Here is a 57,671-nt window from a genome sequence, read left to right on the forward strand (position 1 = left end):
CTTGCCGGTGCTGATCATCGGTGGGTTCACCTCCATCAGCGGGGCGATTGTCGGCGGCCTGATCATCGGGGCTTCGGAGAAGCTGGCGGAGGTTTACCTCGGGCCCTTCATCGGCAGTGGCATCGAGAACTGGTTTCCCTACGTGCTGGCGCTGTTGTTTCTGCTGGTACGTCCGGCGGGGTTGTTTGGCGAACGGGCCATCGAACGGGTTTAGGGAGAACACTCATGTTTTATCGAGAAACAGGTCAGTTCAACACCCGCTATGCCCAGGACCGCCGGGTCTTCGCCCTGCGCCAGGATCGTCACGGGCTGGCCGCCTTGCTGCTGTTCGCCTTCGTCGTGGTGCCCTGGCTGGGCAATGACTATTGGTTCAGCGCGATCCTGATTCCGTTCCTGGTGCTGTCCCTGGCCGGGTTGGGGCTCAATTTGCTCACCGGTTATGCCGGGCAACTCTCCCTCGGTTCGGCGGCGTTCATGGCGGTGGGAGCCTTTGCCACCTACAACCTTGAAATACGGGTCGCCGGCTTGCCGTTGTTGGTCAGTATCGCCCTGGGTGGGTTGACGGCAGCGCTGGTGGCGGTGCTGTTCGGCCTGCCGAGCCTGCGCATCAAAGGCTTCTACCTGCTGGTCTCGACCCTGGCGGCGCAATTCTTCGTGACCTGGGCGCTGACCCGGTTCAGTTGGTTTTCCAACAACAGCGCCTCGGGCGTGATCAGTGCGCCGCGCCTGGACGTATTCGGGGTGAACCTCGACGCGCCGGCCGGCCGCTATCTGTTGACCCTGAGCGTGGTGGTAGCGCTGTTCTGGCTGGGCAAGAACCTGGTGCGCAGCGAGTTGGGGCGCAACTGGATGGCGGTGCGCGACATGGACACTGCCGCTGCGGTCATCGGCATTGCGTTGGCGAAAACCAAGCTGCTGGCGTTCGCCATCAGTGGGTTTTTCCTCGGAGTGGCCGGTGCCCTGTGGGCCTTCGCTTACCTGGGCACCGTGGAGCCCCACGGCTTCGATCTGAACCGCTCGTTCCAGATCCTGTTCATCATCATTATCGGCGGCCTCGGCAGTCTGCTGGGCAACTTTCTCGGTGCGGCCTTCATCGTGCTGTTTCCGGTGTTGCTTTCGAACCTGGTGTCGCTGCTGCCCGGCGGGCTGGTGGACGCCGGCCAGGTGGAGAACCTGCAGAAGATGATATTCGGTGCCCTGATCATCCTGTTCCTGATCAAGGAGCCAGAGGGCCTTGCGCGCCTCTGGCAGAGATTTCGCCAGCGCGCACGGCTGTGGCCGTTGCGCTACTGAGCGAACCGCACAACGCGGGTTTGCAGTTCCATTTTGTTGGCTTATCCATGGCTTCATAACAAGGAAAATTCGATGTTCAAACGATCATTCGCCAGCAGCCTGGCACTGGCCCTGAGCCTCACCGCCGCGGCGTTCACCGTCCAGGCGGACAACGAGCAATACTTCCCGCTGCAAAGCTATCGCGTCGGCCCTTATGCAGCCGGCGGCACCGGTTTTTTCGGCGGTTTCATCGACTACCTCCAGTACGTCAACGCCAATGGCGGCGTGAACGGCGTCAAGCTGACCTGGAGTGAGTGCGAGACCGAATACGTGGTCGAGAAAGGCGTGGAGTGCTACGAACGCCTGAAGAAAGGCTTGAACGGCGCGCCGGCGGCTGCCACCAACCCGCTGTCGGTGGGCATCGCCTACGCCACGCTGGAGCGTTCGACGGCCGACAAACTGCCGCTGATCACCATCAACCATGGGCGTACGGATTCCACCGATGGTAGCGTGTTCCCCTACGTTTTCCCGTTGCAGTTGAACCCGTATTCCGAGGTCTCGGCGATCATCAATTACATCGGCCAGCGCGCCGGCGGGTTGGACAAGCTCAAGGGCTTGAAGATCGTCACCCTGTATCACGGTTCGCCCTATGGCAAGGAAACCAATGAGGTCCTGCAAACCCTGGCCGACAAGTACGGTTTTGCGCTGACCTTGCTGGAGGTGCCGCACCCAGGCAACGAGCAGCAGTCGCAGTGGCTGAATATCCGCCGGGAAAAACCCGATTGGGTGATCTTGCGCGGTTGGGGGGTGATGAACCCGGTGGCGCTGAAAACCGCGCAGAAAGTCGGTTTCCCGGCCGACCACATCATCGGCAACATCTGGAGCAACTCCGAAGATGACGCCGCGCCGGCCGGTGCCGCGGCCAAGGGCTTCATCGCCATCACCACGCACCCTTCAGGTACTGATTTCCCGGTGCTGCAGGGCATCAAGCAGCAAGTGGTCGACGCCGGCCATGGCGACCTGGCCGATCCCAAGCGGTTCGGCACCGTGTACTACAACCTCGGCGTGGTCAACGGCATCCTCAACGTAGAAGCGCTGCGCATTGCCCAGCAGAAATTCGGCAAGCAACCCCTGACGGGTGAGCAGGTGCGTTGGGGCTTCGAGAACCTCAAGCTCGACGACGCCCGGCTCAAGGAACTGGGGGCGTTGGGCCTGGTGCAGCCGTTGCAGTTGTCGTGCTCGGACCATGAAGGCGGCGGTGCGGTGCGTTTCCAGCAATGGGACGGTACCCAGTGGAAGCTGATCAGTGACTGGGTGCAGGCCGACCGCGCCCTGTTGCGGCCGATCATCGAAGCGTCTTCGCACCAGTACGCCCGGGAAAAAGGCATTACCCCGCGTGATTGCAGCAAGGAATCCTGAGGCATCGCGGCAACCGGGCGCACGCGTCCGGTCGCTGTCTGAAAAGGCGAAACAGCATGGCGACGAACGTGCCGATCCTGCAGATCGACGATATTGAAGTGCTCTACGAACAGACCATCCTGGCGGTGCGCAGTGTGTCGCTGGAGGTGGAAAAAGGCCAGGTCGTGGTGCTGCTGGGCGCCAACGGCGCGGGTAAAAGCACCACGCTGAAGGCGGCTTCCAATCTGGTGCGCGCCGAGCGGGGCGAGGTGGTACGGGGGCGGATCGTCTACCAGGGGCAAGACGTGACCCGCAGCGCCCCTCACACCTTGGCGGCGAGCGGCTTGGTGCAAGTGCTGGAAGGTCGGCATTGCTTTGCCCAGTTGACCGTGGAGGAAAACCTGCTGGCCGGCGCCCTGGCGCGCCAGGTGCCGCGACGCCAGTTGCTGGCTGACCTGGAATTGGTCTATGGCCATTTCCCTCGGCTGAAACTGCGGCGCAAAAGTCTGGCCGGCTACACCTCGGGCGGCGAGCAACAGATGATCGCGATAGGCCGCGCGCTGATGGCCAGGCCGCAACTGGTCTTGCTGGACGAACCGTCGATGGGCCTGGCGCCGCAGATCGTCGAGGAAATCTTCGAGATCGTCCGGCAACTCAATCAGCGTGATGGTGTGAGCTTCTTGATCGCCGAGCAGAACATCAATGTCGCCCTGCGTTACGCTCACCACGGCTACGTGTTGGAAAGCGGTCGGGTGGTCAGCGAAGGCAGTGCTGAAGAACTGGCGGCCCGCAGCGATCTCCAGGACTTCTACCTGGGCGCGCGGGCCGGGGCGAGGGCTGAGGAACCCTTGGGCGTCGGGGCACGATCAAGTTGAAAGATTGACCACCTGGCCGTCCCGCGTACTGAGCGTGGGACGGCGTTTGTTGACCACCAGTTCGCCAATCCTGATCAGCAACGTGCGGGTGACATTGCGACTCAGGCCCAGCAGGCTGGCGGTATGGACCTGATTGCAATTGGCGTATCGGTAGGCGGTGCGCAACAACTCGGCCTCGACCTTTTCATACACATCGCCATGCTCCTGCTCGAGCAGCTTCTCGAAGGCTTTCTGCAAGAGCTCCTCTGCACTTTGAGGGGCTGCTTGCGGTGGGTTGTCCTGGCGCTCGATACGAAAGTTCGACAGGTGCAGGTCCTGCACACCAATCACTTTGCTGCGGCAAATCAGCAGCGTGTGGTGAATGACGTTTTCCAGTTCGCGGATATTCCCCGGCCAGGAATAGTCGAGCAACTTGCGCTGCGCCTGAGCATCCAGCGTCACCTCGCCGTGACCGAGCCTGTGGCTGTACTGCGCGATGAAGTGGCGTATCAACGGCAGGATGTCGCCGGGACGTTCGCGCAGCGGCTTGAGCGCCAGGCTGACCACGTTCAGGCGGTAATAGAGGTCTTCGCGAAAGTGCCCGGCATTGATGGCTTTTTCCAGCTGTACGTTGGTGGCCGCCAATACACGCACATCGATCTTGATGCTCTTGCGCGAACCCAGTCGAACCACTTCGCGCTCCTGCAATACCCGGAGCAACTTGACCTGGATCGGCAGCGGCAAATCACCGATTTCATCGAGGAACAGGGTGCCGCCATCCGCTTCCTCGAACCAGCCGGCCTTGGCCGTCAACGCGCCGGTAAAGGCGCCTTTTTCATGGCCGAACAACTCGGCCTCCACCAGGGTCTCGGAAAACGCCCCGCAGTTGACCGCAACGAACGGCTTGTGGCGACGGGCGCTGAGGTTGTGCACGTGGCGCGCCACCAGTTCCTTGCCGGTGCCGGTCTGGCCGATGATCAACACGCTGGCATCACTGGGCGCCACTTGTTGCAGGTGTTCCAGCAAGGCGCGGGAGGTGGGGTCTTCGAAGACCTGGGCCGTGGCACGAATCGAGGTGGCCAGGCCGGGGGAGGGAGGTAGCGTTAGAAGCTGCATGACGGTGGCCCGTTAATGAGATTGCCGTGACGGAAGGTGGGTGAGTGCCAACGTTCCTTGATGGCATCACCGCGGGAAGCCTTTGGGCTTAAGACTTAATCTAAATGATCTAAAAAAATGATAATAAATAACTTTAAGTTATTTGCTTAGGACTGGGCCGACGGTGAGAGCGAGGCTTGCTCCCTCGGGCACGGTGGTCACGGGACCCAGATAGGTAAGCAATGACGGTAAAAAGTTTTATTGACTAAAAAATTACATCGGGTAATTATTCTCCTGCATCTGCTTTCACGCAGAGTCATTTCGCAGGGGCAACCCAATGAATCAGAACACCGTGCCTTCACTGGCCAGTCTCTACGTCGAGACTCACGAATCGCCTTCTGACGCACGCCTGGCGCCTTCGCTCATGCAAGGCTTTCCCGCCGAACCCCACCGCCGCGTCACCTGGCACAACTGGATGAGCCCGCCGTACAGCCAATGGGGCTTTCGCAACCTGGCGCGCTTGCGTCCTTCTATTGATGTGCGGGCCGGCACCGGGCCGGTCAGCGCGTTCAAGCAGGCGCTCCAGCCGCTGGATGAACTGCACTTCGACAGCGAGTGTGGCTTGAGCATCAGCGTGATCGACCACTTGATCGCCAGCCAGACCGATGGGTTCCTGGTCCTCAAGGGCGACACCGTGCTGTTCGAGCGCTACTTCAATGGCCAGTGCCCCCAGGACCGGCACATCATGTTTTCGGTGACCAAGTCGCTGATCGGTGCCCTGGGCGAGCAACTGGTCTGCGAAGGCCTGTTGGACCCGACGCTGACGGCCGCCCATTACGTACCGGAACTGACGGGCAGCGCGTTCGGCGATGCGACCGTGCGCCAGCTGTTCGACATGGCCGTGGCCGTCGATTACAGCGAGGTCTATGAGGACCCGGATTCAGAGAGCTCCCAATACGGCTACGCCTGCGGTTTCCAGCCGGCGCCGGCGCAGTACACGACGTTCGAATCCCTGTACCAGTACTTGCCATCATTGAGAAAACGCGGCAATCACGGCGGTTTTTTCCATTACGTGACGGCCACCACCGAGGCATTGGCCTGGGTCATGGAGCGGGCGTCTGGCAAGGCCTGTCATCAGTTGCTGCAGGAGGTCTGGAGCCAGTTGGGCTGTGAACGTGACGGCTACTTTCTGGCGGATCCCTGGGGCCGCAGCGTGGCCGGTGCCGGGTTCAGCGCGACCTTGCGTGACATGGCGCGCTTCGGCCGCCTGCTGGCCAACGATGGCCGCCAGCAGGGGCGACAATTGCTCTCGGCCGAGGCGCTCGCTGGTATCGCCGCTGGCGCCGACCCCGCCATCTATGCCGCCTGCGCCGACTTTTCGAGCTGGACCCCCGGCGCGTCCTACCGCAGCCAGTGGTATGTCTTCAACGACCACAGCCAGGCGCTCATGGCCGGTGGCATCCATGGCCAATACCTGTTCATCGACAAACCGTCCGGCGTGGTGATCGTCAAGCAGTCGTCCCTGGGCGACGCCGTCAGTCCCTTCGACGGCGACAGCGTGCGCATGCTGCGTGCCATCGCGGCGCAACTGACGCCCTGAGTTCATCCGATAAACACAAGAGTTTCGTTCCGCTCACCCGGCCCAGCCAGGTGTTGGCGCGGGTTTGCGCCGCCATTCACTGCCCTGTAACAACAATAATCAACAGGAGCTCCATATGGTTTCCATGATGCGTTTGTCCCGAACGTTCCTCGTGCTCGGGTTACCCTTGACCGCCCAGGTTGCCTGGGCGGGCTACACCTTCGAGGAGGGCAACCTCAAGGGCGAGGTCAACTTAACGGCCGGTGGCGCGGTCCTGTCCACCCGCAACGTCAACTTTGGCGGCGGCGTGGTGGACATGCGCAGCGGCAAGAATGGCGGCACGAAAATCGACTGGCAGGAGTTCTACGTCAAGCCGGGCGTCAAGTTGGAGTATGCCGTGCAGCCGGATTTCAGCCTGCTGGCCGGCGGCTCACTGGTGGGGGCGACCACCTTCGGGGATGGCGATGCCGGTGGCTTCACCCGCAGTTCCGACGGCAAGGTCTCGACCGAAGAGTTCTATGGCGGTTTCCGCGCCGGGGAGTGGACGGTCACGGGCGGTCGCCAGAACTACATGATCGGCAACGGTTTCATCGTGATGGATGGCAACCTCGACCAGTTGAACGACGGCGCCTATTGGCTCGCGCCACGCACCGCCTTCAAGGATTCGGCGGTGGTCGCCTGGGACCATGGCGCATTGAAGGTCCAGGGCTTCAGTCTGGGGACGGACAGCGACCTGGGGGACTTTCGCATGAGCGGCGTGAACCTGGACTACAACCTCGACGACCAGGTAACGCTGGGCGCCACCGCGTTGAAGGTCAAGGCCATGGGGCCCAAGGGCAGTACCTTGCCGCGTCGCCGCGATGGCATGCTGGTGTACAACGTCAGGGCCTTGAGCGCCAGGCTCCCGGGTATCCCGGACCTGACCCTCAACGCCGAATATGCCCTGGAGCGGGGCAGCGGCGAAGGCGTGGACTACGACGCCAAGGCCTGGTACGGCCAGGCGGATTACACCTTCAGCACGCTGCCGTTGACCCCGGTGATCGGCTACCGCTACGCGAGTTTTTCCGGCGACGACAACCTCACGGACAACCGACAGAAAGCCTGGGATCCGTTGAGCAAGGGCTTCGTCGACTGGAGCACCTGGCTGATCGGCGATGTCGTCGGCAACTACCTGATGTTCAACAGCAACGAAAACGTCCAGCAGTTCTCACTCAAGACCCACCTCAACGAAACCCTCACCCTCGGTGCGATCCACTACCAGTTCTGGCTCGACGAAAAAAACTACATGGGCACCGCCGTCAGCGACCGGCGTTTTGCCGACGAGAGTGTAGTCTTCCTGGATTGGGCGCCGTCGAAGTCGTTGTCCACCTCGCTGTCGTATAACTGGGTCAAACCCATGGCGGCGGCCAAACAGGTCTTCGGCGACGACCGGAAATTCAGCGCGCTGGAACTCTACTTCACCTACCGCTATTAAGTGCCGCGAGCCTTCGCGGCCGCGCTGGAGTGTTTGATCATGAACATGCTGTTGCGCAACACCTTGCTGGGCGCTGTCGTTTCGATACTGGTCAGTGGCGCGAGCCTGGCCGAAGAACGGACGGTGCGGATCTACAATTGGATCGAGTACCTGCCGCCTGAAATCCTCAAGAGTTTCGAAGAGGAAACCGGCATCCGTCCCATCTACGACGTCTTCGACAGTGTCGAGACATTGGAGTCCAAGCTCCTGACCGGCAACTCCGGATATGACGTGGTTTACCCGAGCAGCTCCAACGTCAGTCACCTGATCGCCGCCGGCGCCGTCCAGCCCCTGGACCGCAGCCAGTTGCCGAACTGGCAGCATCTGGACCCCGAGTTCATGAAGTCCCTGGAGGCGGTGGGCGATCCGGGCAACCGCTATGCGGCACCGTACCTGTGGGGCACGACCCTGATCGGCTACAACGTCGACAAGGTACGCCAGGTATTGGGTGCCGATGTGCAAATGAACACCTGGGACATCCTTTTCAAGGAAGAGAACATGGCCAAGCTGGCCAGTTGTGGCGTCGGTCTGCTGGACGCCGCCAACGAGATCGTGCCCATTGCCTTGCACTATGAAGGGCTGGACCCCAACAGCCAGAAACGTGAGGACTATGCAAAGGCGCAGGCGGCCATGCTCAAGGTCCGGCCTTACATCACCTACTTCAACTCATCGCGCTATGGCATGGACCTGGCCAACGGCGAGATCTGCGTAGGGGTGGGTTGGTCCGGTGGGGTGGCCCTGGCCAAGCGACTGGCCGAAGACGCAGGGAAGGGGGTCAAGGTAGAGATGGCGCTGCCCAAGGAAGGTGCGCCGATGTGGTCGGACGTCATGATGGTCCCCACCAACGCCCCTCATGCCAAGGAGGCCTACGCGTTCATCAATTACATCTTGCGTCCTGATGTCATCGCGCGGATCAGCAACAAGATCGGTTACCCCAACCCGAACAAGGAAGCCACGGCGTTGGTCAATGCCGACATTCGCAACAACCCCGCCATGTATGTGCCGGACGAGGCGCGCAAGACGCTGTTCGCCCTGGAGCCGGTGCCGGCCGCCGTGGAGCGGATTCGCACCCGCACCTGGATCGGCATCAAGACCCATCGCTGATCAGCGTGACCCGGCGTTGCGGCGCCGGGTCCGTATCGGTGGGTGACGCCCTCAGGCGCGCATGCCCAGGAAGAGCAGTTCGGTGATCCGCCGGACCTGGGTGGAGTGTGCCTCGATGTCTGGTTGTTCCTGGTTGACCAGCCTGAACAGCTGTAAGTGCGAATAGTCGTTCAACAGGAACGCGGCGAGGTCGACGTCCAGGTCGGCGCGTAATTTGCCGGCCTGTTGCAATTCCCTGATCAGACCACTGATCTCGGCCCTGAGCGCATCGTTCATGGCGCGGTACCCCTCGGGCAGCCCGTTATCGCCACCAAACAGGATCAGCGGCAGCAACTCGCGCCACAGGCTCGGGTGCATGACCTCCAGTGCGTAACCGGTCAACAGCCGCTCCAGATAACACAGCGCTTCAACCGGGTCCTCGATTTCAGGCATCTGGCTGCGGGTGTCCGTGAGCGCGCGCTGGTCGGCGTCGTGCAGGATTTCCAGGATGATTTCCTGCTTGTTGCCGAAGTACTTGAACACCGTGGGAGCCGATACGCCGGCCTGGCTGGCGATCTGTTCGATGGTGGTGTTCTGGAAACCCTGGCGCTCGAACAGTTCGACCGCCGCCTTGCTGATGGCTTGCCGGCGTTCGGCTTTTTGACGTTCACGCAGTCCGCTCACGGGAGGGTCCTTGTCGTAAGGAAGAGGTTAAAGGCCTTGGCGTACCAGCCCTGTGGGAGCGAGCTTGCTCGCGATAGCGGTGTTTCAGTCGACTTGAACGTGGCTGATCCACCGCCATCGCGAGCAAGCTCGCTCCCCCAGGGCTTGCGGTTAGCAACAGGCCGGGCATAGGCATGCAAAATACTTAACCCAGTAAAGTTTTTAAAGGGTTTATTTCGTTGCCGCCCCTCGACGCCGTAGCTGGATGCCGCGGTCCAGACGCCTGGCAAGAGGCAAAACGCCATGCCCCAGGTGGCGAAATCAGGCACAGAGATGGCGCGTTCAGGTAACTGACGCGAGAGGGAAGGCAGGTAACGTGGCGCGACTTTTCACCGCAAGTGCGCACGTTCGCCCAGGGTGGATCAACACAACCAAACGGTGCCGCCTCCAGGAGGGGCGGGAAAACCAGCAACACCGACTGTCCCTGCGCGCGTCTCAATGTTCGATCACAAGAGAATAAGAAAATGACCAGCCCCAGCTTCAAGGACTCGAACGGCCATCTGGCACAGGGCTTCAAGCCTCGTCACGTCACCATGCTGTCCATCGCCGGAATCATCGGTGCGGGTCTGTTCGTGGGATCGGGCCATGCCATCGCCGCCGCCGGTCCGGCCGTCATGCTGGCCTATCTGTTTTCCGGGCTGTTGGTGGTCCTGGTCATGCGCATGCTGGGCGAGATGGCCGTCGCCAATCCGGACACCGGCTCCTTCTCCACCTATGCCGACCAGGCCATCGGACGCTGGGCAGGCTTCACCATCGGTTGGCTCTACTGGTGGTTCTGGGTGCTGGTGATTCCCATCGAAGCGTTGGCCGCCGGTCATGTACTCAACCAGTGGTTTCCCGCCGTCGATGCCTGGCTGTTCGCCTCGGTGTCGATCGTGTTGCTGGCCGTGACGAATCTGTTCAGCGTGTCGAAGTACGGTGAGTTCGAGTTCTGGTTCGCCATGGCCAAGGTCGTGGCGATCATCGGCTTCATCTCCCTGGGTTTCGCGGTGCTGATGGGCTGGATTCCCGAGCGCGAGGCCAGCGGCCTGAGTCGGTTGATGGAGGAGCATGGCGGGTTCGCCCCCAATGGCCTGTCGGCGGTGGTGGGCGCGTTCATCACCATCATGTTCAGCTTCATCGGTACAGAGGCGGTAACGATCGCCGCCGCCGAATCCGATAACCCTGCGCAGAACATTGCCAAGGCCACTCGTTCGGTGATCTGGCGTATCGGTGTGTTCTACCTGCTGTCGATCTTCGTGGTCATTTCCGTGGTGCCCTGGAACGATCCGCTCCTGGCTTCAGTCGGTTCCTACCAGCGGGCCCTGGAGCTGATGAACATTCCCCACGCCAAATTCCTGGTGGATATGGTGGTGCTGATCGCCGTGGCCAGTTGCATGAACTCTTCGATCTATATCGCCTCGCGGATGTTGTACTCCTTGGGGCGCCGTGGCGATGCGCCAAAGGCCTTGAAGGTCACGTCCTCGGCCGGCGTGCCACGGTCCGCGGTGATTGCCAGTACCGTGTTGGGCGCGGGTGTCACGTTGTTCAGCTACTTCATGCCCGCCGGCCTGTTCCAGTTCCTGCTCGCCAGCTCCGGCGCCATCGCCTTGCTGGTGTACCTGGTGATCGCCATCTCGCAACTGCGCATGCGCCGAATGATGCAACGGCAGAACATCGAGCTGCCTTTTCGCATGTGGCTGTTCCCTTGGCTGACCTGGTTGGTCATCGTGTTCATCTCGGCGGCGCTGGCGGTCATGATGATCACCCCCGAGCACCGCAGCGAGGTCAGTACCACCCTGGGCCTGGCGCTGATCATTTCCTTTATCGGCCTGGCGACGTCGCGGCATGCGCCCCAGCCTGAGCGTGTCGCTTCCCTCGGTTAGCCCGGCATTTTTGCCCTGTTGACGCCACGTTACTGGCGTCAACAAAACCGCCTTTCAAGCCCATTCAAGGCACAAAAACCTCAGTCTTGAAGCGCGGCCCTTCCGCCTGTCACCCACTTGCAAACCCAGCCTTGCGAACCGGCACTAACCCGCAGCCGCGTTGTCAGTAATTGGCGCCTGTAGGGATGAGGAGCGTCCCTGGTATCGGCACATCAGCTGGATAGTTTTTTCTCGAGCTCCCTCGGTGAAAAGAGCCTCGCGATGGATTGCGTCCTGGACCGACAATTTCTTTTGCAGGCGATTTCCCATGGGGTTTCTACTCGATCCGCGTCATGACATCGATGCTGCCTTATTGAGCTACCGCCGGGTGTTCTGGGCCCTGGCGTTGTTCAGTGGCGTGATCAATCTGCTGGTGCTGGTACCGTCGCTGTACATGATGCAGGTCTACGACCGGGTCCTGACCAGCCGCAACGAAACCACCTTGTTCATGCTCACCTTGATGGCCCTGGGACTGTTCATGTTCAGTGCCCTGATCGAGTGGGTGCGCGGCGAGGTGATGATCCGTATGAGCGCGGGGCTGGACGATGCCTTGGGCGAGCGGGTCTTCGACGCGGCTTTCGCCCGCAGCCTGCGCGAACACAACGCCAACCCGGCGCAGGTGCTCAGCGACCTGGCGACGTTGCGCCAGTTGATCACTGGGCAGGGCTTGATCGCGTTGCTCGACGCACCCTGGCTGCCGATCTTCCTGCTGGTGGCGTTCATCTTTCATCCCTGGTTCGGCGTGCTGACGCTGGTGCTCGCCCTGGTGCTGATCGGCTTGGCGCTGTGGGGCGAACTGGCGACGCGCGCGCGCCTGGGCGAAGCCAATCGCTTGGGGGTGCAGTCGTCGATTTACGTCAACAGCACGCTGCACAACGCCGAAGTCATTCAGGCCCTGGGCATGCTCGGGCCGTTGCGTCAGCGCTGGAGCCTGCTGCAGCAACGCATCATTGCCGCCCAGGCCCATGCCAGCGACCGCGGCGCGCGCATCACTTCGGCGACGCGTTTCGTGCGGATCTCCGGGCAGTCGCTGGCCTTGGGGCTGGGGGCCTTGCTGGTGCTCGAAGGCCAACTGTCGGCGGGCATGATGATTGCGATGTCGCTGTTGCTGGGGCGAGCCCTGGCGCCCGTGGAAATCGCCATCGGCTCGTGGAAACAATTCAACGCCGGGCGCCAAAGCTATCAGCGCCTGAGCCAATTGCTGGCCCAGCACCCGCGTGAACGCCTGCGCATGCCGTTGCCACCGCCCAGCGGCGCGGTGCGCCTGGAACAGCTGTATGTCGGCCCGCCGGGGGCTTCGCAGCCGATCCTGCGCGGGATCAATTTCAGCCTCGCCAAGGGCGACGTGCTGGCCGTGGTCGGGCCCAGCGCCAGCGGCAAATCGACACTGGCCCGGGCCCTGGTCGGGGTCTGGCCGGCCATGGGCGGGTCGGTGCGCCTGGACGATGCCGAGATCAGCCAGTGGTCCCACGACGCCCTGGGGCCGTACCTTGGCTACCTGCCCCAGGACATCGAGTTGTTCGACGGCACGGTCGCCGACAACATCGCCCGTTTCGGTGAGCAGGACGCCGACAAAATCATCGCCGCCGGACGGCATGCCGGCATCCACGAAATGATCCTGAGGTTTCCCAAGGGCTACGACACGCCGCTGGGCCCCGGCGGACTTGGCTTGTCCGGTGGGCAAAAGCAACGCCTGGGCCTGGCTCGCGCACTCTACGGGCGGCCGTCGCTGATCGTGCTCGATGAGCCCAACTCCAATCTCGATGACGCCGGTGAGCTGGCGCTGGTCCAGGCGATCAGTGCGCTCAAGGCGGCCGGCAGCACCGTGGTGTTGATCACTCACCGGCCCAGTGTGCTGGCGGTGGTCGATCACATCCTGGTGCTCAAGGACGGTACTCAACAGGCGTTCGGCCCTCGGGACCGGGTGCTCAAGGCATTGATGCCGGGGCCGCGACCGGCCACGGTCAGGGAGGCTGGCAAAGATGCGTGATCTGATTCCGGAGGCACACGCTTACAGCGAGCAGGGGCTGAGCGTGCGCAACACCCTGGCGCTGCCCAGCGCCAGGACCGATGCCGGGCATGCAGCGCGTTATGGCGTGGGGTTCCTGGTCCTGACGCTGGGTGGTTTCCTGCTCTGGGCCTGCCTGGCGCCACTCGACCAGGGCGTGGTGGGCAGCGGCACCGTGGTGGTGGCGGGGGAGCGCAAGGCGGTGCAGTCGTTGGTCGGCGGGGTGGTGGAAAAGCTCCTGGTCAGCGATGGCGACCGCGTCACCCAGGGGCAATTGCTCGTGCAACTCAACACGGTGCAGGCGCAGTCGCAACTGGACGTGACCCTGGGCAAGCTGCTCAATGATCGCAGCGTCGAGGCGCGCTTGATTGCCGAGCGCCTGGGCAGCGCCGAGATCCAATGGCCCGCGGAACTGCTGGCCCACGCCGACGAGCCGCGGGTCAAGGCGGCCATGGCGTTGCAGAGCCAGTTGTTCATCACTCGCCGTGCGGAGCTGGGCAGCCGCTTGCAGATCATCGAGCACGAAGCCGCGGCATTGCAGCAACAACTGCTTGGCTACGAAGGCGTCAAGCGCAACTACGACGCGCAGATGCGCTTCCAGCAGCAAGAGCTTGAAGGCCTGCGTGACCTGGCCCGGGAAGGCTACGTTCCACGCAACAAACTGTTCGAGGCCGAGCGCAACGCGGCCCAGTTGGCGGGGCAGATCGCTTCTGGGGTGGGCGATGTCGGCAGGACCCGGCAGGCGATCAACGAAAGCCGGCTCAAGGCCTTGCAGGCGCAGCAGGAGTTCCGCCGCGATGCCGAAACCCAGCTCAGTGAAGTCTCGGCCGAGGCGGCCGGTTATGCCGATCAGATCCGGGCCTTGCAGTTTGAAGTCGACAACGGTGCGATCCGCGCGCCAGTGGCCGGGCAGGTCATGGACGTGAGCATTCATACGGTCGGCGGCGTTGCGCAGGCCGGCCAGACCCTGATGCAGGTGGTGCCGCTGGATGCGCCGATGGCGATCACCGCTCGCTTCGAGCCGCTGATGGCCAACAAACTGCGCCCGGGCCTGCCGGTGCATGTGCATTTCACCGCGCTGCAACGGGTGGACACACCCACGGTCACCGGCACGGTGACGACGGTGTCGGCGGATCAGTTGATCAATGAGCAGACGCACCAACCGTACTTCTCCGCCAAGGTCGAGATTCCCGCCGACACTGTGGTCGCGTTGCAGAGCGCCGGCCTGCAGGTGCGCCCCGGCATGCTCGCCGATGTCACGGTGGTGACGGGCGAACGCACCTTGATGAATTACCTGATGAAGCCTTTGCGTGAACGCTTGCTGGCAGCCTTCAAGGAGGAATGAGCATGGTCGACCGTTGCCGCTACCGTTGCCGTGTGTTGCTGGGCCTGTATACCGGTTGGGCGTTGATCGATCCGCTGTGGGCCGCCGAGGGTGGCCTGAGCCTCACTGCCGCCTACGACGCTTCGCGCCTCAACGATCCGACCGTGCAATCGGCGGCTCACGCTTTTGAAGCTTCGCGGCATGAAGAGGACATCGGCCGTGGAGGCCTCTACCCGCAAGTGTCGCTGACCTCGCGCTACGGCTACGGCGGACGTACCGACGGCGGTGACGACAGCACTTACGTCAACAGCAACGATTACCAGGCGAACAACGTCACCCTGGCGGCGCAGCAGCCGCTCTACGACAAGGCCCGCTGGGCGGCGTACCAGGAAGGCAAGGCGCGGGGGCAACTGGGTACCCAGGTGTTCGACGTGGCCGGTCAGACCTTGTATGACCGGGTGGCAAAGGGGTATTTCGACGTTGCCCGTGCCGAGAACGAGATCAAGCTGATCCAGCAGCAAAAGGCGGCCATCCAAGGCTTGGTCATCCAGAGCAAAAAACTGTACGAGGGCGGCCAGGGCGCGATCACCGATATCGATGAGGCCCAGGCGCGGCTCGACCTGGTGCAAGCCCAGGAGGCTGAAGCCCAGGCGCGCCGCGTGGCCGCCTTGCGGGCTTTGTCCGGGCGGGCCAGCGTGCCCATCGATGACATCCAGCCGATGCGCGAAGAACTGGCCGCCGGTAGCCCGATCCCGCCGGAGCAGGACTTGCCGTACTGGACGGCGATTGCCCGCCAGGCCAGTCCCGAGCTGGCCGCCCGGCTGGCGGCAGTGAAAGTCGCCGAAGCCCAGGCCGACAGTCAGCGCGCCGGGCATTATCCGACCCTGTCGTTGACCACTCAATTGACCCGCCGGGAAACCCGTCAATACCAGGAACTCGATCCGCGCCAGGACACCTATTACGTGGGCGTGCAGTTGGACATTCCGCTGTATCGCGGCGGGGCGGTACGGGCCTCGGTGGCCAAGGCCGAAGCACAACTGGCTGGTGCCCAGTCCGACTACGATGTGCAGCGCCAACAACTGGCCGAGGACATCGAGGCTGATTACCTGGGCGTCGTCGCCGGGTTCACCAAGAGCAAGGCCATGCAGCGGGCGGTAGAGTCCAACCAGCGAGCACTGACGTCGACGGAAAAAGGTTTCCAGGGTGGCGTGCGTTCCACGGTGGATATTCTTGATGCGCAGCAGCGGTTGTTCCAGGCCCGCCGGGACCTGCTCAATACCAAGCTCGACATGCTGCAAAGCTATGTGAGCCTGCACACCCACACTGGCCAGATGAACCGCGCGGTGCTCGAACAGGTGCAAAGCTTGTTCTAGACAATCCAGGGTTCAAGTTCGCCACAAAAACTGTCCAGGCGCTGTGCTTGCCTTCAATCTTTCAGGCACAGCACGCCCTCCTGTGGGAGCGAGCTTGCTCGCGATAGCGGTGGGGCAGTCAGCATCCATGCTGGATGTGCTGCCGTCATCGCGGGCAAGCTCGCTCCCACATCTGGGGACTTGCTTCAGGCGGTGAAGTCGCTGGCGTGCAGCTCCTTGACGCCCACCAGTTCGAATTCGAACTCGGGGGTGGCGTCGGCGTTGGTACTGCCGGAGAGGATGCCATCGACGAAGCGCAACTGGCCGGTGGCGTTGGTGGCGTCGAAGGCATTGCTGCCGATGAACGTGAAGGCATCGACGGTGGCGGTCAGCGGGTTGGCGTCCAGGCCGGTGAGGTCCAACTTGTCGAACTCCGCGCTCTTGAAACCGCTGATCACATCGCGCAAAGCCCCGACGCCCATGTCCGACAGCGCACCAAACGCGTAGGTGTCCGCGCCCGTGCCACCGGTGAGGTTGTCGGTGCCCGCGCCACCGATCAACCGGTCATCGCCCGAACCGCCCACCAGCGTATCGTTGCCTGCACCGCCATTCAGGATGTTCCCCGCGCTGTTACCGGACAGACTGTCGGCATAGGCGCTTCCCGTCAGGTTCTCGATGAATTTCAAGGTATCGAGCCCGGAACCCACCGTGCTTTGTTGCGCAGACGTCGAGAGGTTCACCGTAACACCGGACAGGGCTCGTTCGAACGACACCGTATCGTTGCCATCGCGCCCGTCCAGGATGTTGTTGCCGGCGCCGGCGAACAGCGTGTTGTCCAGCGCGTTGCCCGTGCCATTGGCGGCGCCGGTGCTGTCGATGTACAGGTTTTCGACATTGTTACCCAAGGTATAGGCGGCCAGGCTGCTGTGTACGCTGTCGATCCCGCCCGTCACCGCATTGCCGTTGGTCTCGATCACGCTGTCGTCGGCATTGTCGACAAAGTAACTGTCGTTGCCGTCACCACCGCTCATGCTGTCGGCCCCGGCGGCGCCATCGAGCACGTTATGGGCGGCGTTGCCGGTGATGAAGTTTCGCCGCTCGTTACCGGTGCCGTCGATCTCCGATATGCCGGTGAGTACCAGGTTTTCGAGGTTGGCGCCCAGGGTCCAACTGACCGAAGCCTGCACGGTGTCGATCTGCGAGGCCGAGGTGTTGGTTTCCACCACACTGTCGAACGCGTTGTCGACCACATAGATGTCGTTGCCATCGCCGCCGGTCATGGTGTCGGCGCCCAGGTCGCCATTGATCGTGTCGTTGCCCGAGCTGCCCACCAGGGTATCGTCCTGGTCGGTGCCGGAGATCATCCCGCCCTGGTTCTGGGCGTTGTCGAAAATGTCCTGCACGCTGTTGTTGTCGTTGGGGTTGCCCTGGAAGCCCAGGTCATCGGCAATGTAATCCGCCAGGCGCTGGCCGACGATTTCCGCCGACTCCTCGTGCAGGTGCCAGACGTCATCGGGATACACCAGCGGATCGACTTCGTAGCGCAAGGGCAGGTCGGTGTAGTCCACCGCCAGCTTGACGTCGGCACGTTCGGCGGCCATGGCCTCCTGGGCGGCACGGACATAACCGACGCCTTCGACGATGGAGGCAATCTTCTCTTCCGAGTAACCCCGGGCCCGCGCCGCATCCTGTTCGTAGTGCCCGGTCTCCATCAGGTACACACTGAAATTGCCGAACTGGGCGTGCAGGTAATCGAAGACTTTCAGGGTCGCGGCTTTATACGCCGCCGCAGCCGCGGCCTTGTCCGTGGCGCGGGCGATTTCCTGGGCGGCTTCCTCGCCCTGGCCCCAGATAATGCCCATGGTGACGTTGTCGATCGACTGCAGTTCGGTGCGCTGGTCACGCAGTAGCGTCACTGCCCGCAACAGTGCCGGCCCGGGTTGGTTGGTGTCTGTCAACCACCAGCACAGCTGGAGTTCCTCGGGGCTGAGTGTGGACAAGCCGTTGACCGTACTGCCGCCGACCGCGATGTCGATACCGTTGCCATCGGCATCGGTGAACTGGCTGCGCACGTCGTAGGTGGTGTAGCGGTTCAGGTCATTGACCAGCATCGAAGTGCCGGACTGGTCGTCGTCCTCGGTCATGCGCAGCAGGCGCGCATTGGATTGGCCGAGGGTGGGCAGGTAGAGAATGTCCTGCTGGGCACGCTCGCCGAAGACGAAGTCGTTGGCGGTGAGGGTGTTGAGGTAGTTGCCGTTGAGGGCGATCTCGAAGCGATTGCCATCGGCGTCGGCTTCGGCGGACTTGATGTAGGTCTTGTCACCGGCCGCGTTCAGGGTCATGTACAACGTGCCGTTGCTGCCATCGCCGAGGCCGAGAAAGCCCAGCCCCGAGACGTCGATTTTGTCGACGCCAACGGTGAAGTCATAAATCGTGTCGGTGGCGGTGACACCACCGGTGTCGTAGTCGCGGTAGCTGTCGGACAGGTTGCTGTAGCGAAACGTGTCGGCGCCATCGCCACCGTACAACGAGTCCCGTCCGGCACCGCCGTCGACGATATCCGCGCCGGTGCCGGCCTTGATCGTATCGTTGCCGCCGAGGCCGAGGATCAGGTCCGCGCCTGTCGTGCCGTTGAGGGTTTCGCCGTTGTTGGTGCCGGTAATGGTGTTGGCGGGCGCATCGGCCACCACCAGGGTGAAGTTGTCGCTGACCGAGGCGCCCGAGGGATCGGTGGCCTTGACCAGGACGTCGTAGTTGCCCGCAGCGGTGCTGGTCGGCGTGCCGCTGAAGGTCAGGCTGGTGGCATTGAAACTCAGCCAGGCGGGCAGGGCGTTGCCGTTGGCGAGGGTTGCGGTGTAGGTCAGCACATCCTGGTTGGCGTCGGTGAAGCTGTTGCTCGCCACGGTGTATTTGAAGGGCGTGCTTTCACTGGCGTTCTGGTCCAGGAGTGGGGTGGCCACGACCGGGGCCACATTGGTGGGGTTGGTCTGGTCGGCGAAGACGAAGTGATTGGCCGTCAGGCTGCTGACGAAGTTGCCCGCCATCGAGATCTCGAACCGGTTGCCGTTGGCGTCGACCGTGAGGTCCTTGAGGTAGGTGCGGTTGGTCGACGAACTGTAAGTGACCTGCAGAGTACCGTTGAGCCCGTTGCCCAGGCCGGTATAGCCGAGGGCCGACACGTCGATCTTGTCGGCGGCCACGTCGAAGTCGAGGATCTGGTCACTGGCGCTGGTGGAACTGGTGCGGTAGCTGTCGAGTTTCGAGGTGTAGCGGAACACATCGGCGCCGGTGCCACCGGTGAGTTTGTCGACCCCGGTGCCGCCGACCAGGATGTCGTTGCCGGCGCCGCCATTGAGGGTGTCGTTGCCCGCGCCACCGAACAATTGTTCATTGGCTGCGGTGCCGGTCAGTGTGTCGTTGTTCGGCGTGCCATTGATCACAATGGTGGCGGGGACGTCCTGCACGGCGAGGGTAAAACTGTCACTGACGGTGGCGTTGCTGCCATCGGTGGCCGTGACCTGGATCGAGTAGGTGCCCGACGCGGTATCGGGAGGCGTGCCGTTGAAGGTGCGATTGGCGGCATCGAAGGTCAGCCAACTGGGCAGGGCGCTGCCATTGGCGAGCTTGGCGGTGTAGCTCAGGCTGTCGTTATCCGGATCGGTGAAGCTGGTGGCCGGCACCACGTAGCTGAACGGGGTGTTTTCGGTGGCGTTCTGATCCACCAGCGGCGTCGCCAGCACGGGCGCCTGGTTGGTTGGCGACGTGGTGGCGAAGACGAAGTTGGCGCTGGTCAGGGTGTTGAGGTAATTACCGTCCAGTGCCACTTCGAAGCGGTTGCCATTGGCGTCGGCCTCCAGGGATTTGATGTAGGTCTTGGTGCCGGCGCTGTTGAGCACCAGGTACACGGTGTTGTTCTTGCCATCCCCCAGGCCGGTGAAACCCATGGCCGAGAGGTCGATCTTGTCGGCGCTGACGTTGAAGTCGGTGATCAGGTCGCCCAGGTTGGCGCCACCGGTGTTGTAGTTGCGGTAGCTGTCCAGGCGATTGGCGAACACAAAGGTATCCGCCCCAGTGCCGCCAGTGAGGGTGTCCATCCCGGCACCGCCGTCGAGCTTGTCGTCGCCGGCGCCGCCACTGAGGCTGTCATTGCCCGCCAGGCCGAGCAAGGTGTCGGCCGCATCGCTACCCAGCAGTGAGTCGCTGTCACTGGTGCCCGTGATCACGCGATTGAAAATGAAATTGCTCGCCGTCAGGGTGCTGGCCAGGTTCCCCGAGAGGATCAGCTCGAAGCGATTGCCACTGGCATCGGCGTCGAAGTCCTTGATGTAGGTGCGGTTGTTGCTGGCGCTGTAGCTGACCTGCAGGGTGCCGCCACGGCCATTTCCCAGCCCGGTGAAGCCGAGGCCGGCGAGGTCGATCTTGTCCTGGGTGACATCGAAGTCGGTGATGGTGTCATCGAAGCTGGTGGTTGCGTTGCGGTAACTGTCCGACTGAGCGACGAACCGGAATGTATCGGCGCCGGTGCCGCCGGTGAGTTTGTCGATGCCTGCGCCCCCGACGAGGATGTCGCCCCCGGCCGCGCCATTGATGGTGTCGTTGCCCGCGCCGCCATAGAAAATCTCGCTGGCGGCGCTGCCGAGCAGGGTGTCGTTGCCCGGAGTGCCTTGTACGGTGGTCATCGGTACCGTGGCGCTGACGTAGCTGCCGTCGCCATAGACCAGCGTGGCGCCCTTGCTGGTGTGGCTGATGGTGTTGGCGATGATGGCGTTGCGGTCGGTGCCGTCTTCATTGCGCTCTGCAACACCGTAGGTCGACAGGTCGCTGCCGCTGATGATGTTGCCCTGGATGAGGTTATCGCTGCCGTTGAAGTACTTGCCAGACACGCCCAGGGTGTCGTCGTAGGACTGGATGATGATTTCCGGTACGGCACTGCCCAGGGAGTTGTTGTTGAGGGTGTTGTCGATGACCTCGACGTGGTTGCTGCCGTAGATGCGGATCCCGGCACTGGTGTTGTCATGGATGTCGACGCCCGTGACGGTCACTTCGCTGGAGAGTTTGATCAGCACCCCTTCGGCGCCGTTGCCGTACACCTGGCCGCCGGTGATGGTGATGTTGCTGGGCGAGGGAATGTCCTCGCTGCCGCGCTGCACCACGATGCCATTGCCGCCGTTGTCGTAGGCGACGTTATTGGTCAGGGTGAAATCGTGGGTGCTGGTGACGACGTTGAAACCGTGGCGGTCGTTGTTGTAGGCGACGTTGTTTTCGAAGGTGCTGTCGCTGAGGAAGTCGGCGACGAAACCGTCCAGGCCGTTGCCGTGGGACACGCTGTTCTTGATGACCATGTTGACGGTTTGCTCGTGGGGGTCGAAACCGTACCCGGAGCAATCCTTGATCTCGACGCTGTCGAGGGTGACGTTGGAGTCGTAGCCTTCTTCGCCGGGAATGTAGCCGTTGAACCAGCCGTCGACCTTGCCGGTGGTGCTGTCGCGGTTGCCGTCGATGGTGAGGTTGCTCACGCCGAAATCGTGGGTTTCCTCGCCATAGGCCGAGCGAATGATGCCGGTGATCTTGGTGTCGGAGCCATCGGCCAGCTTGACCGTGGTGTCGCCCATGCCGTCGCCGTACAGATAGACGTTGCTCTTGAGCATCAGGCAGCCGTCGGAAGGTTCCTCACCCCCCGAAACGATGTAGGTGCCGGTGGGCATGTACACCTGCCCACCGCCGGCCGCGGCCGCCGCATCGATCGCACTCTGGATGGCTGCTGTGTCGTCTGTGATGCCATCTCCTTTGGCGCCAAAATTTTGTACGTTGAAAATCATGAGCTTATCTCCGTATCAGGCTTAAACCTAGGTAGACGTCAACATTCCATCGACGACCTTCGTGTTATGACCCAACGGAGCGCAAAAGTTGTGACCGCATATCGGGGAAAGTGTCAAAAAGCCGGACTAACTGATCAGCGGTTGTGTGGAATGTGCGCAAGAGCAACGTTCCGTTGACGCTTTCCCGCGCCTGACGACGCCGACTGTGGGAGCGAGCTTGCTCGCGATAGCGTCGGATCAGCTGCATCGATGTGGACTGACACACCGCTATCGCGAGCAAGCTCGCTCCCACAGGGTTCGTTGATATGGCTGGCATGCGGTTTCCTTGATTGGCATCAACCCCACTTCCAGTCCCGCGGGATAACCTCGAATAAACCAGCGCCCTGCTGAAAGGGGCGACCGAGGCCCCCATGAGTTATCCGCTGTTCCTGACCTTGCACCTGTTTGCCGCGCTGGTGTTCATCGGCACGGTGTTCTTCGAGGTCCTGTTCCTGGAAAGCATCCGCAAGCAACTGCCCGCCAAGGTCATGGTGTTGCTGGAGCAGGGCATCAGCCGGCGCGCCCGGCAGTTGATGCCATGGGTGCTGCTGGTGCTGTTCGGCGCGGGCGGCGGCATGGTCTGGCTGCGCTATTGGCCGGCATTGTCGTCGCCGTTGCAGTCGTCCTTCGGCGTGCTGCTGGGGCTGAAGATCCTGTTGGCGGGCAGTGTGCTGGGGCATTTCCTCTGGGCCATGTGGCTGTTCAAGCGCGCCCGCATGAACGCCCGCTACGTGCACATCATCCATGTCAGCGTGTTCCTGCACATGGTGGCGATCGTGCTGCTGGCCAAGGGCATGTTCTACATCACCTGGTAAGCGCTGGCGGCGGGGGCCAAGGCGCTTGATACAGGTCAAGGTGGCCCGGCGGGTTAGCGCGCAAACTGCCCCTGCACAGTCACTCGGAGATTGTCATGTTCGACCCGTTCCATACCCTCGTTGAGCGCCCCTCGGGACGTGCCCCACGGGTGGCTGATTTCGATTGCCCAGTCGGTACACGAAGATTCCACACCGGCATCGGGTCCCTCGACCTGCTTCGGGGGTTGCGCACCAGCCGCCAGAAACGACGGCCCCTATCCGTGGCGGTGCACCTGCCGTCGCGTTTGCGGCTGGCGTCGTGTTCGCCCCTTGCCAGTGACTGCCGATGCGGCGAGATCGAGGGCTATCTGCAGCGCCTGGCGTATGAAATGGGTTTGGTCGGTTGCCACCTGGGGGCAGGGCGGCGCGTCGAGCAGTTTTGCCTGACCGGTGGCACACCGGTGATCGCTCATTTGCAGAAACTGATGAGCGATCTGCGCAAGCGCTTCGACTTCAGCGAGTACGACGGTGCCGATCACAGCATCGAAGTGGACCTGCATCACACCGACTGGTCGACCATGGGCCTGATCCGTGACCAGGGTTTCACCCATGTCAGCATCGGCGTGCCCGACATTGGCGTCGACAGCGCGCTGTCGGTCGATTGCTACCAGAACCCGGCGCCGATCCATTCGCTGATCGATGCAGCGCGCACGTTTGGTTTTCGCTCCATCAACATTGACTTGGGCTACGGCCACGCCTGGCAGACGCCCAACAGTTTCGCCCTGAAACTGGCGACGCTGATCGAACTGGAACCGGACCGGCTGCACGTTTTCGACTATGCCCGCGCGCCTTATCGTTATCGCTCGAAGAACGCCGGAGTGGCTGGCGCCTTTTGCAGCACGGCCGACAAGGACGCCATGCGGCGCATCTGTTGCGAACAGTTGATCGGTGCCGGTTATCACTACATCGGCCTGGGCCAGTTCGTCAGGGCCGACGATGACCTGGCGGTAGCCCAGGAGCACGGACGCCTGCATCGCAATTGCCAGGGTTTTACCCGTCACGGTTGCTGTGACCACGTGGGTTTCGGTTTGTCGGCCATCACTCAGATCGAGCACCTGTACGTACAAAACACCGACGATCTGCTTCGCTATTGCCAGCAACTGGATGCCGGGCAATTGCCGGTGTGTCGTGGCTGGCGTTGCGAAGCGCAGGACCAGGTCAGCGCGAGCGTGACCGAGCAGCTTTCCTGTGACCTGGAGCTGGACATACCAGCCATCGAAGCACGTTTCGGCCTGGTGTTTCGCGAGCACTTCGCGTCTGTCTGGCCGTTGCTGGAAGCGTTGCATGACCAGGGATTGATCGAACTGACGAGCCGGTTTATCGGCATCTTGCCCGCCGGGCGCTTGAACGTGGATGCGATCTGCAACCTGTTCGACCCTGCACCGGATGAGGCAAGCCCACACGCTTTTGAAAAGTTGAACCCTTCATGACGACTGCCTCCGGTTTCAATCGTGCCCTGGTGGAGAAATACGACCGCCCGGGCCCGCGCTACACCTCCTATCCGACGGCCCCGCAGTTCCACCAGGCCTTTGCCATGGACGAGTACCGCCAGGCCGCCAAGCGCAGTCACGAGGCTGCGCAGCCCAAGTCGTTGTCGGTGTACATCCATATCCCGTTCTGCCAGAGCCTTTGCTATTACTGCGCGTGCCACAAGATCATCACCCGCAAGACCCATCGCGCCGCCGAATACCTGACCTACCTCAAGCGCGAAATAGCCCTGCAAGCGGCCTTGTTCGACCACTCGCGCAAACTGACCCAGCTGCATTTGGGCGGGGGCACGCCGACTTACCTGACCCATGGGCAACTGGCCGACCTGATGGATTGCCTGCACCAGTCGTTCGACATGGATGACAGCGACGCCCATGAGTTTTCCATCGAGGTCGATCCGCGGACCATCGATGCACAACAGATCCAAGGCCTGCGCCAACTGGGATTCAATCGCCTGAGCTTTGGCGTCCAGGATTTCGATGCCCAGGTGCAGATTGCCGTCAACCGGGTGCAAAGCGAGGCCCAGGTCGTCGAGCTGGTGGAGGCCGCGCGCCGGGCGCGCTTCAAATCCGTCAGCGTCGATCTGATCTATGGCCTGCCGTTGCAGACCATCGCCAGTTTCGATACCACTTTGAGCAAGATCATCGCCCTGCGTCCGGACCGGATCGCGGCCTACAGCTACGCCCACCTGCCGCAACGGGTACGGGCGCAGCGGATGATTCGCCCCGAAGACATGCCGCCGCCCGAGCGCAAGCTGCAATTACTGGAACTGACCATCAATCGCCTGACCGAAGCCGGCTACGTCTACATCGGCATGGACCATTTCGCTTTGCCGGATGACGAACTGGTGCGCGCCCGCGCCCAGGGCACCTTGCAGCGCAATTTCCAAGGCTATTCCACCCACGCCGATTGCGACCTGATTGGCCTGGGGGTGTCGTCGATCGGCAAGGTGGGTGACAGCTACAACCAGAACGTCAAGGAGCTTTCCCAGTATTACGCCTGGCTGGATCAAGGCCTGCTACCGGTGCAGCGCGGCTATCGGCTGAGCGACGATGACCGCCTGCGGCGTGAGGTCATCAGCGAGCTGATGTGCCATGGGCGCATCGACTTCGACCGGATAGACAACGCCTTCGGCATTCGATTTGGCGAATACTTCGCCGATGCCCTGGGACGTCTCCAGGAGCTGGTGCGCGACGGGTTGCTGGACATTCGCGCCGATGAGTTGGTGCTGTTGCCCCAGGGCCAATTAATGATGCGCAACGTGGCCATGGCGTTCGACGCATACCTGGAGGCAGGCCAGACAGTCCAGTATTCGCGTACGGTCTGACGACGCTCAAGGCGCATCGGACTGCTTTTGTGGCGAGGGAGATGCTCCCGTCAGCTTCGGTCTCCGACGCCAGCACGCTCGGTTCTTGTCAGTATGTGATATGGGAGTAGGAGTCAGCTTCAAACCTATGCGCTCGCGAACAGTACCGAGAGGCGACGCATTTGCCTTTTGAAGCGTTTGGGCTGTGCTGGAGAATCGATTACCACTAAAACTAGCTGCCGCAACGTATAAAAAATACAAAACAGGGAGAGTTAGATGGGAAAAAAACGCGAGAGAAACGTGAGCGCAAGGCGGCGAAACTGGACATGGATCCGCAAACTTGGCCTCCCAGTCTTGATTTTTTGTTCGGGCGGGGTATGCACGACTCTCAGCTAGATAGCAAACTTCAACGTGGCATCGAGGAAACAGGTAGTGTCCTCCGCCGCTACAAACGCATTGACGCAGCTTTGACACGGAGCATCTCCGATTTGTGGCCAGCCAATGTGGCCAGCCTGATCGTAACTGTCTCCGAAGGTGAGTCCACCCATGTCTGAAGACATCAAGAACACCGCGATCACTGCCGCGGGCTACATCTACCAAAACCGACAAGGCCTGAGAGTTCTCTGCGATTGGCTTGATGCGCCGGCTCGCTACACCCGGGTGAGGTTTGAGTGCGATGACGAGGCTGTCGCGCCGATGGGGCTGGATGACATCGTTGTCGAGCGTGCAGATGGCCTGGTCGACCTCCAGCAGGTCAAGTTCACCCCGGCCTCACACGTGCATCCGCTCTGCTGGAGTTGGATGCTCGAGAAAACCGGTACGACGGCGCGATCGCGGTCGATGTTGCGCAAGTGGTTCGATGCCTTCAAGGCGCTAGACCCGGCGCGTACTGGCCTGCTCTCGTTGACGACCAACCGCCGGCCGGACGCCGATATCGAAGCTTGCCTGGACGGCGGCAAGATCTCCTTCGCCAAGATCCCTGAGCCCAGGCGTTCTGAGGTCATCGCCGAACTTGGGGGTGAGCAAGACTGCCAGACGTTCTTCAGCCAGCTGCAAATTTGTCACAGCGATAAGGGGTTCGACACGCTGGAGCGAGAGATCGACGCAAGACTTCGCAAACACGGCACTCTTGAGGGGATTGCTACCCTCAAGAACATTGCGTTGAACTGGGCAACGCGTAAGAATTTCCCACCTCCAGACGGTTGGATCACGCTGGAGCAGGTCCGTACCATCCTGAGGTCGACGCCGCCGGCACCTTTGCCTGAGGACTTCGTTGTCCCCCCGGGTTACGAGGTTCCTGACGAAACATTTCATCGGGAGTTCGTCCGTGACGCCGTCGGGGCTACAGGGCGCGCGATCGTGCTCACGGGGCCGCCAGGCCGTGGAAAGAGCACATACCTGAGCGCGCTGTGCGACACGCTCGCCGAGCGTGAAATCCCCACGGTCCGACACCATTACTTCCTCTCGACGACGGAACGGGGGCGCGACCGGGTGAACAGCTACGTTGTCGAGCAGTCCATCGAGGCGCAGGTCAAACGGTTTCATCCCGATGTTCAGGCACCAGCGGGCGACCTGCGCTCGCTCCTCGAAGCGTGTGCTTCCCACTACAAGAAACTAGCCAAGCCATTCGTTTTTGTCCTGGACGGATTGGACCACGTCTGGCGCATTAACGCTGAGGACAAGCGGCCGCTGGACGATGTGTTCTCTCAGGTGATCCCATGCCCAGACAACATGGTTCTACTCATTGGCACCCAGCCTGTGGACGACGCCCAGTTGCCAACGGACCTGCTTGCCTTCGCGCCCAAGGCCGAGTGGCGCACGCTGCCGGCGATGTCTGAGAATGCAGTTCTGTCCTATTTGCGCAAGGCCTTTCAGGAAGGCAGGCTTACAACTGGCTTCGAGGGCGAGGATGGTGCGGAAGCGCGACTGCAGGAGGCTGCGACCGCGCTTCGCACGAAGACCAATGGCCATCCTTTGCACGTCATCTATGCTACTGCAGAGCTTGAGCATGCGGGTTGCAACTTGTCGAAGTGGGATGTCGAGCAACTGAAGGGAGACTTGAGCAGGGATGCAAAATTCTACTACGCATCGCTTTGGGGGGCTCTTCCTTCCAGTCTCAAGGACACGCTGCGGCTCGTATGTGCCTTCTCATTCTTCTGGCCTAAGTCTGCATTCGGAGAGATCGCCTCGAAAGTGGGCGTGGCGCAGCCGGACGTCGCGAAAGTGGAGCATCTGCTTCACTCTTCAGCGGCTGGCCTAAAGGTTTTTCACGAGAGTTTGGCGGTTTTCGTGCGTGGAACCGCAGACTACGTTGACCGAGTCAACGAACTGATGCCTGCTGTGGCAAGCTGGTTAGAGAGCACTGCGCCCACCTCGCTACGCGTGAACTGGCTCTGGACGGTTCAGGCAAGGTTAGGCGACCCAAAGAATCTCATCAGGGGTCTCACCCGTGATTGGATCATGCTCCGCCTGGAGGAGGGATATCCAGAGTCGCTCTTTGATACGCTGCTGTCCGATGCTTTGGTCGCAGCGCTGGACACCAACGAGTTCGCTGAAGCCTATCGATTAGAGCACCTCAAGGCGCGAATGGTCGGTGGTAGCCAGTACCAGATGCAGAACGACGACATGGCCAGGCTGATCTCGTTTACGTTGATCCTGACCGAAGAGGAGGACGTCGTGCGAGAGGCCGTGGCCTCTAGGCATGAGGCAGACATCTTGCGGCTTGCCGCGCTCGGATTGGCCTTGCGTGCTCGGGGTGATGAGACTGTTGCCGAAGCGTGCGGTGAAGAGGCACTTCGTCGATTTAGAGGCCTTAGCCGTTTTTCCAGCAGGTACTCGTCGAGCGCCGGCTCTGATGAGTTCCAGTTCCTGGTCGACGCATTTGCGCGGCTTGGTGCGATCGGTGCGACCCCGACAGCGCTGGCCCGGCTAGTTTCCGAAAACGGTCCGGTCGTTTGGCTGCCGCGAGTCCAAATGCTTATTGAGGAAGGTAATTTGGATGAGTTGATGGCAGCCGCTGCGTCGCTCGCCCCAGGTGAAAGCAAGAACATCATCAGCGATGCGTGCATCCGCGCGGCGGCGAGCATTGGAGTCAGCATCGCAGAGCGCGATGACTTCAACGAGCTTGGCCGAACCCCTTTCGTCGCTGCCGTAGAGGCGGCTAGCACGCGGGTCTCCAAACCGTTGAGTGCGGCTATCCCCATTAAATGGCTAAAGGGCAACTATTACGAGCGCAAGGAAGATCTGGCGACACTTGCGCACCACTGGTTTTTCAGCACCGTTCAACTGAGCCTGTGCATGGCTGCGGAAGGTCAAACTGCCTTTGAGTTCGTGCGGGCTCCCGTCTACGAAGATCGGAAGAATATCACTGACTTCCTCAACGCGCTTTCTGTGGCCGCGGCACAGGTTGCGCATCATTGGTGGCGGGGAGAGTTCGTGGACTTCCATGAGCTGTTCGAGTTACTCAAGGCGGTGGAATTCAGACGGTTCAGGCAAAGCCATGATGCGAGTTCTGCAGCCGAGGACTTCCGGAGCGCGCTGCATCGCATTGCCTGTGATATCCGCCTCGGCAGTATCCTGCTGGACCACTTCGATGACGTGGCCCTGACCGACAAAACCATGAAGGCGGCAGGGCAGCAGGCTTGGTTTGACAGCTCGTCCTTTCGCATTCAGTACGCTTCTGGATTGTTGACGAGGATGAGCGACGATACGGCGGCTGCGTTCGTTCAGTCCCAACGTGTCTTGCTTGATGCAGAGATTCGTCAGGAAACCAGCGTTCATCTTCAGATGCCGCTCCAGCTATGTGCCATTGCGTTAGCTCATGGCTTGGACTCCAGCGCTCGCGAGTTGTGCAAGCAGACGTGGGAGCTGACAACCGGCTATGCACATCGCAAAGATCCTACGCTGAACAACACGGTCGATGCCATCGGCTACTTGGTCGATGTCGCCTCGAACGACGCTCGTCGCTTGCTCGGCGTTATCGCGCCGCAGGTCCACCACGTTTTGGACTACACCGATGGGAAGGGCACCAGACATGTTCTGGCGGCCGCCGACCGACTACTTGCGAAGCTGAAACCGTCAGCTTTGGTGACTAAATACGAGGAGCATACTCACGCAGGTGACTGGTCGCAGGCAGAAGACAGTTTGCGGGAATACGTGGAGCGAGGTGTCAGGGATGGTTGGCCGCTTGACGCGTTGATGCGAACCGGGCTGCATCCAGAGATCCATGACGCTCTGAATAGAATTGCACGAGAAGGCAGCGAAAGCGCTGGGGAGCGACTTCGAGTACTTCGGGAACATGTCGGTTGGGACATCGGACTGCTGCAGCGAACGGAGAGTACTGGCAGCGATAGCGAAAACAAACCATACACCGGAGATGTCACGACTTTTGCGCCGGAACAACTCGGTGAGCTGCTCGACAGCTCATCAGCCAGCTACAAGGAGCAACTGACGCTTCTTCGTACCTGGTATCAGCATTGGGAAAAGGCTGGGCAAGGAAAGCGACTTCTTACGGCACTCGACGGTTTGCTTCTGTCGGGAGAGGGCAGGCTCCGGGGCGTTTTGGAGCTGTCTGATTTGGCATTTCAGACTAGACGCAAGCTAAGTGGCGCAAAGGCGGCATGGAAATATCTCGTTCAGGCGCACATCCATAACGGTGCTTGGATCGGATTTATGGAGAAGGAAGAAAAGACCCGCAGCAGACTCGATTTAGTCGTCAGGCACTATCCGCAGCGCTGCGACGAGTTTGTCACCGCGACGACCTACAGCATGTTCGGTGACCCCGAACCTCCACGAGTGGCACCTAACGAAGTGATGGTCTACTTCTATGCACAACAAGGGCGCATCGCAGAAGCCGTGAAATTTGCCGAGACGATGGTTGACTGCGTCATTGAAGACACTCGTACTTTGCCATTGGAGAAACCACGCTGGGCTGCCGAGCTAGTTAAACTTGAAGGAGCGGAAAATTGATGGACGAGCTTCGCATCCTCATCGCCCGGCTTGGTTGGCCGTCGACCTCTGCAAGGTGGTGGAGCATGCAGGAACTGGCAGCTCGGCTAAGTGAGGCGGCTATGAGGGACGAGACCGAGTGCGCGCTGCTTCAACTGCTGAGTTCGCGCAAGCTTGAGGCCGAAGTGGTTGAGGTACTGTTTATCTTCTGGATGGCCACGCAAGCGTACAGCTACTCACCCACCCTCAAGCTAGCTGAAAGCATCTCGATGTCATCAGTACTTTCGGATCTGCTGCTGGAAAGCTTTGGTATGTTTGCCGAAGGCGACGAAGAATTGGAGGAGGTGCCCGAGGACTTCGAGATTCCTCAAGACTTTGACGGCGTGCAAGGCTCAGATCTACCCCGGATATTCCGAACTTCCATGGGCGAGCTCGAGAGCAGTACTGGGTTTCCATTCATCAGGCAGATGGCTTTTGAGTGGGCGACGAATCGATCCGCCTACCCAGACGCCCCGTTCCAAGGAGACCCCTGGCACTTCTCGCGCCCCTTGGGCGATGGCTTTGTCGGACACCTTTCCTCGCGGACAGCTCTGCGGGCTATATCTGCCTACCTTCGCACGTTGGCGGTGGCTGAAGAGTTCTGGGGCATGCCAACGGATCGAGCGGAAGCTAGGGCTCTCTTGGCTTTGCCTGTTCACCCAACCTTGGCCTTGCTCAGACCTCAGCGCCCGGTTTGGTTTCCTGCGACGACTGACTTCGACGGCGATAAAGAAGGTATCGAATCCTCTGTACGAGGCTTGGTAGCCCACGTAAGAAAAACACGGCCGGATGACGAACTGATCGCGTTCAGTTCTCCAATATTTGTATCGATGGTGCGGTGTGTGGAGGTTTCACTGGTCCGGTGGTCGCAAGCGGAGGGGAGCAGCATCGCTGACACTGACTTAGCAGCGCATCTGGAGGATTTCTGGGCCAATGGTCGGATGCTTCGCAGTGCGTCTTCTGAACCCTTAAGCGCGACAACTATTTTCGCGCCGCCCCAGCTAGGCGGGCTAATGGAGGAGCAATGTAAGGCGTGGCCACTTGCTGCGCCGCTTGGTTTCGACCGTTTAGGTTATCTCCAGCACGACTTGTATCCTGGACGGCTCTTCCTTCCAACGCTACCTGGCACCGACCTAGCCGAACTCACCCCTTGTGACGGGCGGTTGGAGGTTAAGGTACACGAGCAACTCATCGCGGACCTCTGTTATTGGAATGCAGGTTGGGGGGCTGCGCGCCCCATTCAGTTTAGTGGTAACTGCGGTACCGCACTCATTTCACGGGGCTCGGCTTATCGGGAAAGAGCTGTTTCGACGGAAGGTAAGGTGCGCTCGTTTTATCTTTGGCAAGTGAGAGCGCTGCGTCGAGATAACACTTTTGACTCCTTCAATCAAGCGCTGACGACGGGAGCCGTGTTCGTTTAGTTTGCCGCCACCTCGTACGCTTCGTTTGAAATCGCATTAGGATCTCGGATACGGTTTTTTGAGAGCGCTGCTTTTTCAGCGGTTAAAAAAACGCTCGATGAATATATTTTGAGCTCGATACCTCGCTAAGCCCAAGTGCCGAGTAGATGTAGAAGAGGTTAACGCTAAAAGTTGGTGGCATATAAATGCATAAAGTAAATCATAGCTAGATCTACGGCGTGATTTTTTTACTACTGATCCATTTGCAAGGCCTTTTCCATTCTACTTGGCTAGATGAAAGCTCTGAAATTATGGCATTTACAAGCGCCTTGTTGCTAGGGAAGGGGAGATATAGACCTACTACTCGCGGATAGACATGGGTGTCATCAGAATATAATAGCGTTTTTATTGAGGCCGTTGCTATCAAGGCGTTCTGGGCTGTAGTGGCATTCAACTCACTTTGCATTGGAAGCGCGCTAGAGACAGCTTTTCCATTGACCCCTAGAGTTTGTACTACCAAGCTCCCTTTGAGATTGTTCGCTTGAGACTCAAGACCAATAGCCCCGATGCCGGAAATGTTCGCGCTTTTCCCTGTTATCTCAACATTAGATATGATTCTTATTCCTATGCCGACGTATACGGGGATGTTGTAGGCGTAGTAATCAAAGGGTGGTTCCTCCCCACGCTTTGCTCGCTTCACAAAAAATTTCTCGCTGAGTCTTTTAAAGTTAAGGGGTTGGTTGTCTACATTGGTTGAATATGTTTCTCGCGCAGTCTCTGCGAGAGTCAGATTGTCCGGCCTTGTCCCGGTAGATCCTTGATGGTTTGGTGGCGAAAACGAATACATTACTTGTCTCTTAATCCATACAGGCATATTTATTGTATCTGCTGAAATGTAGTCGGCTGTGATCCTATACCTTTCCTGGTTTCCTCCTATTTTCCCGGCTCCATAACTGATGGATCCCTTAATTGTTATATTTTCTACTACCATTCGCACCGCATTGTCGGGCAAGGAAGATAGTATGTCTTCATAAGCTGGAGTATCAAGGCCCTGAGGGATGAGCGCCGAGGGAATATATCCAGGGTCGGCAGCTATTTCGCTCGATGATGTTTTTCGGCAGCTGTCTCCAGGGACTGTGACAACTGGGAATGGATCAAGTGGAATGTAAGTAAAACCGGAATTTTCCTCCCCTGCCGTTTGGGTGCTTAGAGCGGTTGAGCATCCGTATAAACCAGAACATAAAATCGATAGCATAATAGTTTTGTGCATAAATCATGCTCCTTGTCATTATGTGGTTTTTTGCCGGCAGGCTCGTAGGTATGAGCAAGGATAGCTTAGTATGGGCAATGCGCTATTAGCCCGAAATTTCGTGAAGACTTCAGTCTCTTGGGTGTAGCGAAGCGTCGTAAGAAAATGGTGTGCATACTTTGCACGGATCAGGCATGTAAAGCCTCCGCAGGATTTCGCAAATACAGTCGACAGATGTAGCTGGCGTGCTCGCAATGTGCATACCTGCTTGCCGGAGGGTACAACCGCTGCGGTTGAGCTGCATCTGATAGGGAGAAACATTCTAAAGTTTCTGGTACCGACGCCAGCTTTGTATTGATCCACTTTCAGGCTGGGTAAAGATCCCCTCTCTGCAGGGCTGTGAAGCAGCCCCGAAACCTGCCACTGAGAAGTGCCAGGTTGATTGCGTTCAGCTTCTTTGGGGCTGCTGCGCAGCCCAGCGGGAGCAAGCTCCCTCGCCACAGGGACCGGTTTTCATCTTGCCGATCAGCGTCCCTATGAACTTTCAGTGCCCGGGTTTCCGGAAGCCGGGATCAGGTCGCGTATCGCATAGAAACCCTGCACCAGGCGATTCTTGGCTCGGTACTCACACAAGAGCAGCAAGGTATCCGGCATCTGGGAGATGGACGAGGCCTGTTTGACCACCATCGTCTTGCCTCCCGAACGTAAGCGCACCAGTGTCCCGGGTTCGAATGTGCCCATTTGCAGTCACCTCACAGTCACGTTGCTTGTGCGTTCTACCCAACCCCCGCCCAGGGCCTTGTACAGATTGACTTCGGCGAGCAGCTGCGACAGCCGGTCGACGATCAGGGTTTGCTGGGCGTTGAACAGCGAGCGTTGGGCATCGAGGAAGGTCAGGCTGCTATCCACGCCGATGCGATAACGTCGCTCCGCCAGGCGGTAGTAATCCTGGTTGGCTTGCACCAGATCGCGCTGGGCGATCAATTGGTCTTTATAGGTCTTGCGTGCCGCCAGGCCATCGGACACTTCCTGGAAGGCGGTCTGGATGGCTTTCTCGTATTGCGACACGCGGATGTCTTTCTGGATTTTCGAGTAGTTCAGGCTCGCCCGAAGGCTGCCCGCGTTGAAAATCGGCAGGTTGATCTGCGGTTGAAATGTCCAGCTGCCCGACCCGCCCTTGAACAGCCCGGACAGTTCCGTACTGGAACTGCCCGCGTTGGCGGTCAGGCTGATGCTCGGGAAAAAGGCGGCACGGGCCGCGCCGATGTTGGCGTTGGCCGATTGCAGCAGGTACTCGGCCTCCAGGATGTCCGGCCGGCGTTGCAGCAAGTCCGAAGGCAGGCCCGCCGGTACTTCGCTGAGCAGGTCCGATGCCAGTGGACGGCCGGGCAGGTCATCGGCGACCGACCTGCCCACCAGCAACGTGAGGTTGTTGAGGTCCTGGGCGACCTGGCGCTGGAACTTCGCCAGGCTGGCCCTGGCGCTTTCCACCGAGGTTCGCGATTGGCTCAGGTTCAAGGCCGAGGCGGTGCCGACCTGGTTACTGCGTTCGGTCAGGCGCAGGCTTTGCTCATAGGACTGGAGCGTGTCCTGGGTCAGCGCCAGCAGTTCCTGGTCGGCACGCCAGGTCAGGTAGGCACTGGCCACGCTGGCCACCAGACTCAATTGGCTGCTGCGGCGGGCCTCTTCGCTGGACAGATAGATCAGCGACGCCTGGTCGCTGAGGCTGCGTATGCGCCCGAACAGGTCCAGTTCATAAGCGCTGATCCCCAGGGTTGCCGAATACGAACTGCTGATGGCGGCGTTACCGGTTCCGGTGAGGCTGGCCGGCAGGCGCTGGCGCGAACCGGTGCCGTTGGCGCTGATCGCCGGGAAGAGGTCCGCCCGCTGGATCCGGTACTGCGCCTGGTAAGCCTCGACGTTCAACGCCGCTACCCGCAAGTCGCGGTTGTTGGCCAGCGCGCTTTCGATCAGTTGCGCCAGCACCGGATCCTGGAACAGATCACGCCAACCCTGTTCGGCCGCCAGGGGCCCCGACAAGGCCGGGGCATAGGCCGAGGTTTGCGGATACTGCCCGGCGACCGGAGCGTCGGGCCGTTGGTAGTCCGGGATCAGCGAACAACCGCCCAGCATGAATGCCGCGGCCGCCAGGGGGCTCAAGAGTTTATGCATCGACCTGTTATCTCATTGTGGTGCCTGCCCGGACCCCGCGGGCGCAGGCAGGCGGGTTCTGGCGGGCCGTGCGCGGCGAGCCGTCATGATCCGATCATCCATTTCGCCAGCCCATGCCGCCCACTCACGCCCAGCTTGGCGGCGGCACGCTTGAGGTAGGTTTCGATGGAGCTGTTCTTGACCTGTAGCTTTTCCGCAATCTCCGGCACGGTACCCCCGGCCAGCAGGCCCAGGCAGACTTCTTTTTCCCGCACGGAAAGGGTGACGTCGCAGGGGCTCAATCGATCATTGAAATCCCGTTGCAACTGGGTCTGTTCGGCGGCATCGAGTGGATGGCCCGTAGCGCTGCCAGAGGCTTTGAAAGATTGGCGATTGAGGTGCGCATGACGCTCGGCCAGGGGCAACAGCGTTTCGGAAAGGTATTTCAGAAAGGACAGTTCCTGAAGGGAAAAGTCGCGCTGTACCTGAGGGCGTTGCAATGAGATCACACAGCGGCGGTTGGCCTTGCGTGAAATCAGAATGCACTGGTGGGAAGTGCCGAGGCAGTCATTGCCTCTTTCATCTTTCATTCGTGCGTTCAGATGGATCAGCAGGGCGTCATCCACTTCCAGCACTCTTTTCACCAAGGGGTGATCGTTGCGCTGTATCGCCGTGGTGGGGCAGGGGGACTGCATGTGCACGTTTTTTTCCGCACCCGCATACCCCAACAGCTGTACATCGAGGACGTTCGACTGGGTGTCGTCGGCTGTCCATTCACTCAATTCGAGTCGACTGACAGGCACCGTTGTTTCGATCATCTGGTGCACGTTGGTCAAGAAACTCTCGTGTCCGACACTTGAAATCAGCTTTCCTAGCTCTACGTAGAGGTGCGATTTTTCTGCACCCTCAATACACGCATGTCGATTCATAGTCCTTATTCCTGCTTACTCGAAAAAACTCCGCATCCGTGATGTTGACGGAAGAAAATCCGACCGCTTCCAAAATGCTTGAGCCTCTTCTGGAGTTGATACTTGGAGTCAATAACGTCTTGTGGACCTATTGACTTAAACGGTTTAGCCGGTAGGGCTATTAGGCGTTTCCATGTGGGAAAAGTCTGTAAGGGAAAACAGGGACATTCCGGGTCAGTCAGTGGGGTGTGGGTTCTTGGATACCTCCGGGCAAAAAACACGTTGGGTCACAGTTTTTTTCCTTTACGATGATCGCCGCGGGGGACGGATTTCAGCGCGGTTTAATGAAAATATTCAGCTAAATCAAGTGGTTGTATTCTAGGTTCGATTCTCGAGAGGTTGCTTTTTTCATGATTGTCAACGCGGGAATTGTCTTGCAGTAGTGTCCCAATTCCGGAATCCCAGTATGGTGAAGAATTCTCGTTTATCGATTTTCCTCCCGGTGCATGTCGTTTTTTGTCTATATGGGAGTCGCTTTTTGTCATTGACGCTTTAGTGTCATCGGTAGCCGGTCGGGTTTCACGCCGTCCCGTCCAGTTCGCTCAGTGACCGTTTCGCCAAGTCATGCGCAGGGCTTGAACGAGAGGAGGTCGATGTTCTTTTTCCGCAAGCTGCTCTGTGGCGTCAGGCGCATGTACCATTCTCGCAGCCAGCAGGCGAGGCTCGATTCGCTTTGCTCGATACCGCTCATGAAGCGCGCGGCATTGACGATCCCGTTGGCCCGCGGGTGACGATGGGCCTGGTAGTGCAGTAGCGCGGTGCGCAGGTCCGGCGTTTGCGTCAGTCGATCGGCCAGTACCACGGCATCCTCGATCGCCTGTGCGGCACCTTGGCCCAGGCTGGGCAGCATGGGATGAGCCGCATCGCCCAAGAGCACCACGTGTCCATCGCAGAATTGCTCGACGGGATGGCGGTCCCGGGCATGCATTTTCAGTATGACGCTCTCAGGGGTGGCCTCGATGGCGGCCACGACTTCCGGCGCCCAGTCGGCGTAGGCTGCGAGCACTTCCTGCTTGCTGATGTTCAAGGCGGCATCCGCCGCGTTTTCGTGATTGCAGGTGCCCCACCAATACGCCTGGCCGTCCCCGACATCGCAGAGCCCGAAGCGCTTGCCGCGTCCCCAGTAATGCGCCACGTAGCCTTCGGTCATGACCGGATGGCTGAAGGGCACCACCGCCAGCCAGGCGACATAACCCGATGGGCGGGTTGGGGTTTCGCCGAGCATCTGCTGGCGAATCACCGAGTTCAGTCCATCGGCGCCAATCAACAGATCCGCTTCCTGCAGGCTGCCGTCTTCGAACCGCACCACCACACCATCGGGGCGAGGGTCATACCCCGTGCAGCGCAACCCGGTCGTCAAGGTGTCGGGGGCGAGCTGCTGCGCCAACGCGCGTAGCAACAGCGGGCGCTGGATATTCACACTGGGATGACCCAACTGTTCGCCGATCTCGTGGATCGGCATGCGGGTGATGGCATCGCCCTGGTGTTTCTTGAAGAAGAAGTCGCGGATCACCTGGCCGGCCTGTTCCACCGGAACATGGGCGTCAATCGAGTGCAACGCCGCCATGGCATTGGCCATGACGGACAAGCCGGTGCCACCGGTGCGCAGTGTCTGGGCCGCTTCGAAGACCTTGACCTGCCAGCCCGCGCGCTGCAGCGCGATGGCGGCGGTCAGCCCGCCGATCCCGGCGCCGGCGACAATGGCTTTTTTGGGTGCTGTCATGCTGTTTCACCTGTATCGGGCCCGGAACGACCGGGCGATGGAGTCAAGCGGGGCCGTCAATCCGGCCCCGTGATCGGCGATCATGGTCAAGCCAGTGCGTTCATGGATTCGGCGTTCCTGGCCCGGGCCAGGTCCATCCGCGATCGGATGCATTGGCCCACTCGCTCGATGTGCGGCTCGCGCATCATGGTCAGATGGTCACCCTCCACGGCGACTCGCTGCACGTGGGGCGCAATCGAGCGCCAGCCGCGGTACGGGTCGCGGAAGGCGGTACCCACCAGTTCATGGGGAGCTTGCAGTACATCGGGCAGCTCGACGTCCGCGGCGAACAGCGTGATGGGCAGGTCCAGTGGCGGGAAGCGATAGTCCAGCAGCCCTTGCCAGTTGGCATGGAACACCCGGAACAACTGATCGAGTGTCGCCAGGGTGATGGTCTCGTCGAAAATACCCTGGTCGATGCCGTGCTGCCGGATCGCCGCGAAGGCCTGCGGGTCGTCCTGGGAGGAGAAGTCCAGGGCGTGGTAGGCGTACTCCTTCTGGCCGTCGCCGCTGAGCAGTTCCCACATGAACCAGTTCATGAACTCGCTGCGTTCTATCCGCACCTCGCCCTGCCTGACACGCACGATGGTGTCCAGCAGGAACACGTTGTGCAGGCGCCGTCCGCGCCGCTGCAACTCGCTGGCCAGTTCATACGCCACGACGCCGCCATAGGACCAGCCGCCTATATTCAGGGGGCCTTCAGGGGCGACCTGCTCGATGGCGTCCGCGTAGTTCACCGCCTGGGCCTGCACCGATTGCAGCGGTTCACGGCCATCCCATGTGCCTGGCGCTTGCAGGGCATACAGGTGGACCTGGTCCTTGAGCACCCGCGCCAGTGCCGCATAGCACAGCACGTGTCCGCCGATGGGGTGGACCAGGAACAACGTCGGCTTGCGCGTGGCATTCTTGAAGTCCACCAGCGCGCCGGCGCCGGGGTGTCCGGTTTCGGTCTGTTGCAGCACCTGGGCGAATTCGGCGATGGTCGGCGCCTGGATAAAGTCGGACAGCGAAGGTTCCAGGCCTTGATGTCTGGCGAGCATGGCCACCAGTCGCACCGCCTTGAGCGAATTGCCCCCCAGCTCGAAGAAGTTGTCGTGGACGCTGATGTTGTCCAGGTCCAAGGTTTCCTGCCAGTAGGCTTGCAGCAGATCCTCCATGGCATTGCGCGGGCCAATGAAGGACCGCTGCAAGGTGGTCTGGACTTCTATCTTTTGCAAGCGCTGCCGGTCGATCTTGCCCGTGGGCCCGAGCGGTAGCTGCGCGATCCTGACCAGCGTGTTCGGCACCATGTAGTCGGGCAGCGCCAGGCGCATTTCCGCCTTGAACTGGTCCAGGTCCGGCTCGCGCCCCGGCAGTGCCTGGACGAAGCCCACCAGATAACGGCTGCCATCGGTTGCCGTCTTGTCGATGACCGCCACCTGCTCGATGTCGGCCCTGAACCGGGCGGAGCCGAGCATGGCCACTTCGATCTCGCCGAGCTCGACGCGGTAACCGCGAATCTTGACTTGAGCGTCGCTACGGCCCTGGTACACGAGATCGCCGCCAGGCAAGTAGAAGCCAATGTCGCCGGTTTCATACAGGCGTCGTGTCTGGCCCTCGAGCTGGCGATAGATGAAGCGCTCGTCGGTCAGGTCGGGGCGATTCCAGTAGCCATTGGCGAGACAGGCCCCTTCGATGAACAGGTCGCCCGTCACGCCGACCGGGCAGGGGTTGCCGGCCGCGTCCAGGACATGCAGGCGTACCCCGTCGATGGGCCTGCCGATGGGCGGCATGCTCGGCCAGGTCGCCGTCGCGCCTTCAAGTCGCAGGCTCGTGACCACATGAGCCTCGGTCGGGCCATAGTGGTTCTCCACCCGGCAGTCGCCGAGGTGATCGATCAGGTCGCGGATTTCGGCAGTGATTTTCAACTGCTCGCCGGCGACGTTGATCTGACGCAGCGAGGAGGGGTAAATACCCAGTTGTGTGGCGACTTCGGCCAAGCCCTGGAACGCGACGTAGGGCAGGAACAGGCGATTCACCGCTTGCGTGCCAATAAACTTCAGCAAGCGGATGAAGTCATAGCGCAACCCTTCGTCAATCATCACCAGTTCATGACCGCTGGACAGGGTCGAGAAAATTTCCTGGAACGAAACGTCGAACGAAATGGGCGCGTATTGCAGCGTCTTCAGCGCTTGTGTCCCATGGCCGTCCTGCGCCTGCTGGCGGTTCTGCCAGAGGATCATATTGGTCAACGCCTGGTGCGGCATGGCCACGCCCTTGGGGCGGCCGGTCGAGCCCGAGGTGTAGAGCAAGTAGGCGTTGTCTTCAGTCATGATGCCAGCGGCAATGGCGGCCACCCGTTGGTGACTGCCGGCCAGATCGTCGTCGAAGCCAGCGACCACGCTGTCCCAGTGGCGCGTATCGGCCTGGCCTGCCAGGGCCATCGCCAGGTTCGCAGAGGCATCGGCGAACAGCACCAGGCGTGGCTGCGAGTCTTCGAGAATCAGCTGGATACGCTCCTGCGGATAGCTCAGGTCGATCGGAACGTAGGCGGCGCCGGCCTGTACGACACCGAGCAAGGCGACGATCAGGTCGGGCGAGCGGGGCATCATGATCGCGACCCGATCCCCCTGGCCGATACCGTGGCGGTGCAGCCAGCTCACCAGTTGGGCGCAAGTATCGTGCAGTTGGCGGTAGGAAAGACGGGCCTGGCCAAAGCTCACGGCGGTCTGCTCGCCATGGCGCGCGAAACTGTCCAGTAACACGCTCGACAGGTTGTCGTGGGGCAAGGCCCTGGCGGCCTGCGGTGTGGTTCGGGCGACGGGCGGCAGCCAGGCCGGAATGGCCGGCGTGGCCTCAGGCGCGGCGATCATCAGTTCCAGCGTGCGCAGCAGGTAATCGGCATAGGCTTCGGCCTGGCTCGTGGCGACACGCGCGGTGCGGTAGTCCATCTTCAACATCAGCGAACCGTTGGCGGGGTGACGGCCGAGGGTGGTCAGCAAGTCGTAGTTGCTCGCTTCCGTGGTTTCCCAGTCGGTGAGGATCTCTTCGCCTTGGGCCAGCAGGTCCTTGAGCACGTAGAAATCGACGTAATTGAACACCACGTTCAAGGCGACATCGGTCTCGCGATGAATCAATGCGAACGGATAGCGCCGATGGGCGAATACCTGTTGTTCCTGGGCAATTGTTGCCCGGATCAGCTCCAACCAGCTCTGGTCCTGGCTGCTGAAGCGTACCGGCAGGGTATTGAGGAACAGACCCAGGACCGAGGCGGCATCTTCGAACGCCGGTCGGCCATGGCTGATCACGCCGCACAGCACGTCCTTTTGATTGGACATGATCGCCTGGGCGAAACCGTGGGCCGTCAGCAGGACCGCGCGCAGGGGCAGGTCATGGGCCTGGCAGAAGGCTTCGAGCCGGGCCAGGTCCGCGGCGGGCAGTTCACGGTAGGCCGAGCGGTGCGGCGTCGGGTCCGGTGCCACTCCATGGATCCAGCTGGTCATGGCCGCGGCGGGCGCCTCGTGCAGGTATTCGCGCCAGAAACGGCGGTGGGTCTCTGTCGCCATGGCTTGTTGCTCCAGGGCCACGAAGTCGGCTGGCGTGGTGGTCAGGGCCGGCAGGGCGTCGGTGCCAGGTGCCGAGGTGTAGAGCGTGATCAGGTCGCGCATCAAGGTGGCGACGCTCCAGCCGTCGAGGATCGCATGGTGGAAGCTGAAGACCAGGTCGATTTCAGTCTCCGCGACGAACACGCAGAACTGATACAACGGCGCCCGATGCCAGTCTTCGCGGTAACGCTTGCGTTCCTCCACGTAGGCGGCAATGGCCTGGGCCCGGGTGTCGGGGCCCGTTGAGCAGACATCGATGATTTGTACGGGGGGCTCGACGCTCGAGTGCACCCGGGCCATGGGCACCTCGGCGTGCCCGATATCGAACGACATGCGCAAGGCCGGATGACGCCGGATCAATGCGGCACAGGCCCGCTCCCATGCCGGCGCATCCCACTGCAGGCGCAAGCGGTAGCGGAAGATGTCGTGATAGATCGCCGAGTCCGGGTGCATCATCGAGTGATAAATCATCCCGACTTGCAGTTGCGAAGCGGCAAACACGTCATCGAACACACCTTCGCTGGCCAGGCGGATCGCCGCCGGAACCTGGGCGAAAGGCTCTACGTGGGCCAAGGGTTCGAACTCGGTGGCCGGGGTTTGCCCGGACTCCAGGGCCTCGGCCAACTGGGCGATGGTGGGGTACTGGTAGACCTGCGCCAGGGTCAGTGCAATCCCCTGTTCACGGGCATGGATCTGCAAGTGGATGACTTTCAGAGAGTCGCCACCGAGCATGAAGTAGTTGTCATGGATGCCCGGCGTCGAGCGCTTGAGGTTGTCCTGCCACAGCTCGGCGAGGGCCTGTTCCAGCGCCGTGCGTGGGGCTGTCGTATCGTTACCCAGGTTGGCTGTCGGCTCGGGCAGGGCCTTGCGATCCAGCTTGCCGTTGACATTCAACGGGAACTGATCGAGCTCGACCAGGTGCCTGGGCACCATGTAGTCAGGCACCTGCTGGCGCAAGGTTTCCTGCAGCGCTTGCGGGGATGGCGAGCAGCCGGGCTCGCTCACCCAATAGGCGTTGAGGTACGCATCACCGGCTTCCTGGCGGGCGATCACGACCACGTCCTTGACACCTTCACAGGCGAGCAGGTGGGCTTCGATCTCGCCCAGTTCGATGCGCAGGCCGCGGATTTTCACCTGGAAATCGTTGCGTCCCAGGTATTCGAGGCTGCCATCGGGCAGCCAACGCCCGAGGTCGCCGGTCTTGTACAGCCGCGCCTGGGGCTCGCTGCCCAAGGGGGCGTGGATAAACCGTTCGGCCGTCAGTTCTGGACGGTTCAGGTAACCCCGCGCGACCCCGATGCCACCGATGTGCAGCTCGCCGGCCACCCCCGGTGGCAGCAGTTGCAGGTTCGCGTCGAGGACATGCATTTGAATATTCGCGATCGGTCGGCCGATCGGTACGATGCCGTCGTGCGCATCGGGCCGGCAATGCCAAGCCGTCACGTCGACGGCCGCTTCGGTGGGGCCGTAAAGGTTGTGCAACTGCACCGTTGGCAAGCATTCGAAAAAACGCTTCTGCAAGGCATGGGGCAAGGCTTCGCCGCTGCACAAGACCTGCTGGAGCGCGGGCAGGCGCTGTGGCTCCACCTGGTCGAGAAAGACCTGCAACATCGATGGGACGAAATGCAGCAGCGTGATGCCGGCGCTCGCCATGATGTCCATCAGGTAGCGCGGGTCCTTGTGCCCGTCGGGGGCGGCGACGATCAGTTGCGCGCCACTGAGCAACGGCAGGAAAAATTCCCAGACCGACACATCAAAACTGAACGGCGTCTTTTGCAGGATCCGGCTGTGTTCATCGACCCCATAGGCATCGCGCGCCCAGAGCAAGCGATTGACGACCCCGTCATGCTGGTTCATCACGCCCTTGGGCAAGCCGGTGGAACCGGAGGTGTAGATCACGTAGGCCAGGTCTCGCGGCGTCAGCCCGAGCGCGGCGGGGTCCGGGTTGTGCGTCGGTTGTCGAGACAGCGCTTCAGAGCCGGCATCCAGGCACAGCACGGGCATCGTCACGGCGGGCAGGTTCGCCAATAACCCCTGGGTGGTGATCAGGGCACTGGGGGCGCTGTCGCTGAGCATATGGCTCAAGCGGTCGGCCGGATAACCCGGGTCCAGCGGCACATAGGCGGCACCCGCTTTGAGAATGCCCAACAGGCCGACCACCATCTCCAGGCTGCGGTCCAGGCAGATGGCAACGCGATCGTCGCGGCCAAGCCCGGTTTCCAGCAGGGCATGGGCCAGGCGGTTGGCCTGACGGTTCAGCGCGTCGTAAGTCAGCGCCTGGTCTGCGAAGCGCACCGCGATGGCGTCGGGGCGAGCGGCGACCTGGGCTTCGATCAATTGATGGAGCAGCACATCCCTGGGGTAGTCGACGTCGGTGCGATTCCAGTCCTGCAGCCATTGGCGCTCATTGGGCGCCAGCGGGTCGAGGGCCGCGACCGACACGTCGAAATCACTGGCCACGCACGCGAGGATGTTCATGAAGCGCTGTTGCAAGGCCTCGATCTGCGACGCGTCGAAATAGGCCTCGTTGTAGATGAAATGCATCCACACATCGTCTTGCGGCGCGGACTCACGAACGTGCATCGCCAGTGGCATTTGTTCGTAGCCATTGCTGAGCTTGACCGGCTGTGCCGGCGCAGGCCCGTACCAGGTGTCCTGGTCCTGTTCGTAGGACACCACCACGTCGAACAACTGCCGCCGGCCCAGGTTCTGCAAGCCGAGTTCGCGGTTCAATTCGCTCAGCGGGAAGCGCTGGTAGCGATAATCCTGCTTGAGCGTCAGGGCAATCTTGCCGACCAGGTCGCTGAAACTCAGGTCGGTGCCCAGGCTCAGGCGTACCGGGCTCATGCCGACGAACAAGCCCATCGTGGCCTTGTGTGCGGCATTGGCGCGGTTGAGGATGGGCAGTCCGATGACGATTTCATCCCGTTGCTCGGTGCGCGCAAAGTAGCTGTACAGCACCCCGAGCATGACGTGGAAGACCGTCGCCTGGCCCGCGGCCTTCGCGTTTTCGCCAAGACGGTTGTAAAGCGCCCGGGGCAAGCGCCAGGCATGGTTCTGGCTGGGCGCCAGGCGTTGGTCGAGTCGACCCAGGTGACGGGGCGCGAGCAGGGGCTCGGGCAGTGTGCGGTACTTCTCCAGCCAGTACTGGCGTTGGCGCTGGAACGAAGCCGAGTCTTTGCTGGCGACTTGCTGCTCGACATACGCTTGATAGGTCGGTGCTGTCGCCGCGTTTTGCGCCTGGTCATGCAGGGCGGTATAGGCCTGGCTGAGTGTTCGGCCAATCATGGCGAAGGACCAGCCATCGATGATCAGGTGATGGCAATTGACGAAGCAGTAGTGGAGGTCTTCCCGGACCTTGACCAGGTCCGCGCGCACCAGCAGCCCATCGTCAAAGGAAAACGGGGTTTGCAGCTTGGCCTGCAGCAAGGCCAATGCGCTGGCTTCCGGATCGGCATGGCCCGACACGTCGTGCACCGCCAGCGGGGCGTCGACCGGCCCCAGGAAGCGTTGGCGCGGCAGCGGGTGCTCGCTGGAGCCGGGCACCAGCTGGATCCGCAGGGCATCGTGGCCGTTGACGATCTGGTTGAAGGCCGCCTGCAACAGCGTGGCGTCGACCGTGCCGTTGATGCGGGCATAGCCGCCGATGTTGTACAACGGACTGTCAGCGTGCAGCACCTGGTCCAGCCAGATGTCCAGTTGCGGGGTGGTGAGGGGATAAAGCACGCACTCTGCGCTCGATGCGGGCAGGGTCTGGGTCATGGTGTTCTCCGTGGGCCGATCCGCTGGCCCGATGAAACGAATGAAAAGAGTGATGCCTTCTGGCCGGGCCAATGGCAGCGCTGTGTCAGTCGCCAATCAATCCGTGATTACGCAACGCGATACGTCGCGGCTCTGTGGGCGATGGCCTCGATTTGCAGCGCTGCCGCTTCGCGGGCGCTGTCACCACTGGCCATCGCCTTGCTGTAGTGGTCACAACTGGCGCGCACGTCAGCGCTGTTCAGCACCGTGTCCAGGGCCGAGGCCAGCGACTCGGCGGAGGCTGGCGTGAATACCTGCAAGCCGCAGCCCAGGCGTTGCATTCGCGCGGCGTTGTCGAAATGGTCGTGGGCAAATGGGGTGACGATCTGTGGCACCCCGGCGGCGATTGCCAGGGCCGTGGTCCCGACGCCTCCGTGATGCACCAGGGCCGAGGTATGGGGCAGGATGCGGCTCATGGGAACGTAAGGCCTGACCAGGATCCTGCCGTCGCTGGACAACGACGGGTCGACCGGCTGGCTGGTCAGGAACACGCCGCGGCGGTCGATCAACTTCAGTGCTTTCGCCGCAGCGGCGAAATACTGTTCGGCATTGACCGTCGTCGAACCCGGGGTGAACACCACCGGTGGGGCTGCATTCAAAAAGTCCTCCAGCTCGGCGTCTGGCGCCTCGAAGCCGGATTCATCGAATAACGGGAACCCGGTCAGTACCGTTTGGGCAGGCCAGTCCTGTTGGATCGGGGCGAACCAGTCCGGAAACAACCCCAATACCCGGTCGGGCGAGGAGATCCACTGACTGATGATGCGTTTGACCGCAGGCAAGCCCAATTCACGGCGAAAACCGTTGAGCTCAGGCTTCATGAGCCGATCGAGGAAGGTGTGCTCGATGACCCCCAGCAGCAGGCGTCGCAAGGGATACGGTACGAAGGCCGGCAGGTTCGTTCCAGGTGGATGGACGGGGCGCGCGAGGGGCGACCAGATGGCGAAGGGGGTGACCTGGCCAGTGACCAGTGGAATGCCGTGTCTTTCCTGTAGCAGCCGCGCGGAAAATGCCCACAACGAGCCCAGCAGGACGGTGTCGTCGTCACACGCTTGTTCCAGTAGCCGATACTGTTCACGCAACGTGCCACCGACGGTTTTCCATAGGGTGGGCAGTGACGTGCGCGGATGCCACAACGCCGGGTCAGCCATGACCGCTTGATATTCCTCGCGGGTACCCAAGGGCAGGAACTTGAAGCCACAGCGCTCGATCACCGGAGCGAATGCCGCGCTGGCGCAAAAGGTTATCCGATGCCCGCGTGCGGCGAGGGTGCGGCCGATCCCGATAAATGGGTGAACGTCACCGGCTGAGCCGATGGCCGTAATGATCACATGCATAAGGCTCCCTTTTAGAGTGATCGTGCGGTGGGTAACAGTCCTGATCGGCGGGCGACCGGACATCGCCTGTGGACTCCATCCACAAAAAACGATTCAGCTTGAGGGGGTATTTAAGCGGTTGCAGGTAGGAAACGTCTGTAGCGGAAAACGGGGACATTCCGGCCCGCGGATCAGGGATGAAACCTGTGGGGCTTGCTCGCGAAGCGGGGTCAGCGTGTGCCGATGTCGGCTGTGCCGCCGCCATCGCGAGCAAGCTCGCTCCCACAAGGGGGCCTGTGGTGAATGCAAGCTTCATGAACACCTCGGATCCCCTGTGGGAGCGAGCTTGCTCGCGATGACGATGGATCAGCCTCCACACCTCGGGCTGCCCAGCGAATTGCTCGCAGGACAGCCCGGGGCTGTCATGACACCGTGGCGGTTTTCAAGGCCTGGGAAATCGCCTCGCCCAGCCGGGCCACGTGGGGCGCCTTGACCAGTGTGTTGTGGGTGCCGGGCAGGGCCGTCACGTTCACCTGATCCTGCAGCAACGCACGCCAGCCCAGGGTCGGGTCGCTGCGTTGCTGATCTTTTGCAGTGAACAACGACACCGTGAGCGGGCTGGGCGGGCTGACGTAGCTGCCGATAGCCAGCCGCGTGGCATAGGCAACGCCCAAGTGCGTGCGCAGCAGGGCAGCGTCGATGTCATCGGGCAACTCCTCCGGTAGCAGGCGATGGGTCATGCACAGTGTCAGCATCGCCTCGATGGCAGAGTCTTCCGCCAGCGCCGTCAGTTGCCGGAGCAGATCAGGGTCGATCCCCTCGGGCAGCCAGGCCATCAGGAACTGCGCTTCACTGATCGATGGCTCGGGCACCGGGTCTGGACGGGTCGACGTATCGATGATGCCGAGGAACTCTATGGCCTCACCGCCGGCCTGCAGTTGACGGGCCATTTCATAGGCGATCAGGCCACCGGCCGACCAACCGGCGATCCGGTACGGACCTTGCGGCTGGACCTGGCGGATGGCCGTCAGGTAACGCGTTGCAATGGCCGGCACATCGGACAGCGGGGCCTCGCCCGCCACCAAGCCACTGGCGGCCAAGCCATAGACCGGTATCTGGGGATCGAGCGTTGGCGCCAGGTCCCGCGCATATTGCACTTCACCGCCCAGGGGATGGACCAGATACAGCGGTCGCTGGGCGCCGGTGCGGCGGATCGGCACCAGATTGCGCTGGACGCCGGGCCGGGACTGGCCATCCAGGGTCCTGGCGAAACCGGCAATGGTCGGCTCGACGAACAGGTCCCGCACGGCGATCGGTTTCCCGAGGACTTTGCGCAGGCGAGAGGCCATTTGCACCGCCATCAGCGAAATACCACCGAGGCTGAAGAAGTCGTCGTGGCGGCTGATCCGTTCCTGTTTGAACAGGTCCTGCCAGAGAGCCGCGATGGCGATCTCGGTATCCCCTTGAGGCGCTTCATAAGGCAACGGCACGGGACCGTCTTCAGCGATGACGGGCTGGACGACGGCAGTGGCCGAGCGCTCCAGCGGCGGCGTGTCCTGCAACAACTGGCCGATGGATTGCTGTGCGTCGGTCACCAGGTTTTCCAGGACCTTGGCAAACAATCCGGCGATGTTCTGCACGGTGTGCAGGTCGAACAGGTCGTTGGCGTATTGCAGGCTGCCAGCGATGCGTTCGCCATTGTCGATCAGGGACAGCGACAGGTCGAACTGTGTGGTGTTGTGGGGGCTTGCCAGGGTTTGCACCTCAAGCCCGGGCAACTGCAACGGTGCCGGTGGCGTGTTGTCCAGGCTCAGCATCACCTGGAACAACGGGCTGTGACTCATGCTGCGAGTCGGTTGCAGGGCGCTCACCACCTGTTCGAAGGGCAGGTCCTGGTGATTGTAGGCGGCCAGGGTCAGGTCCTTGATTTTCCCCAGCAGCTCGTCGATGCGGGTATCACGCTCGGTGGCGACTCTCAATGCCAGGGTGTTGGCGAAGAAACCGATCAACGCTTCCAGCTCCGGACGCTGACGGTTGGCCACCGGCGTGCCGACCACTACATCTGCCTGGCCGCTCAGATGGCTCATCAACACTGACCAGCCCGCCAGCAGCACCATGAACAACGTGGTGCCCCGGGCCTGGCTGAATGTACGCAGATCGGCGCTGAGGGTGGGCGAAAAGCTGCACTCGATGATGCCACCGGTATACCGCTGTATCGCCGGGCGCGGACGATCCAGCGGCAGGTTCAGCAGCACGGGCGCACCTTCCAGGTGTTGCCGCCAGAAGTCGATCTGGGTTTGCAGCGCCGGGCCTTCAAGGGATTGTCGTTGCCAGGCGGCGTAGTCCACGTATTGCAGCGCCAGGGGCGGCAACGGGTCTTTCTGGCCTTGAGTGAAGGCGTTGTAGAGCACGCTGACCTCGCGAGCCAGGACGCTGTTGGACCAGCCATCGGAAACGATGTGATGCAAGGTGATGAACAGCACATGTTCGTCATCGGCCACTTGCACCAGGTGGCCGCGCATCAGTGGCCCGCTGTGCAAGTCGAACAACTGCGTGGCGTTGATCTGGCCGAGATGCTCGAGCGTGGCCTGGCGTTCAGCGGGGGCCATTGCACGCAGGTCCTGCTGCTCCAGGCGGAAGCCGTAGTCGGCCGGGGCGATTTTTTGCAGTGGCTCGTCGTCCACCAATTCGAATCGCGTGCGCAAGGTTTCGTGGCGCGCCACCAGGCGGTCGAGGGTCGCTTGCAGCGCAGCCTTGTCCAACACCCCCTTCAGGCTCAGGGCCAGGGGCAGGTGATAGGCTGCACCGGCCGCGTGGTCCAGATGATCGAGGAACCACAACCGCTGTTGCGAAAAGGACAACGGCAGTCGTCCCGCGCGATTGGCCAAGGGAATCGACACGGCCTCGGTGGGCGACGCCCCGTGCACCAGGGCGGCGAGGCCGCGCACGGTCGGCGCGTCGAACAGTTCGCGCAAGGTCACCCGTGCACCCAGCTTGCGTCGCAGCCGCGAGAGCAACTGTACGGCGAGCAGCGAATGGCCGCCCAGCTCGAGGAAGCCGTCGTGACGGCCAACCTGATCCAGGTGCAGCAATCCTTTCCAGATCTCGGCAATGGCGATTTCAGTGTCGCCCTCGGGCGCCTCATAGGTTTTGCTCGCCAGGGATTCCTGGCCGGGCGCCGGCAGGGCGCGACGGTCGAGCTTGCCGTTGGCGGTCAGGGGCAGGGCATCGAGGTGTACGAACGCGCTGGGCACCATGTATTCGGGCAGGCCGCTCAACAACGCGCTGCGCAGTTGCTCGGCCGGGACCGGGTCGCCGCAGACATAGGCGACCAGGCGCTTGCTGTCCGAGTCGCCCGGGCTGTCTTCCCGCGCAATGACCACGGCCTCGCGGATACCTGGATAGGCCACTAGAGCATTCTCAATCTCGCCCAACTCGATACGGAATCCACGGATCTTCACCTGGAAGTCATTGCGCCCCAGGTATTCCAGCGTGCCGTCGGCCAGCCAGCGACCGAGGTCGCCGGTCTTGTACAGGCGCGCGTTCGGTTCGCTGCTGAACGGATCGGTGATAAAACGCTCGGCACTCAGTTCCGCCCGGTTCAGGTAACCCCGGGCCACGCCGGCGCCGCCGATGTGCAGCTCACCGGCAACGCCCAACGGCGTCGGTTGGCCGTGGGTGTCAAGCACGTGCACCTGGACGTTGGCAATCGGCCGACCAATGCTCGGACGCTCGCCCAGGTCACGGATCAGGTCGATGGTGGCGTCCACCGTGCATTCGGTCGGGCCGTACATGTTGTAGAAGCGGATGCTCGGGCAGTTGCGCAGTTTCTCCCAGGTCGCGGCGTTGATGGCCTCGCCACCGAGCAGCACGCTCACCGGCTGGTAGCTGCTGCGTTCCAGCAGGCCGGCGGCGAGCAGGGTGTCGAGTTGCGACGGCGTGGAATCGAAGGCGTGCACCTGGTGCTGTTCGAGGAAGTCCAGCAGTTCATGGCCGCTGGCGCGGATCAGTTGCGGGATGATCACCAGCCGATGGCCGGAGAACAGCTGGGAGATGCCCTTGATCGACATGTCGAAGAAGAACCCGGCATTCAGGGCCACGGTGGCTGGGCTTGGGCAATGCTGGTGGGTGGTGCGGGTGAGCACTTGCCAGAAGTTGAACACCGAGCGGTGCTCGACCATCACGCCCTTGGACTGGCCGGTGGAGCCGGAGGTGTAGATCACATAGGCCAGATGTTCGGCCGTAAGGCCCGATACCTGCGGGTTCATATCGAGCGTCGCATCGTCCGCCGCTCGCAGCGATTCGCTGGTATCGAGCAAGAACACCGGTAGATCCCCGGATGGCAAGGTGAGCGCCGCTTGGGTCAACAGTGCCCGAGGCTGACTGTCCTGCAGCATGAACGCCATGCGCTCGGCCGGATGGGCCGGATCGATGGGCACGTAGGCCGCGCCAGCTTTGAGCACGCCCAACAGGCCGACGATCATGTCCAGGCTGCGTTCGGCACAGATTGCTACGCGCTGATCGGGTTCGACGCCCAGTTCGAGCAACTGCCGAGCCAGGTGGTTGGCGCGACGGTTGAGCTGGCGGTAGGTCAGTTGTTGGTTTTCGCAGACCAGGGCCACGGCGTCGGGGTTGGCCTGGACCTGGGCTTCGAACAGGTACTGGATCGGTTGCGCCGTGCCGAAATCCGTGGCGGTGTGGTTGAAGTCCGCCAGCAGCAATTGCCGCTCGGTGTCGGGGAGCACGTCCAGATCGCTGGCGAGGCGTTCGGGGGATTGTTCAAGGGCTTCGACCAGCGCGGCCACGGCCTGGGCGAGGTAGGCGGCGATGCGTTGCGGGTCGATGCCGGTGATGGATTGGGCGGTCAGGGAGAAGCCGCTGCCCACATTCGCCACGGCAATTTCAATGGGGTAGTTGGTACGGGTTTCGGAGGCGATGAAATGCATGCCTTCGTGGCTGCCCATGTCTGCGACGTTTTCCCCGGACGCGTTCACCAGGTCGCCATGGCGGCAGTTGAGGATCACGGTGAACAGTGGCAGCGACGTATCCACGGCACTGCAACGCTGGGCCAGGGCCAGGGACGCCTGTTCGTGGGTCAGTAGCTCACTGAGCTGCTGGTAGGCGTCGCGGACAATGTCGCTGACGGTGTTCTGCTGCAAGCGAATGCGCATCGGCAAGGTGTTGATGAACATCCCCAGTGCATGGTCGGCCCCGGCGGTACCTTGGGAACGCCCCGACAACACCGTGCCGAAAATCCCGTCGTCGCGCCCGCTGGTGCCCGCGACGACCAGGCCCCAGGCCGCATGGAACAGCACCGAGGTCGGGACCCCTTGAGTGCGTGCGGTTCGATACACCTGGGCACTGAGATCGTCGCTCAAGTGTTTCACCGCACGCTTGATCCCCGCACCGTTGCCTCGTACATCGAGCACACCATAAGGCGCGGTGGTGGCATCCACATCGGCCAGCAAGTGACGGAAGTAGGCTTCGTGGTCGGCCTGGGGCACGCTGGCGGCCCGGGCGATGAAGTTACGGTACGGCTGGGACGGCGGCAGGCTGTCGGCCTGGCCGGCCATGACGGCCTGGATCTCCAGCATGATCAGGCGCAAGGTCACGTTATCGCTGATCAGGTGATGGTCGAGCAATGCCAGCAGCCATTGTGCCCGGGGTTCGTCGTAGATGACGTACGCTGCGATCAACGGGGCCCGTTGCAGGTCCAGTCGCAGATGATGCGTGTCCGTATGGTCCCGGAGCATCTGCAAGGCGTCTTCGCCGGGCAAGCAGTCCAAGGTCATGACGGGCAGTTGCGCCTGGCGATGAACGACCTGCACCGGCTGCGACAAGCCGTGCCAGCGCAACGCGGTACGCAGGATGTCGTGGCGGTCGATCACCACCTGTACGGCGGCCAGGAAGTCGTCGAGCACCTGGCGGCGATCGAACGTCACCACGGTACGCATCAGGTAGGCGTCGCCTTCGGCCTGCAACAAGTGGTGGAACAGAATGCCTTCCTGCAACGATGACAGGGGGTAGATGTCTTGCACATTGCCGGCGCCACCGGGGACGTCGGCGACGATTTGCTCGATTTCCTGTTGGCTCAGGGTCACCAGCGGCAACATCTGTGGGACGATCGCCGTGCAATCGGCGGGGATCAGGTTCGCGGGGACCTCCTGTTGGGTGGTGCCGCCACCGGCGAGGACGGCCGCCATGGCTTTGAGTGTCGGCGCAGAGAAGACCGTGCGCACATCCAGTTGCAGACCCGCCTGACGCAGGTGCTCGATCAGGCTGATGACCAGGAACGAGTGGCCGCCGAGTTCGAAAAAGTGATCCTGGCGGCCCACTCGTTCAACCCCGAGCAACGTCTGCCAGGCGCTGGCCAGCGTCACTTCGATCTCCCCCAGCGGTGCTTCGTAGTGCTGGTTCGCGGTGGCAGACAAGTCCGGTGTCGGCAGGGCTGCGCGGTCGAGCTTACCGTTGGTGGTCAGCGGCCAGGCCTCCAGGGTCACGAAAGCACTGGGCACCATATGTTCGGCCAGTACGCTGGCCAGCTGGCTGCGCAAGGCCGAGGAGTCCGGGGCGGTCCCTTCATGGGCGATCAGGTAGGCCACCAGGCGTTTGTCGCCGGGACGGTCTTCACGCACGATCACCAGCGCCTCGCGGACATCGGCGCAATCGAGCAGTTGCGCTTCGATTTCCCCCAGCTCGATACGGAAGCCGCGGATCTTGATCTGCGAGTCGTTGCGGCCCACGTAGACCACGCCGCCATCGGCGCGGTAGCGGGCGATGTCGCCGGTGCGATACAACCTTGCGCCAGGCTCCACGGCGAACGGATCGCCGATGAACCGCTCGGCATTCAGCACGTCGCGATTGAGGTAATGCCGGGCCACACCGGCACCGCCGATGTAGATCTCGCCATTGACCCCCACCGGCACCGGTTGCCGGTACTCGTCGAGAATACGCAGGCACAGGTCCGGCAGTGGCGGGCCGATCAGGCTTGGCGCGCCGGTGTCGATTTCCACCTGGCTGATCGGGTAGTAAGTGGCGTGCACGGTGATTTCGGTGATCCCGTACATGTTGACCAGACGGGTACGGGCCAACGTAGTGCGTGCGGTCCAGGGGCGCAGGCTGCGGAAGTCCAGAGCCTCGCCGCCGAAGATCACTTCGCGCAGGGTATGTTCCTGGTCGCTGCGCTCGCGGGCCTCGATGAACTGGCGGAAGGCGCTCGGCGTCTGGTTCAGGATCGTGACGCGCTGCTGGCAGACCAGGGCATAGAAATCATCGGGGGAACGGGCCACGTCGCTCGGGACGATCACCAACTTGCCGCCGTAACTCAATGCGCCCCAGATTTCCCAGACCGAGAAGTCAAAGGCAAAGGAGTGGAACAGCGTCCACACGTCGTTTTGGTCGAAGTCGAACAACCCGGCGGTGGCATCGAACAGCCGTGCGACATTGCCGTGCTCCACCAGCACGCCCTTGGGCAGCCCGGTGGACCCCGAGGTGTAGATGACGTAGGCCAGGTGCCGCGGCGTCAGGCCCAGCGCCCTGGCTTCAAGGTTGTGGTCCAGGGACACGTCTGTCAGGTCGTCTGTGGCGACGTAATCCTTGAGGTGCACCACCGGCACGGCATGCTCGGGCAGCACGGCGAGGCAGTCAGGCTGGGCCAGCAAGGCCACCGGGGTGCTGTCGTCGAGCAGGTAGCCGAGGCGTTCGCTGGGGTAGGCCGGATCCAGTGGCACGTAGGCGGCACCGGCCTTGAGCACGGCCAGCACCGCGCAGACCATTTCCACCCCGCGGCGGGCCAGGATCGCTACCCGGTCATCGGGCCGTACGCCTTGGGCGAGCAGTTCACGGGCGATGCGGTTGGCGCGGCGGTTGAGTGCCTGATAGCTCAGTTCGCGTTCGCCCAGGACCAGGGCGGTGGCGTGGGGCTGGGCGGCGGCGACCTGTTCGAAGCGTTGATGAATCAGCAGTTGCGCCGCGAACACGGCTTTGGGCGGCAGCGTCGCCGGTGAGGCCTGGCGCTGTGCCGGGGTGAGCAGCGGCAGGGCGAGCACCGGCTGTGCGGGGTCCTCGATCATGGCCTCAAGCAGGGTCTGGAAGTGCTGGGCGAAGCGTTCCACGGTGCGATGGTCGAACAGGTCGCTGGCGTATTCGATCACGCCGCCCAGCGTGCCACCGTCATCGTCCAGTGTCAGCATCAGGTCGAACTGCGAGGTTTCATGGGCCTGGGCCACGGGGACCAGGGTCAGGCCGGGCAGGCTCAGTTCAACGCCGCCAGGGGTATTGTTGAGCGACAGGGCGACCTGGCACAGCGGGTTGTGGCTCAGGGAGCGCGGTGGTTGCAAGGCTTCGATGACTTGCTCGAAAGGAATGTCCTGATGTTCGTGGGCCGCCAGGGTGGTTTGTTTGATCTGCTCCAGCAACTGCGCCACGCTCGGGTTTTGCCCAAGGTCTACCCGCAAGGCCAGGGTGTTGACGAAGAAGCCGATCAGGTTTTCGGTTTCGGTGCGGCCACGGTTGGCCGTCGGTACGCCGATCACGACGTCTGGTTCGTTGCCCAGGCGTGCCATGAGGACCGACCAGGCACTGAGCAACGCCATGAACAGGGTGACGTTGTGTGCCTGGCAAAAACGTTCCAGGCGTTCGCGCAACGGCGCAGCGATGTTCACCCTGACGTCGCCACCCCGGTAGCTTTGTACCGCCGGGCGCGGGCGATCGGTGGGCAAGGACAACAGCGCCGGCGCGCCGCCAAGCTGCTCACGCCAGAAGTCGGCCTGGTGGCTCAGGCGCTCGCTGTCGAGAACCTGGCGCTGCCAGGCGGCGTAATCGGCATATTGAACCGACAGCGCGGGCAGCGGATCGGCCTGGTGTTGACTGAAGGCCCGATAAAGAGTGGCGAATTCCTTGACCAGGACACCCACCGACCAACCGTCGGAGATGATGTGATGCTGGGTGATGAGCAGAATGTGTTCGTCGTCGGCCAGGCGCAGCAGCCGCCCACGAATCAGCGGTCCCTGGCGCAGATCGAACGGCGCCGCGGCCTCGCTGTCGGCCATGCGAGAGGCGCTGATGCTGGCCTGCTCATAAGGCAGGCTGCGCAAATCCTGCTCGGCCAAGGCAAAGCCGCAGTCTGCCGGGGCAATGATCTGCACCGGTTGTTCGCCATGACGATCGAAGGTGGTCCGCAGGCTTTCGTGACGCGCCACCAAGCGGTCGAGGACAGCCTTGAGCACGGCGTGGTCGAGATCGCCGCGCAGCAGCAAGGACGCGGGCATGTGGTAAGCGGTGCTGGCGTTTGCATCGAGTTGGTCGAGAAACCACAGGCGTTGCTGGGCAAACGACAGCGCCAACGGTGCGGTGCGGTCGGCGATGCCGATGGTCTCGGTGCTGACGGTTTGCAGGTTGCCGACGACCCGCGCCAGTTCCTCCACGGTGGGATGACTGAACAGTTCGCGCAGCATCAGTTCGCCGCCCAACTGTTGCCGCACTCGGGAAACCAGTTGCGCGGCCAGCAGCGAGTGCCCGCCCAATTCAAAGAAGCTGTCACTGCGGCCCACGCGTTCCAGACCCAGCAATTCCTGGAAAATCTGCGCCAGGGCCACTTCGACGGCACCTTCGGGCGCGGCATAACCGCGCTCGGACATGGCGTCCAGGTCCGGTGCCGGCAGTGCGTCCTGGTCCAGCTTGCCGTTGGCGGTGAGCGGGTAGGCCTGCAGACTGACAAAGGCACTCGGAATCATGTAGTCGGGCAGGGTCGCCCCCAACTGCTTGCGCAATGCCGCCACTTGCAGCACCGCGCCCGTCTCAGGGATCAGGTAGGCGATCAGGCGCTTGCCCTGGCTCGCGTCTTCGCGGGCCAACACCCGCGCTTCACGCACGCCGTTACAGGCCAGCAGCTTGGCTTCGATCTCCCCCAGTTCGATGCGGAAACCGCGAATCTTCACTTGGGCGTCGATCCGGCCCAGGTGAACGATTTCACCATTGTCCAGCAGCTTGCCCAGGTCTCCTGAGCGATACAGTCGTTCGCCAGGTCGGAACGGGTCGGTAATGAAACGTTCGGCGCTCAAGGCCGGACGGTTCAGGTAGCCGCGCCCCACACCCAGCCCGCCGACGCAGATTTCACCGGCCACACCCACCGGCAGCAGCCGTTGACGGGCGTCGAGCACGTAGGCCACGGTGGTCGGAATCGGCCGCCCGACATTGGAGACGCCGGCGGCGATGTCCGCCGCACCAATGGCCTTGTAGGTCACGTGCACGCAGGTTTCGGTGATGCCGTACATGTTCACCAGCGCCACATGCCCGAAGGCACGGTGGAAGGCGTCGAGCTTGCCCAGTTCCAGGCTTTCCCCGCCGAAAATCACATAGCGCAAATGTTCCAGGCCCACCTGCGGCGTCGCCAGGGCTGCGGCGCTCAGTTGCAGGAACGCCGACGGTGTCTGGTTCAGCACCGTCACCTGTTCGCTTTCAAGGAAACCCAGCAGTTCCACCGGATCGCGGCGCAGGGCCTCGGGCACCAGGCTCAGGCGCGCACCGTAGAGCAGGGCGCCGAAGATTTCCCAGACCGAGAAATCGAAGGCATTGGAGTGGAACAGCGACCAGACATCGTCGGCGCTGAACTGGAAGTCCAGTCGATTGTTGTGCAGCAGGCGCACGACGTTGCGGTGTTCGAGCAACGCACCCTTGGGTTCCCCGGTGGAGCCCGAGGTGTAGATCACGTAGCAGAGGTGGTCCGCGGCACTGAAGTTGGGCAGGTTGGCGGCGCTGACGCTGCTGTCCGTGGCGGCATCGAATACTTCGATGCCGAGGGCCTGCAGCGCCGGATTCATGTCCTGGCGGGCGATGGCCTTGCGGG

Annotated in this window: 26 protein-coding genes and 1 pseudogene (1 of these 27 running past the window's edge); 16 read left to right on the plus strand and 11 right to left on the minus strand. The window is 61.7% G+C overall.

Annotated elements, in window-relative coordinates; all coding sequences use genetic code 11:
- From J4E53_RS06035 to J4E53_RS06050, 4 genes and pseudogenes are all read left to right on the plus strand, one after another.
- A pseudogene (locus J4E53_RS06035) lies at positions 1 to 214 on the plus strand (branched-chain amino acid ABC transporter permease); the annotation flags it as partial.
- Between the two features lie 11 nt (positions 215 to 225).
- Entirely contained in the window at positions 226 to 1,293 is a 1,068-nt protein-coding gene (locus tag J4E53_RS06040; protein ID WP_060742661.1) for a branched-chain amino acid ABC transporter permease, read from the plus strand.
- Between the two features lie 72 nt (positions 1,294 to 1,365).
- The gene (locus J4E53_RS06045; protein WP_103310612.1) at positions 1,366 to 2,691 is read left to right on the plus strand and encodes an ABC transporter substrate-binding protein; all 1,326 of its coding nucleotides are present in this window, start codon (positions 1,366 to 1,368) and stop codon (positions 2,689 to 2,691) included.
- 56 nt (positions 2,692 to 2,747) lie between these two features.
- Entirely contained in the window at positions 2,748 to 3,545 is a 798-nt protein-coding gene (locus J4E53_RS06050) for an ABC transporter ATP-binding protein (RefSeq protein ID WP_103310614.1), read from the plus strand.
- Here J4E53_RS06050 and J4E53_RS06055 read toward each other — a convergent pair.
- Positions 3,537 to 4,640: a sigma-54-dependent Fis family transcriptional regulator gene (locus J4E53_RS06055; RefSeq protein ID WP_060742658.1), complete on the minus strand. Its 1,104-nt coding sequence runs from the start codon at positions 4,638 to 4,640 to the stop codon at positions 3,537 to 3,539. The genes J4E53_RS06050 and J4E53_RS06055 overlap by 9 nt on opposite strands.
- Positions 4,641 to 4,956: 316 nt before the next feature.
- Between J4E53_RS06055 and J4E53_RS06060 the strand changes: the two genes are divergently transcribed.
- The 3 genes from J4E53_RS06060 (at position 4,957) to J4E53_RS06070 (ending at position 8,815) form a co-directional block, all read left to right on the plus strand.
- Entirely contained in the window at positions 4,957 to 6,219 is a 1,263-nt protein-coding gene (locus J4E53_RS06060) for a serine hydrolase (RefSeq protein ID WP_103310616.1), read from the plus strand.
- Positions 6,220 to 6,334: 115 nt separating this feature from the next.
- Positions 6,335 to 7,672: an alginate export family protein gene (locus J4E53_RS06065; protein WP_060742656.1), complete on the plus strand. Its 1,338-nt coding sequence runs from the start codon at positions 6,335 to 6,337 to the stop codon at positions 7,670 to 7,672.
- Positions 7,673 to 7,711: 39 nt separating this feature from the next.
- Positions 7,712 to 8,815, plus strand: coding sequence for a polyamine ABC transporter substrate-binding protein (locus J4E53_RS06070; RefSeq protein WP_103310618.1), 1,104 nt, complete (start codon positions 7,712 to 7,714; stop codon positions 8,813 to 8,815).
- A 51-nt stretch (positions 8,816 to 8,866) separates the two neighbouring features.
- Here the strand turns inward: J4E53_RS06070 and J4E53_RS06075 are convergent, their stop codons facing one another.
- On the minus strand, positions 8,867 to 9,478 hold the full coding sequence (locus J4E53_RS06075) for a TetR/AcrR family transcriptional regulator (protein WP_060742654.1): 612 nt from the start codon (positions 9,476 to 9,478) through the stop codon (positions 8,867 to 8,869).
- Positions 9,479 to 9,981: 503 nt separating this feature from the next.
- On the opposite strand from J4E53_RS06075, the gene gabP reads away from it, so the two are divergent.
- From gabP to J4E53_RS06095, 4 genes are all read left to right on the plus strand, one after another.
- Entirely contained in the window at positions 9,982 to 11,382 is a 1,401-nt protein-coding gene (gabP, locus tag J4E53_RS06080) for a GABA permease (RefSeq protein ID WP_060742653.1), read from the plus strand.
- Positions 11,383 to 11,689: 307 nt separating this feature from the next.
- Positions 11,690 to 13,411: a type I secretion system permease/ATPase gene (locus tag J4E53_RS06085; RefSeq protein WP_103310620.1), complete on the plus strand. Its 1,722-nt coding sequence runs from the start codon at positions 11,690 to 11,692 to the stop codon at positions 13,409 to 13,411.
- Complete coding sequence (locus tag J4E53_RS06090; RefSeq protein WP_060742651.1) at positions 13,404 to 14,774, plus strand: HlyD family type I secretion periplasmic adaptor subunit; 1,371 nt, start codon at positions 13,404 to 13,406, stop codon at positions 14,772 to 14,774. Before J4E53_RS06085 ends, J4E53_RS06090 begins: the two co-directional genes overlap by 8 nt.
- 2 nt (positions 14,775 to 14,776) lie before the next feature.
- The gene (locus tag J4E53_RS06095; RefSeq protein WP_103310622.1) at positions 14,777 to 16,126 is read left to right on the plus strand and encodes a TolC family outer membrane protein; all 1,350 of its coding nucleotides are present in this window, start codon (positions 14,777 to 14,779) and stop codon (positions 16,124 to 16,126) included.
- A gap of 185 nt (positions 16,127 to 16,311) precedes the next feature.
- Here the strand turns inward: J4E53_RS06095 and J4E53_RS06100 are convergent, their stop codons facing one another.
- Entirely contained in the window at positions 16,312 to 21,924 is a 5,613-nt protein-coding gene (locus J4E53_RS06100) for a putative Ig domain-containing protein (protein WP_103310289.1), read from the minus strand.
- 410 nt (positions 21,925 to 22,334) lie between these two features.
- Here J4E53_RS06100 and J4E53_RS06105 point away from each other — a divergent pair, with 410 nt between their 5' ends.
- The 5 genes from J4E53_RS06105 (at position 22,335) to J4E53_RS06125 (ending at position 32,018) form a co-directional block, all read left to right on the plus strand.
- Positions 22,335 to 22,778 (plus strand): CopD family copper resistance protein, encoded by a 444-nt coding sequence (locus J4E53_RS06105; RefSeq protein ID WP_092165611.1) that lies wholly within the window; start codon positions 22,335 to 22,337, stop codon positions 22,776 to 22,778.
- Between the two features lie 95 nt (positions 22,779 to 22,873).
- Positions 22,874 to 24,247 (plus strand): coproporphyrinogen III oxidase, encoded by a 1,374-nt coding sequence (locus J4E53_RS06110; RefSeq protein WP_103310291.1) that lies wholly within the window; start codon positions 22,874 to 22,876, stop codon positions 24,245 to 24,247.
- Complete coding sequence (gene hemN, locus J4E53_RS06115; protein WP_103310292.1) at positions 24,244 to 25,632, plus strand: oxygen-independent coproporphyrinogen III oxidase; 1,389 nt, start codon at positions 24,244 to 24,246, stop codon at positions 25,630 to 25,632. Before J4E53_RS06110 ends, hemN begins: the two co-directional genes overlap by 4 nt.
- Positions 25,633 to 26,157: 525 nt before the next feature.
- Complete coding sequence (locus J4E53_RS06120) at positions 26,158 to 30,579, plus strand: ATP-binding protein (protein ID WP_103310294.1); 4,422 nt, start codon at positions 26,158 to 26,160, stop codon at positions 30,577 to 30,579.
- Positions 30,580 to 30,644: 65 nt separating this feature from the next.
- Positions 30,645 to 32,018, plus strand: coding sequence for a multidrug DMT transporter permease (locus J4E53_RS06125; protein WP_256587229.1), 1,374 nt, complete (start codon positions 30,645 to 30,647; stop codon positions 32,016 to 32,018).
- 211 nt (positions 32,019 to 32,229) lie between these two features.
- Here the strand turns inward: J4E53_RS06125 and J4E53_RS06130 are convergent, their stop codons facing one another.
- The 8 genes from J4E53_RS06130 to J4E53_RS06165 all read right to left on the minus strand — a co-directional run.
- The gene (locus J4E53_RS06130; protein ID WP_146042659.1) at positions 32,230 to 33,267 is read right to left on the minus strand and encodes a hypothetical protein; all 1,038 of its coding nucleotides are present in this window, start codon (positions 33,265 to 33,267) and stop codon (positions 32,230 to 32,232) included.
- A 513-nt stretch (positions 33,268 to 33,780) separates the two neighbouring features.
- Complete coding sequence (locus J4E53_RS06135; RefSeq protein WP_060742645.1) at positions 33,781 to 33,987, minus strand: hypothetical protein; 207 nt, start codon at positions 33,985 to 33,987, stop codon at positions 33,781 to 33,783.
- Between the two features lie 6 nt (positions 33,988 to 33,993).
- Complete coding sequence (adeC, locus tag J4E53_RS06140) at positions 33,994 to 35,418, minus strand: AdeC/AdeK/OprM family multidrug efflux complex outer membrane factor (RefSeq protein ID WP_103310297.1); 1,425 nt, start codon at positions 35,416 to 35,418, stop codon at positions 33,994 to 33,996.
- A gap of 83 nt (positions 35,419 to 35,501) precedes the next feature.
- Positions 35,502 to 36,326 (minus strand): helix-turn-helix transcriptional regulator, encoded by an 825-nt coding sequence (locus tag J4E53_RS06145; RefSeq protein ID WP_060742643.1) that lies wholly within the window; start codon positions 36,324 to 36,326, stop codon positions 35,502 to 35,504.
- A gap of 601 nt (positions 36,327 to 36,927) precedes the next feature.
- Complete coding sequence (locus tag J4E53_RS06150) at positions 36,928 to 38,088, minus strand: FAD-dependent monooxygenase (RefSeq protein WP_060742642.1); 1,161 nt, start codon at positions 38,086 to 38,088, stop codon at positions 36,928 to 36,930.
- Positions 38,089 to 38,174: 86 nt separating this feature from the next.
- Positions 38,175 to 45,473 carry a non-ribosomal peptide synthetase gene (locus J4E53_RS06155; RefSeq protein ID WP_103310835.1) on the minus strand — a complete coding sequence of 2,433 codons (7,299 nt, stop codon included), beginning with the start codon at positions 45,471 to 45,473 and terminating at the stop codon, positions 38,175 to 38,177.
- A gap of 107 nt (positions 45,474 to 45,580) precedes the next feature.
- Entirely contained in the window at positions 45,581 to 46,846 is a 1,266-nt protein-coding gene (locus J4E53_RS06160; RefSeq protein ID WP_158249666.1) for a glycosyltransferase, read from the minus strand.
- 401 nt (positions 46,847 to 47,247) lie between these two features.
- Positions 47,248 to 57,671, minus strand: the 3' portion of a protein-coding gene (locus tag J4E53_RS06165; protein ID WP_207268115.1) for a non-ribosomal peptide synthetase. 3,160 nt of this gene lie beyond the right edge of the window; the window shows 10,424 of its 13,584 coding nt (coding positions 3,161–13,584); the start codon falls outside the window, past its right edge — the gene reads right to left on this strand; the stop codon is at positions 47,248 to 47,250.

It is taken from the genome of Pseudomonas sp. FW305-28 (genome assembly GCF_017351395.1).
Taxonomy (GTDB): domain Bacteria; phylum Pseudomonadota; class Gammaproteobacteria; order Pseudomonadales; family Pseudomonadaceae; genus Aquipseudomonas; species Aquipseudomonas fluorescens_AA.

Coding starts and splice junctions, on each gene's coding strand:
- J4E53_RS06110 (WP_103310291.1), top strand. CDS start 22,874: ATGTTCGACCCGTTCCATACCCTCGTTGAGCGCCCCTCGGGACGTGCC.
- J4E53_RS06060 (WP_103310616.1), top strand. CDS start 4,957: ATGAATCAGAACACCGTGCCTTCACTGGCCAGTCTCTACGTCGAGACT.
- adeC (WP_103310297.1), bottom strand. CDS start 35,418: ATGCATAAACTCTTGAGCCCCCTGGCGGCCGCGGCATTCATGCTGGGC.
- J4E53_RS06065 (WP_060742656.1), top strand. CDS start 6,335: ATGGTTTCCATGATGCGTTTGTCCCGAACGTTCCTCGTGCTCGGGTTA.
- J4E53_RS06085 (WP_103310620.1), top strand. CDS start 11,690: ATGGGGTTTCTACTCGATCCGCGTCATGACATCGATGCTGCCTTATTG.
- J4E53_RS06155 (WP_103310835.1), bottom strand. CDS start 45,473: ATGACCCAGACCCTGCCCGCATCGAGCGCAGAGTGCGTGCTTTATCCC.
- J4E53_RS06090 (WP_060742651.1), top strand. CDS start 13,404: ATGCGTGATCTGATTCCGGAGGCACACGCTTACAGCGAGCAGGGGCTG.
- J4E53_RS06040 (WP_060742661.1), top strand. CDS start 226: ATGTTTTATCGAGAAACAGGTCAGTTCAACACCCGCTATGCCCAGGAC.
- J4E53_RS06120 (WP_103310294.1), top strand. CDS start 26,158: ATGTCTGAAGACATCAAGAACACCGCGATCACTGCCGCGGGCTACATC.
- J4E53_RS06160 (WP_158249666.1), bottom strand. CDS start 46,846: ATGCATGTGATCATTACGGCCATCGGCTCAGCCGGTGACGTTCACCCA.
- J4E53_RS06050 (WP_103310614.1), top strand. CDS start 2,748: ATGGCGACGAACGTGCCGATCCTGCAGATCGACGATATTGAAGTGCTC.
- J4E53_RS06095 (WP_103310622.1), top strand. CDS start 14,777: ATGGTCGACCGTTGCCGCTACCGTTGCCGTGTGTTGCTGGGCCTGTAT.
- J4E53_RS06130 (WP_146042659.1), bottom strand. CDS start 33,267: ATGCACAAAACTATTATGCTATCGATTTTATGTTCTGGTTTATACGGA.
- J4E53_RS06145 (WP_060742643.1), bottom strand. CDS start 36,326: ATGAATCGACATGCGTGTATTGAGGGTGCAGAAAAATCGCACCTCTAC.
- J4E53_RS06105 (WP_092165611.1), top strand. CDS start 22,335: ATGAGTTATCCGCTGTTCCTGACCTTGCACCTGTTTGCCGCGCTGGTG.
- J4E53_RS06135 (WP_060742645.1), bottom strand. CDS start 33,987: ATGGGCACATTCGAACCCGGGACACTGGTGCGCTTACGTTCGGGAGGC.
- J4E53_RS06150 (WP_060742642.1), bottom strand. CDS start 38,088: ATGACAGCACCCAAAAAAGCCATTGTCGCCGGCGCCGGGATCGGCGGG.
- hemN (WP_103310292.1), top strand. CDS start 24,244: ATGACGACTGCCTCCGGTTTCAATCGTGCCCTGGTGGAGAAATACGAC.
- gabP (WP_060742653.1), top strand. CDS start 9,982: ATGACCAGCCCCAGCTTCAAGGACTCGAACGGCCATCTGGCACAGGGC.
- J4E53_RS06100 (WP_103310289.1), bottom strand. CDS start 21,924: ATGATTTTCAACGTACAAAATTTTGGCGCCAAAGGAGATGGCATCACA.
- J4E53_RS06125 (WP_256587229.1), top strand. CDS start 30,645: ATGCAGGAACTGGCAGCTCGGCTAAGTGAGGCGGCTATGAGGGACGAG.
- J4E53_RS06070 (WP_103310618.1), top strand. CDS start 7,712: ATGAACATGCTGTTGCGCAACACCTTGCTGGGCGCTGTCGTTTCGATA.
- J4E53_RS06055 (WP_060742658.1), bottom strand. CDS start 4,640: ATGCAGCTTCTAACGCTACCTCCCTCCCCCGGCCTGGCCACCTCGATT.
- J4E53_RS06045 (WP_103310612.1), top strand. CDS start 1,366: ATGTTCAAACGATCATTCGCCAGCAGCCTGGCACTGGCCCTGAGCCTC.